At 43.6% G+C, this 57,671-nt stretch carries 47 protein-coding genes and 1 riboswitch (1 of these 48 running past the window's edge); of the genes, 21 read left to right on the top strand and 26 right to left on the bottom strand.

Going from position 1 to position 57,671, the window contains the following annotated elements:
* From LCM11_RS16285 to gltB, 3 genes are all read right to left on the bottom strand, one after another.
* Positions 1-1,784, bottom strand: partial view of a catalase gene (locus tag LCM11_RS16285; RefSeq protein ID WP_224895341.1) — the 5' portion only. 265 nt of this gene lie to the left of the window's left edge; only the first 1,784 of its 2,049 coding nucleotides appear in the window; the start codon lies at positions 1,782-1,784; its stop codon lies off the left edge, out of view.
* A 380-nt stretch (positions 1,785-2,164) separates the two neighbouring features.
* Entirely contained in the window at positions 2,165-3,652 is a 1,488-nt protein-coding gene (locus LCM11_RS16280; protein ID WP_224895340.1) for a glutamate synthase subunit beta, read from the bottom strand.
* A 19-nt stretch (positions 3,653-3,671) separates the two neighbouring features.
* Positions 3,672-8,252, bottom strand: a complete 4,581-nt coding sequence (gene gltB, locus LCM11_RS16275; RefSeq protein ID WP_224895339.1) for a glutamate synthase large subunit — start codon at positions 8,250-8,252, stop codon at positions 3,672-3,674.
* Positions 8,253-8,633: 381 nt separating this feature from the next.
* Between gltB and LCM11_RS16270 the strand changes: the two genes are divergently transcribed.
* Positions 8,634-9,692 carry a P1 family peptidase gene (locus tag LCM11_RS16270; RefSeq protein ID WP_224895338.1) on the top strand — a complete coding sequence of 353 codons (1,059 nt, stop codon included), beginning with the start codon at positions 8,634-8,636 and terminating at the stop codon, positions 9,690-9,692.
* A gap of 569 nt (positions 9,693-10,261) precedes the next feature.
* Here the strand turns inward: LCM11_RS16270 and LCM11_RS16265 are convergent.
* From LCM11_RS16265 to glgB, 9 genes are all read right to left on the bottom strand, one after another.
* Positions 10,262-11,098: a YihY/virulence factor BrkB family protein gene (locus tag LCM11_RS16265; RefSeq protein WP_224895337.1), complete on the bottom strand. Its 837-nt coding sequence runs from the start codon at positions 11,096-11,098 to the stop codon at positions 10,262-10,264.
* 113 nt (positions 11,099-11,211) lie between these two features.
* Entirely contained in the window at positions 11,212-12,498 is a 1,287-nt protein-coding gene (gene rpoN / locus LCM11_RS16260; protein ID WP_224895336.1) for an RNA polymerase factor sigma-54, read from the bottom strand.
* A 233-nt stretch (positions 12,499-12,731) separates the two neighbouring features.
* Positions 12,732-13,106 carry a PH domain-containing protein gene (locus tag LCM11_RS16255; RefSeq protein WP_089753301.1) on the bottom strand — a complete coding sequence of 125 codons (375 nt, stop codon included), beginning with the start codon at positions 13,104-13,106 and terminating at the stop codon, positions 12,732-12,734.
* Between the two features lie 16 nt (positions 13,107-13,122).
* A complete protein-coding gene (locus tag LCM11_RS16250; RefSeq protein WP_224895335.1) occupies positions 13,123-15,042 on the bottom strand; it encodes a glycoside hydrolase family 13 protein in 1,920 nt (639 codons plus the stop codon).
* 19 nt (positions 15,043-15,061) lie between these two features.
* A complete protein-coding gene (locus LCM11_RS16245) occupies positions 15,062-17,500 on the bottom strand; it encodes a glycogen/starch/alpha-glucan phosphorylase (RefSeq protein WP_224895446.1) in 2,439 nt (812 codons plus the stop codon).
* A gap of 35 nt (positions 17,501-17,535) precedes the next feature.
* Positions 17,536-18,966, bottom strand: a complete 1,431-nt coding sequence (gene glgA / locus LCM11_RS16240; protein ID WP_224895334.1) for a glycogen synthase GlgA — start codon at positions 18,964-18,966, stop codon at positions 17,536-17,538.
* Positions 18,967-19,082: 116 nt separating this feature from the next.
* Positions 19,083-20,189 (bottom strand): glucose-1-phosphate adenylyltransferase subunit GlgD, encoded by a 1,107-nt coding sequence (gene glgD / locus LCM11_RS16235; RefSeq protein ID WP_224895333.1) that lies wholly within the window; start codon positions 20,187-20,189, stop codon positions 19,083-19,085.
* 12 nt (positions 20,190-20,201) lie between these two features.
* Entirely contained in the window at positions 20,202-21,362 is a 1,161-nt protein-coding gene (locus LCM11_RS16230; RefSeq protein WP_263622654.1) for a glucose-1-phosphate adenylyltransferase, read from the bottom strand.
* Positions 21,352-23,271: a 1,4-alpha-glucan branching protein GlgB gene (gene glgB, locus LCM11_RS16225; protein WP_224895332.1), complete on the bottom strand. Its 1,920-nt coding sequence runs from the start codon at positions 23,269-23,271 to the stop codon at positions 21,352-21,354. Before glgB ends, LCM11_RS16230 begins: the two co-directional genes overlap by 11 nt.
* 419 nt (positions 23,272-23,690) lie before the next feature.
* Between glgB and LCM11_RS16220 the strand changes: the two genes are divergently transcribed.
* Genes LCM11_RS16220 through LCM11_RS16210 form a run of 3 tightly spaced genes read left to right on the top strand, consistent with a single transcriptional unit; the run spans position 23,691 to position 25,285 of the window.
* Positions 23,691-24,104: a DUF948 domain-containing protein gene (locus tag LCM11_RS16220; RefSeq protein WP_014645215.1), complete on the top strand. Its 414-nt coding sequence runs from the start codon at positions 23,691-23,693 to the stop codon at positions 24,102-24,104.
* Between the two features lie 18 nt (positions 24,105-24,122).
* On the top strand, positions 24,123-24,569 hold the full coding sequence (locus tag LCM11_RS16215) for a DUF948 domain-containing protein (protein ID WP_224895331.1): 447 nt from the start codon (positions 24,123-24,125) through the stop codon (positions 24,567-24,569).
* Positions 24,566-25,285, top strand: coding sequence for a hypothetical protein (locus LCM11_RS16210; RefSeq protein WP_224895330.1), 720 nt, complete (start codon positions 24,566-24,568; stop codon positions 25,283-25,285). Before LCM11_RS16215 ends, LCM11_RS16210 begins: the two co-directional genes overlap by 4 nt.
* A gap of 858 nt (positions 25,286-26,143) precedes the next feature.
* Here the strand turns inward: LCM11_RS16210 and LCM11_RS16205 are convergent.
* A complete protein-coding gene (locus LCM11_RS16205) occupies positions 26,144-26,317 on the bottom strand; it encodes a hypothetical protein (RefSeq protein WP_224895329.1) in 174 nt (57 codons plus the stop codon).
* Positions 26,318-26,404: 87 nt separating this feature from the next.
* The gene (locus tag LCM11_RS16200) at positions 26,405-27,838 is read right to left on the bottom strand and encodes an NAD(P)H-binding protein (protein ID WP_224895328.1); all 1,434 of its coding nucleotides are present in this window, start codon (positions 27,836-27,838) and stop codon (positions 26,405-26,407) included.
* Positions 27,839-28,293: 455 nt separating this feature from the next.
* Here LCM11_RS16200 and LCM11_RS16195 point away from each other — a divergent pair, with 455 nt between their 5' ends.
* Positions 28,294-29,517, top strand: coding sequence for a dicarboxylate/amino acid:cation symporter (locus tag LCM11_RS16195; RefSeq protein WP_224895327.1), 1,224 nt, complete (start codon positions 28,294-28,296; stop codon positions 29,515-29,517).
* A 68-nt stretch (positions 29,518-29,585) separates the two neighbouring features.
* Here the strand turns inward: LCM11_RS16195 and LCM11_RS16190 are convergent, their stop codons facing one another.
* Positions 29,586-30,752 carry a lactate 2-monooxygenase gene (locus LCM11_RS16190; RefSeq protein WP_224895326.1) on the bottom strand — a complete coding sequence of 389 codons (1,167 nt, stop codon included), beginning with the start codon at positions 30,750-30,752 and terminating at the stop codon, positions 29,586-29,588.
* 891 nt (positions 30,753-31,643) lie between these two features.
* Between LCM11_RS16190 and LCM11_RS16185 the strand changes: the two genes are divergently transcribed.
* Positions 31,644-32,915: an MFS transporter gene (locus LCM11_RS16185; RefSeq protein ID WP_224895325.1), complete on the top strand. Its 1,272-nt coding sequence runs from the start codon at positions 31,644-31,646 to the stop codon at positions 32,913-32,915.
* Positions 32,916-33,011: 96 nt separating this feature from the next.
* On the opposite strand, the gene LCM11_RS16180 is transcribed toward LCM11_RS16185, so the two are convergent.
* The gene (locus LCM11_RS16180) at positions 33,012-33,446 is read right to left on the bottom strand and encodes a universal stress protein (RefSeq protein WP_224895324.1); all 435 of its coding nucleotides are present in this window, start codon (positions 33,444-33,446) and stop codon (positions 33,012-33,014) included.
* Between the two features lie 235 nt (positions 33,447-33,681).
* On the opposite strand from LCM11_RS16180, the gene LCM11_RS16175 reads away from it, so the two are divergent.
* The 3 genes from LCM11_RS16175 to LCM11_RS16165 all read left to right on the top strand — a co-directional run bounded on the left by LCM11_RS16175 (position 33,682) and on the right by LCM11_RS16165 (position 36,813).
* Entirely contained in the window at positions 33,682-35,355 is a 1,674-nt protein-coding gene (locus tag LCM11_RS16175; RefSeq protein WP_318246156.1) for a CoA-disulfide reductase, read from the top strand.
* A gap of 170 nt (positions 35,356-35,525) precedes the next feature.
* Entirely contained in the window at positions 35,526-36,257 is a 732-nt protein-coding gene (locus LCM11_RS16170) for an Ltp family lipoprotein (protein ID WP_224895322.1), read from the top strand.
* A 178-nt stretch (positions 36,258-36,435) separates the two neighbouring features.
* Positions 36,436-36,813 carry a hypothetical protein gene (locus LCM11_RS16165; RefSeq protein ID WP_224895321.1) on the top strand — a complete coding sequence of 126 codons (378 nt, stop codon included), beginning with the start codon at positions 36,436-36,438 and terminating at the stop codon, positions 36,811-36,813.
* Between the two features lie 77 nt (positions 36,814-36,890).
* Here LCM11_RS16165 and LCM11_RS16160 read toward each other — a convergent pair whose 3' ends face one another.
* From LCM11_RS16160 to LCM11_RS16150, 3 genes are all read right to left on the bottom strand, one after another.
* Positions 36,891-37,643: an HAAS domain-containing protein gene (locus tag LCM11_RS16160; RefSeq protein WP_224895320.1), complete on the bottom strand. Its 753-nt coding sequence runs from the start codon at positions 37,641-37,643 to the stop codon at positions 36,891-36,893.
* A 2-nt stretch (positions 37,644-37,645) separates the two neighbouring features.
* Complete coding sequence (locus LCM11_RS16155) at positions 37,646-37,972, bottom strand: PadR family transcriptional regulator (RefSeq protein ID WP_224895319.1); 327 nt, start codon at positions 37,970-37,972, stop codon at positions 37,646-37,648.
* 730 nt (positions 37,973-38,702) lie between these two features.
* Positions 38,703-39,080, bottom strand: coding sequence for a YbaN family protein (locus LCM11_RS16150; protein ID WP_224895318.1), 378 nt, complete (start codon positions 39,078-39,080; stop codon positions 38,703-38,705).
* 246 nt (positions 39,081-39,326) lie between these two features.
* Here LCM11_RS16150 and LCM11_RS16145 point away from each other — a divergent pair, with 246 nt between their 5' ends.
* From LCM11_RS16145 to LCM11_RS16135, 3 genes are all read left to right on the top strand, one after another.
* The gene (locus LCM11_RS16145; RefSeq protein ID WP_224895317.1) at positions 39,327-40,376 is read left to right on the top strand and encodes a fatty acid desaturase; all 1,050 of its coding nucleotides are present in this window, start codon (positions 39,327-39,329) and stop codon (positions 40,374-40,376) included.
* A gap of 161 nt (positions 40,377-40,537) precedes the next feature.
* A complete protein-coding gene (locus LCM11_RS16140) occupies positions 40,538-41,674 on the top strand; it encodes a sensor histidine kinase (protein ID WP_224895316.1) in 1,137 nt (378 codons plus the stop codon).
* Positions 41,671-42,270 carry a response regulator transcription factor gene (locus tag LCM11_RS16135; RefSeq protein WP_224895315.1) on the top strand — a complete coding sequence of 200 codons (600 nt, stop codon included), beginning with the start codon at positions 41,671-41,673 and terminating at the stop codon, positions 42,268-42,270. The genes LCM11_RS16140 and LCM11_RS16135 overlap by 4 nt, the downstream gene beginning before the upstream one ends.
* Positions 42,271-42,329: 59 nt before the next feature.
* Here the strand turns inward: LCM11_RS16135 and LCM11_RS16130 are convergent, their stop codons facing one another.
* Positions 42,330-43,142, bottom strand: a complete 813-nt coding sequence (locus tag LCM11_RS16130; RefSeq protein ID WP_318246155.1) for a SurA N-terminal domain-containing protein — start codon at positions 43,140-43,142, stop codon at positions 42,330-42,332.
* Between the two features lie 379 nt (positions 43,143-43,521).
* Positions 43,522-43,700, top strand: a riboswitch (Lysine riboswitch).
* 118 nt (positions 43,701-43,818) lie between these two features.
* Between LCM11_RS16130 and dapA the strand changes: the two genes are divergently transcribed.
* The gene (gene dapA / locus LCM11_RS16125; protein WP_224895313.1) at positions 43,819-44,712 is read left to right on the top strand and encodes a 4-hydroxy-tetrahydrodipicolinate synthase; all 894 of its coding nucleotides are present in this window, start codon (positions 43,819-43,821) and stop codon (positions 44,710-44,712) included.
* A gap of 56 nt (positions 44,713-44,768) precedes the next feature.
* On the opposite strand, the gene LCM11_RS16120 is transcribed toward dapA, so the two are convergent.
* Complete coding sequence (locus LCM11_RS16120; RefSeq protein ID WP_224895312.1) at positions 44,769-45,683, bottom strand: hypothetical protein; 915 nt, start codon at positions 45,681-45,683, stop codon at positions 44,769-44,771.
* 203 nt (positions 45,684-45,886) lie between these two features.
* Here LCM11_RS16120 and LCM11_RS16115 point away from each other — a divergent pair, with 203 nt between their 5' ends.
* A complete protein-coding gene (locus LCM11_RS16115; protein ID WP_224895311.1) occupies positions 45,887-46,693 on the top strand; it encodes a muramidase family protein in 807 nt (268 codons plus the stop codon).
* 91 nt (positions 46,694-46,784) lie between these two features.
* Here the strand turns inward: LCM11_RS16115 and LCM11_RS16110 are convergent, their stop codons facing one another.
* Positions 46,785-47,852: a branched-chain amino acid aminotransferase gene (locus LCM11_RS16110; RefSeq protein WP_224895310.1), complete on the bottom strand. Its 1,068-nt coding sequence runs from the start codon at positions 47,850-47,852 to the stop codon at positions 46,785-46,787.
* 562 nt (positions 47,853-48,414) lie between these two features.
* Between LCM11_RS16110 and LCM11_RS16105 the strand changes: the two genes are divergently transcribed.
* The 5 genes from LCM11_RS16105 (at position 48,415) to LCM11_RS16085 (ending at position 53,272) form a co-directional block, all read left to right on the top strand.
* A complete protein-coding gene (locus LCM11_RS16105; RefSeq protein WP_224895309.1) occupies positions 48,415-48,609 on the top strand; it encodes a hypothetical protein in 195 nt (64 codons plus the stop codon).
* A gap of 100 nt (positions 48,610-48,709) precedes the next feature.
* The gene (locus LCM11_RS16100; protein WP_224895308.1) at positions 48,710-49,399 is read left to right on the top strand and encodes a response regulator transcription factor; all 690 of its coding nucleotides are present in this window, start codon (positions 48,710-48,712) and stop codon (positions 49,397-49,399) included.
* Positions 49,396-50,400 carry a sensor histidine kinase gene (locus tag LCM11_RS16095; protein ID WP_224895307.1) on the top strand — a complete coding sequence of 335 codons (1,005 nt, stop codon included), beginning with the start codon at positions 49,396-49,398 and terminating at the stop codon, positions 50,398-50,400. The genes LCM11_RS16100 and LCM11_RS16095 overlap by 4 nt, the downstream gene beginning before the upstream one ends.
* Positions 50,401-50,580: 180 nt before the next feature.
* On the top strand, positions 50,581-51,342 hold the full coding sequence (locus LCM11_RS16090) for an ABC transporter ATP-binding protein (RefSeq protein ID WP_224895306.1): 762 nt from the start codon (positions 50,581-50,583) through the stop codon (positions 51,340-51,342).
* On the top strand, positions 51,332-53,272 hold the full coding sequence (locus LCM11_RS16085) for an ABC transporter permease (protein WP_224895305.1): 1,941 nt from the start codon (positions 51,332-51,334) through the stop codon (positions 53,270-53,272). The genes LCM11_RS16090 and LCM11_RS16085 overlap by 11 nt, the downstream gene beginning before the upstream one ends.
* Positions 53,273-53,358: 86 nt before the next feature.
* On the opposite strand, the gene LCM11_RS16080 is transcribed toward LCM11_RS16085, so the two are convergent.
* Positions 53,359-53,868 (bottom strand): O-acetyl-ADP-ribose deacetylase, encoded by a 510-nt coding sequence (locus LCM11_RS16080; protein WP_224895304.1) that lies wholly within the window; start codon positions 53,866-53,868, stop codon positions 53,359-53,361.
* A 98-nt stretch (positions 53,869-53,966) separates the two neighbouring features.
* On the opposite strand from LCM11_RS16080, the gene LCM11_RS16075 reads away from it, so the two are divergent.
* A complete protein-coding gene (locus tag LCM11_RS16075) occupies positions 53,967-54,593 on the top strand; it encodes an NUDIX hydrolase (protein WP_224895303.1) in 627 nt (208 codons plus the stop codon).
* Positions 54,594-54,668: 75 nt separating this feature from the next.
* Here LCM11_RS16075 and LCM11_RS16070 read toward each other — a convergent pair whose 3' ends face one another.
* Positions 54,669-54,938, bottom strand: a complete 270-nt coding sequence (locus LCM11_RS16070) for a hypothetical protein (RefSeq protein WP_224895302.1) — start codon at positions 54,936-54,938, stop codon at positions 54,669-54,671.
* A 38-nt stretch (positions 54,939-54,976) separates the two neighbouring features.
* Positions 54,977-55,219: a hypothetical protein gene (locus LCM11_RS16065; RefSeq protein ID WP_224895301.1), complete on the bottom strand. Its 243-nt coding sequence runs from the start codon at positions 55,217-55,219 to the stop codon at positions 54,977-54,979.
* A 137-nt stretch (positions 55,220-55,356) separates the two neighbouring features.
* Here LCM11_RS16065 and LCM11_RS16060 point away from each other — a divergent pair, with 137 nt between their 5' ends.
* Positions 55,357-56,250 (top strand): ferritin family protein, encoded by an 894-nt coding sequence (locus tag LCM11_RS16060; RefSeq protein WP_224895300.1) that lies wholly within the window; start codon positions 55,357-55,359, stop codon positions 56,248-56,250.
* 85 nt (positions 56,251-56,335) lie between these two features.
* Here LCM11_RS16060 and LCM11_RS16055 read toward each other — a convergent pair whose 3' ends face one another.
* A complete protein-coding gene (locus LCM11_RS16055) occupies positions 56,336-57,028 on the bottom strand; it encodes an LppM family (lipo)protein (protein WP_224895299.1) in 693 nt (230 codons plus the stop codon).
* Positions 57,029-57,671 lie beyond the last annotated feature (643 nt).

Genomic DNA, 57,671 nt, shown 5'->3' with positions numbered 1-57,671 from the left:
ACGGTTGTAAACGTGTGATCCACGGTCAGTTCCGTACCATCTGTGCCTTTCAAAGTACCCTGATGAGTGCTGATCACAACAGGAGAAATACCTTTATCGGTTAGTCCTTCTAGTACATTCGTCACCTCTTTTCCAGCAAAGTTATCAGCCACAATAACACCTACTACGCGTGTATTTGGTTTAAATACTGTATTTTGCTGACTTAGCGCTGGAGAAGATTTAGTTACATCGGATCCCCCATGTTCTGGTGGGGTAATTCCGATATTTTTAGCAACTTCTTGAACCAGCTCAAGACTGACGTTTGAGAACATTTCAATTACTTGCTTTCTAACGGAATCACTTTCAAGTTTACCCAGTTCGAAACTGAAGGCTTGAATTAAATGCCCTTTCTCTGGTTCGCTCATACTATTCCAGAAAAGAGTTGCTTGAGAGAAGTGATCTTTAAAGCTGACACTTCTTGCGCGGATTTTGCGCCCTTCTACCTTCTCGTGATAATGCTCATAGCCGCCTTCTTCTGGAGCTGCAGGCTCTGGCGTATTCTGAGCCAGAGAGTTCTTGTGGTAGCTGACCTGTCCTGTATTAATGGTCTGGCGGCCATATCCATCTCTCTGATTATTAAAGAATGGGCAGACCGGACGGTTAATTGGAAGCTCATGGAAGTTTGGTCCCCCGAGTCGAATTAACTGAGTATCCGTATAGGAGAATAAACGACCTTGCAGCAGAGGATCGTTCGTGAAGTCAATGCCTGGTACGACGTGACCTGGATGGAATGCCACCTGTTCCGTCTCAGCAAAAACATTATCCACGTTACGGTTTAATGTTAATTTACCAACGATCTCCACTGGGACATCTTCTTCCGGCCAAAGCTTCGTCGGATCCAGCACATCAAATTCGAACTTATCCTCATCTTCTTCTGGAATGACCTGTATCCCTAGTTCATATTCAGGGTAATCCCCATTTTCGATGGAGCTGTAAAGGTCTCCGCGATGGAAGTCTGCGTCCTTACCGGAAATCTTCTGAGCTTCATCCCATACTAAAGAATGAGTACCGAGCACCGGTTTCCAGTGGAATTTCACGAAATGAGACTTACCTTCCGCGTTAACCAACCGGAAAGTATGTACCCCGAATCCTTCCATCATACGGAAGCTTCTAGGAATAGCACGATCAGACATGGCCCACATGACCATATGAGCGGATTCCTGATTGTTCGCTATGAAATCCCAGAATGTATCATGGGCCGATGCTGCCTGTGGCATCTCATTATGAGGCTCAGGTTTTAATGCGTGAACTAGATCTGGGAATTTAATGGCGTCCTGAATAAAAAATACAGGAATATTGTTACCCACTAAATCGTAGTTTCCTTCTTCGGTATAGAATTTTGTAGCGAAACCACGAGCATCACGTACGGTTTCAGAAGAACCGCGATTACCCGCTACTGTTGAAAATCTAGTAAACACGGGTGTTTTTTTAGAAGTATCGGTCAGAAAGTCTGCTTTTGTATATTTTTCAAGAGATTTATATAGTTCAAATTCGCCATGAGCCGCAAAACCTCGTGCGTGCACCACACGCTCCGGAATGCGTTCATGGTCAAAATGGGTCATCTTTTCACGGAAATGGAAATCTTCCATTAGTGTCGGACCTCGTTCTCCCGCTTTCAGGGAAAACTCATCCTCTGACATTTTCAATCCTTGATTCGTTGTAAGATTCTTTCCTGAATCGTCTCTGCGATAGTGTTCCAACTGCTCGTCTTTACTATGCTTATCTACTTTTTTCTTATCACTCATTAAGGTTCCTCCTTAAAATGATTATAAAAAAACACTTCTTATAAACTCCACATAACTAGTACCCCATCATCCGTCTGTTAAAACTTTCAAACTGAGATATTTTCTTCAATAGAATTAGTACACAGATTGGCAGCGTTGTTATAAAAGGGGGATACCAGTATCGATCCAGATTGCGGAAGACTCAGTTTAGGCCCTGCACGATGCAGGGTCGTTCGACGTTACCACACGATGTGTCGTCCTTAGTAGAACCTCCTTGTTATCCTGAACTGAACCATAAGCAATCGGGAGCTTATTTGTGAAATACATATTTTGATTAGATTAGATCCTTCTAAAAAAAGAGATGCCTCTATGGTATAGAGACATCTCTGATCATTTTAAAATTATGGCAGTTGAGTGGAGCCCATCATAAATCGATCGCACTCACGCGCAACCTCGCGTCCTTCGTTGATTGCCCAGACGATCAGGCTTTGTCCGCGGCGCATATCACCGGCCGCAAATACACCTTCCACGTTGGTCGTGTACTTCCCGTACTGAGCTGCTACGTTCGTTCTAACGGTCGTTTCAATTCCCAGCTTCTCAATCAAGTCCTGCTCTGGACCACTGAATCCAATGGCAAGCAAAACAAGATCGGCCGGCCAGACTTTTTCTGTACCAGGTATTTCTGTTCTTACTTTATTGCCGTCATCGTCAAAGGACAAAGCCACATCGATGGTGTGAACCTCTTTAATTCTATTATTCTCATCCCCGACAAACTTCTTGGTCATGACGGCATAAGCACGCGGGTCGTCACCAAATTTGGCTTCCGCTTCTTTTTGTCCATAACCTACTGTATGAGTAATCGGATATTGAGGCCATGGGTTTACTTCGTTATCACGTTCTGACCCTTTTTTATCGTAAATATCAAATTGGGTCAGTGTCTTGCATTCATGTCTGAGGGAAGTAGAGATACAGTCTGTCCCTGTATCACCACCGCCGATAACGATCACATTTTTATCTTTCGCACTAATGTAATTTTTATCTTCGTGATTGGAGTCGAGCAGACTCTTTGTATTTGCATAAAGGAAGTCCATAGCATAATGAATGCCTTTCAAACCACGGCCATCCACTTCCAGGTTCCTCGGAGTGGTAGCTCCTCCGCAAAGAATCACGGAATCATACTCTTCATTAAGACGGGAAACCGGGTAGTCTCTTCCTACCTCGGTGTTCGTTTGAAAACGAATCCCTTCCTGCTTCAGGATATTCACTCTTCGCTCCACAATTTCATAAGGAAGCTTCATTTCTGGAATACCGTACGTTAACAGTCCGCCAACGCGGTCACTACGTTCAAATACGGTTACCCAGTGTCCAGCTTTATTAAGCTGGGCCGCTGCGGCAAGACCTGCAGGCCCGGAGCCTACAACAGCAACGCTTCTTCCCGTTCGCTTCTCGGGCGGCTCAGGTACGACCCAGCCTTCAGCAAATCCTTTTTCAATAATCGAACGCTCCACAGACCGAATAGCTACAGGCGGTTCATTTATACCCAGCACACAAGCCCCTTCACATGGAGCCGGGCAGGCGAATCCTGTGAACTCAGGAAAGTTGTTCATTTCATGTTCTTTCTTTAAAGCCTCTTTCCACTGACCTCTGTAGACGAGATCGTTCCATTCAGGAATTAAATGATAAACCGGACAACCGGTGGTCATGCCTTTGATTTCCATTCCTGAATGACAAGTAGGTACGCCGCAATCCATGCAGCGCGCCCCTTGTTTTTGTGCTTCCTCGTCTGACATGGGTAAAGTATAATCTTCCCAGTCTTTCGTTCTAGTTGCCGGATCACGCTCAGGTATCGACTGACGCTCATATTCCATGAATCCAGTAGACTTTCCCATCAGATCTCCCCCTCTGTTGTTATTTTACTGTTTCTACTGGCTTATTACTTTCTTCAAATGCAGTCATTTCAGCATCAAACTTCTCCATGCCTTCTTCTCTTAAACTCTGAATACGTTCCTGCATAGCCAGATAATCTGTCGGTATGACGCGAACAAATTTGGAAACGAACGCATCCCAATTATTTAAAATCCGCTGGGCATTCGTGCTATTGGTATAAGACAAATGCTTCTCAATCATTTCATAGAGTTCTTGAATTTCCTTAGGGTCTGTCAGCTTTTGAGTATGCACAAGTTCATGGTTGCATTTTGTCTCAAAAACTTCTTCTGTTTCGTCCAGCACGTAAGCGACTCCGCCAGACATTCCGGCGGCGAAGTTGCGGCCCGTTCCCCCAAGAACGACCACTTTTCCACCTGTCATGTACTCACATGCGTGATCTCCTACTCCTTCAACGACCACTTCTGCTCCACTGTTACGTACACAGAAACGCTCACCTGCAAGTCCATTAATGTAGGCTTCTCCACCAGAAGCTCCATAGAATGAAACGTTCCCGATAATCGTATTTTCTTCTGGTACGAACGTGGATCTAGGAGACGGATGTACAATGATTTTACCTCCGGACAATCCTTTTCCGACGTAATCATTGGCGTCTCCGACGAGTCTAAGCGTCATTCCTTTCGGGATAAAGGCACCGAAGCTTTGACCTGCGGATCCCTTAAAGGTTAGACGAATCGTATCTTCCGGTAGACCTTCTGCTCCATATTTGCGGGTGATTTCACTTCCTAATATGGTTCCGGTAACCCGGTGTATATTTCGAATCGAACCTGTTCCTTCCACAGGCTCTCCTGTTTCAATCGCTTTTTTACAAAGTGGAATCAGTTCTTCCACGTCGAGTGTTTTCTCAAGACCGTGGTCCTGTTTTCTAATCGCATAACGCCCATAATTATCAGGTACAACAGGCTGATAAAGAAGAGCCGATAAGTCGACACCTTTGGCTTTCCAATGGTCAATCGCTTCGTTCGCCTGCAGCACATCGGTACGACCGATCATTTCATTGATCGTACGGAAACCGAGTTCCGCCATTAATTCTCTAGCTTCCTGCGCAATAAAACGCATGAAGTTTTCCAAGTGATCCGCTTCGCCCGTGAATTTCTTCCGGAGCTCAGGGTCCTGTGTCGCTACTCCTACTGGACAAGTGTTCAGATGACATACACGCATCATGACACAGCCTAATACGACAAGAGGGGCTGTAGAGAAGCCATATTCTTCAGCTCCAAGCAAGGTCGCAACGACTACATCGCGCCCTGTCATCATTTTTCCGTCCGTTTCCACGACAATTCGGTCACGAAGTCGGTCCAGTACAAGGGTCTGGTGCGTCTCCGCAAGACCGATTTCCCAAGGGAGACCGGTGTGCTTAATACTCGTTCTTGGAGCCGCTCCCGTACCCCCGTCATAGCCGCTGATTAAGACGAGATCAGCTCGTCCTTTAGCTACACCAGCTGCAATCGTACCAACGCCGACGGCTGATACTAGTTTCACACTTACGCGTGCTTTAGGGTTCGCGTTCTTCAAGTTGAAAATTAATTCGGCCAAGTCTTCGATCGAATAAATGTCATGGTGCGGCGGAGGAGAGATTAACTCAACTCCAGGTGTAGATCCGCGTACTTCTGCAATCCATGGATAAACTTTCTTACCAGGAAGGTGTCCACCTTCGCCAGGTTTTGCACCTTGAGCGATCTTGATCTGTATTTCATCCGCGTTAACTAAATAGTGACTCGTTACTCCGAAGCGACCGGAAGCGACCTGCTTAATGGAGCTTCGTCGGGTATCACCGTTGTCATCTGGAGTGAAACGATCCGGATCTTCTCCGCCCTCTCCTGTGTTACTGCTTCCGCCGACACGGTTCATAGCAATTGCTAATGCCTCGTGTGCCTCCTGGCTGATCGAACCATAAGACATAGCCCCTGTTTTGAAGCGGCGGCAAATATCTTCGACCGACTCCACTTCTTCAATTGGCACCGATGGGCGCTTCTTAAAGGACAACAAGCCTCGTAGTGACTGAAGATTATTCTTCTCATCTGTCAGCATTTCAGAGTATTGTTTGAACAGATTATAATCATTGGAACGACAAGCGTGCTGGAGGGTAGCGATCGTTTGCGGGTTATACTGATGATCCTCTCCATTTTCACGGTACTGGAATTCATCTCCCGCTTCTAACTTACGGTTGCCTCCACGGTTTTCCGTATAAGCTTTCTCATGTCTCATTAATACTTCTTTTTCAATGATATCCAGGCCAATCCCGCCAAGACGGGACGCTGTTCGCGTGAAGTATTTATCAACAACATCCTTCTGGATACCGACGGCTTCGAAAATTTGAGCACCGCGGTAACTTTGAATCGTGGATATGCCCATTTTCGAAAGCACTTTAATAATTCCGTCTGTTGCGGATTTAACGTATGTTTCTACCGCAGCTTCATAGGATTCTACCTGGATATCACCGCGATCTACAAGGTCGCGGATCGTGTCATAGGCTAAATAAGGGTTGATCCCTTCAGCTCCATAGCCTAATAAAGCGGCATGGTGGTGAACTTCTCTAGGTTCCCCGGATTCGATCAACAGACTGACTTTCGTTCTCGTCCCTTGACGGATCAAGTGATGATGAAGACCCGAAACAGCTAAAAGAGCTGGTATAGCAGCTTCCCCTTCATGAACACCTCTGTCAGACAGGATGAGGAGAGTCGTCCCTTCTTCTATGGCTTGATCAGCCTCTTTAAACAAACGATCAAGAGCCTTCTCCATCTTATTTTCTTTTGCTTCAAATAAAATAGATAGTGTACTGGCTTCAAATCCTTTTAATGACTGCTGACGCAGCTGTTCCAGTTGACGGTTCGTTAACACTGGAGTTTCCAGTCTGATTTGACGACAGCTGTCCGGTTTCGGCTCTACCAGATTCCCCTCAGCTCCGATGGTGGTTTCTACCATCGTGATTAACTTTTCACGTATAGCGTCGATCGGCGGGTTGGTTACCTGGGCAAACAACTGTTTAAAATAGCTGTATAACAGCTGCGGTTTTTTCGATAGAACAGCAAGTGGGGAGTCATACCCCATAGAACCTACAGGATCCTTTTGGCTGGATACTAAAGGAACAATAATTTTGTTTAATTCCTCGGTTGTATATCCAAAAGCAAGCTGCTGATCGATCAATGGATTGACTGGACGGTGCTCTTCCGTTGGTTCCGGTAAATCTTCCAAATCATACTTATGGTTGTCAATCCATTCCTGATAAGGGTGTTCTCTGGCAGTTTGGAGTTTGATTTCTTCATCTGGAATAATTTTGCCTTCTTCTAAATCGACAAGAAGCATTTTCCCTGGGTGCAAACGATCTTTATACAAAATATCGTCCGCAAAGATGTCCAGCGCCCCAACCTCTGAACCGAGAACAATCATTCCGCCTTTCGTGACGTAGTATCTTGCAGGCCGTAAACCATTACGGTCCAGACAAGCACCAATCTGCTTTCCATTCGTATATGCCAGGGCGGCAGGTCCGTCCCACGGCTCCATTAACGTACTATGGTATTCATAAAAACTCTTTTTATCTTCATGAATGGTGTCATCGTTTGCCCATGGCTCAGGCACCATCATCATGGCGGTGTGAGCAAGGGAGCGTCCGGATAAATAAAGAAATTCAAAAGCATTATCGAACATAGAAGAGTCACTGCCCTCAGAGTCAATAATCGGCAGAATCTTCTGAAGGTCCTCTTCACTAAAATACTCAGAACTGCAAAGCTCCTGACGCGCTCTCATCCAGTTAACGTTACCTCTTAATGTATTAAATTCCCCGTTATGAATGGTAAAGCGGTTCGGGTGTGAACGTTTCCAACTCGGGAATGTATTTGTACTAAAACGGGAATGGACTAAAGCCAGAGCCGTTTTAAAGTCAGGGTGATTCAAATCTATATAGAAGGAATCCAGCTGTTCTGGAATCAGCATCCCTTTATAAACAATCGTATTGGAAGACAGGCTGCTCATATAGAAATCGTCATAGCCTTCTTTGCCAGCTATTTCGATTTCCGCACGCTTTCTAATAATATACAAGCGGCGCTCCAGGTCCATTTGCGTCTTGATATTTTCTGAAGGCGCAACAAATCCCTGGCGGATGAATGGTTTCGTCTTCTTAGCGTCATCCCCCACAAATGAATCATTGATCGGTACGGTACGCCAGCCCAGGAAAGTTTGTCCTTCCTCTTCCACAATTCTTTCGAAGATGCGCTTGCATTCCATTCGAGTATCGTGATCTTCTGGAAGGAAGAACATCCCGATTCCATACTCTCCCGGTTCCGGCAGTTCTATATCTTCTTTCTCACACTGTTTTTTAAAGAAGTAATGAGGGATCTGGGTTAGAATTCCCGCTCCATCACCAGTACTGATATCAGCGGATTGTCCTCCACGGTGTTCCAGGTTACAAAGTATAGTGATCGCATTTTCAACAATGCTGTGACTTTTCGTTCCATCAATATTCGCAATCATGCCTATTCCACAAGCTTCATGTTCATTCTCAGGATGATAAAGGCCCTGCGGTACAGGGTAGCCGTTTTTTTGCATATTCATTCCCCCTAGCGGACGTATTCTTGTAGGTCAAAAGTAGAAATTAAAAAATTCTGTCTTTTTAGTTTCTTACAAGTATATCATGAAAAATTAGATGATTCACGCTTTCGTGACAGTATTTGCGTATATTTTCACAGAAATGAAACAATTCAAAATACGTCAAAATACATTCATTTAGATAGTGTAAGCGCAATCATAAACCTTTGTATTTCTTGAAAAATTTTCTTAATTTTTTTACGATCCTTACTCTTTTTATGGTTTTATTGAAGAAAATTTTGTATATATACACCTTCCACTGGATGAATATACGTTTAAAAAAATAAAGGAATTTCATGATGTTTTTTAGAAAGCAGTAAAAATGAGAAAGGAGAAGGTACAATGAGCCAGCTTAGAATAAGAGATTTTGGAGTTGATATAGGAACACTAAGTACGGGAAGACGGAATGCTATTACGGATGTAGAAGGAGTCCGGGTAGGACATTGCACGTTAAGGGAAGGAAGTACTCAAACAGGAGTTACAGCCATCCTGCCGCATGAGGGGAATATTTTTAAAGAAAAATTAATAGCTTCAAACCATATTATCAACGGGTTCGGAAAAACGATGGGGACGGTGCAGATGAATGAATTAGGGACGCTGGAAACTCCGATTCTTCTAACGAATACTTTAAGTATCGGGACGGCCTCCGAGGCATTGATTGAATACATGCTCGAACGGAACCCCGAGATTGGACGATCGACGGGAAGTGTGAATCCTGTGGTAGGAGAATGCAATGACATGATCTTAAACGATATTAGATCCCTATCCATAGAAAAGAAGCATGTACTCCAGGCGCTGGAGGAAGCATCCTCCGAATTTACAGAAGGAAGTGTGGGAGCCGGAAGAGGCATGGTTTGTTATTCGTTAAAAGGAGGCGTGGGTTCTTCTTCCCGCCTGGTTGAACTCCATCACGGAACGTACACGGTCGGGGTTCTCGTTCTCACTAACTTTGGCCGTATGGGTGATTTGCTAGTGAATGGCAGGCCTGTAGGCGAGCAGTTGAGCAGGCATGTCGAAGTTTCAAAGGAGGCAGACAAGGGGTCTGTGATGGTGGTTGTGGCTACGGATCTCCCTGTTTCTGAAAGGCAATTAAATCGTATTATTAAGCGTTCCGTCACTGGTCTCGCGCGCACAGGATCTCTGATTACGACTGGAAGCGGCGATGTCGTGATCGGTTTCTCGACAGCTGCTAAAGTTCCGTATAAAGCAGACACACCTCTCCTCTCTTTTCAGACCATTCACGAAGAGGACATAGATGAAGCCTTTCGTGCTGTAAGCGAAGCGACTGAGGAAGCCGTCCTGAACTCACTGATAACCGCAGATTCCGTTACAGGCAGGGACGGTAACGAAGCCCAGCCCCTAAGATCCTTACTCGAAAAGTATCCCGTCTCACTATTATAAAATCGTATAGTACCAAAGATAAGCTCCCATTACTTGAAGCTCAGTTTCGAGATAACTCGGGTCCATTGCCAAAAAAGGATAGGGCCCTGTTATAGAAGACAGGAGCCAAGCTTTATCTGTCTTAAATGCTTCTATAAAAGGGTTCATACACGTAAACAAACAGTAAAAATCAAAGTAGATTATAGATGATCCTTGTTCATTGGAAGGCGTTTATGCAAGGATTTTGTGCTCTCAATAATCTCAAAGGGTGGAAGGGAACGGCGAAGACTCCTGCGGGATGAACATGATCGGTGAGATCCCGCAGGGCTGTTAAGACCGAGGAAGCTCAGCACATATAAGAAGTTCGACTAAGATCGCCACGTCCTGTGGCAACGTCGAACGACCCTGCGTCGTGCAGGGCCGGAAAGCGAGCCGTTCCCTGGAGCCCCTTTCTCTACCCAATATCTCGAAACTGAGTCTTTCGCAATCCCGCTTTATTGTTTAATAAGCTTCTTACGTAGTATCAACCTTAAAATTAACAAGACCAACAAAAAAGACCAGTTCCTTTGGGTGAACTGGTCTTCTTTGAGTTATGCGGCTCTGCGGTTGCGATCATCGCGGCGGCGGTGATAAATAACATTAATTTCAGCACCGACCATCAATATAATACCGGTCAGGAAGAACCACAGCATTAAGATAATAATCCCTCCGAGACTTCCATACGTAGCTGAATAGTTGGCGAAATTACTAACATAGAAAGAAAACGCAAGAGAGATAATCTGCCATAACGCAGCCGTAATAATGGCTCCAGGAAGAATATGCTTAAATGGTATGTTTTTGTTTGGGGCGAAATGATATAAAGCCATTAGAATGGCTCCAATAACTAATACACTAATTACCCATCTCAATAACTGAAAGAGAATAACCGTCTGTTCAGGCAAGTTAACCGCATTATTAATAAAATTGATTAATACATCGCCGAAAACAGGAAGAACGAGTGCCACTACAATAGCTAAAATCATACCAAGCGTTAATACAATGGATAACAACCTTACTTTAATAAAAGAACGAGTTTCATCAACATTGTAAGCCTGGTTCGCTGACTGAATAAACGCGTTCACTCCATTGGAAGCCGACCACAACGTACCAAGAATACCAACCGTTAAGAGCCCGCCTTTAGGCTGCTCAACAATACTAATAATATTTTCCCGGAATACTTCTGCCGTGTCACTAGGGATGACCTTACCCAGCGCATTAATGGCGGTTTCTGCTTCTATGTTCATATAAGGAAGAATCGAGAGCAGTAAAATAATCATAGGGACTATGGCGAGCAGGTAATAATAAGCCTGGGCAGCACCGAGAATTGGAATATTATCTTTTTGAAACTCATGGACGAGTTCTTTTACGTAACTGACTAACTTTTTCATAAAAAAATAATCCTCCTGTCTAACCATCCTTTTAGTATCCTTTCCCCTTTCTGGAAGATTATTAACCTTATAAATGCAGGGTAAGGGTAAAAATGGAAGATTAGAAGAAGGAGTTACTCTTTCCTTTTGGAAGAAGACAGAATCCCCATCGCTTCTCGGTATTTAGCCACGGTTCGCCTGGAAATCGTGATCTCGCTTTCATTTTTAAGTTGATCCGCCAATTTCTGATCGGACACCGGCCGTTTTTTATCTTCTTTATCAATAATACCTTTGATGATTAATTTGACGTGACTTGCCGATACAGCCTCTTCTTGATCTTTGCTGAGTGCAGAACTAAAGAAAAATTTAAGCTCGTACACACCTCCTGGAGTTTGAATCGCTTTATTAGCTACGGCACGGCTCACGGTTGACTCGTGCATCTTAATTTTCTCTGCGACTTCCCTAAGCGTCATAGGCCGTAGAGCTCCGCCTTCTAAAAAAGTGGTCTGTTTTTCAATGATGACTTCAGCCACTTTCATGATAGTTTCTTTTCTTTGTTCCAAGCTTCTGATCAGCCAGGAGGCTTGTTTGTAACAATTATCTACATAAGGTTGAGCTTGAGGGGAGCCAACGGATAAATCAGCGATGGATGGATCCATTCTGACCGAAGAAGCAATCGACGGGATATAGGTCAGTTTAAACGCACCCTGTTCTTTCCTTACCATTAAATCCGGAGTTAAATAGGAGGTGGTCTCTCCGTAAATACCGGTCAATGGATGGGGCTGCAGCGTTTTTAGTACAGCAAAAACACTCTGGATCCGGGCGGTAGAAACACCAGTGTGTTTCGCGACCTTGCTCCATCGCCTCTCCGCGAGGTCGTTCAGATGATTAGAAACTACATCATACATCCACTGATCTTCCGGATACTTCTTGTTTAATTGGTATAGAAGATATTCCTGCATCGTAAAGCATCCTAAACCACTGGGTTCTAACTCCTTGATCAGCTTAAGAGCCTGCTCTATTTTCTCCCTCGAAAAGGATAGATGACGCATAATTTCTTCCATTGATATTCGAAGATAGCCCTGTTCATCTAAATTGAGCAGTAAAAAACGGCTGATTTCTTTTAATTCTTCTCCTGATTCCAGCCAATTTACTTGATCTACCAGTTTCTCTCTCCACCCTTTATCGTGAGCCGCAAAGTATTCCACAGGGTTAGAAGTCATGCTTTTATTGACTTTACCACCTGTACGGTTATGGTTAGACGGTATTTCATCTATGGTAAGAACGGGGTTTTCTAAAGCCTGCTCCTCTAAATATTCCCACAAATCGGTGGTAGAGTACTGCAGTAAGGAAATGGCTTGACGTATCTCCGGGGTCATTACTAATCCAACGGTCTGAGTCTGGGTCAAATTAAGGTTCACACCAATATCCTCCTCGATATGATAACGCTTTCAATTATATAAGTCTTTCTTTCTATATTGCAGGAAAATTCAAGGTTTTTCAAGAAGCGGTAAAACAAATAAACCACCATAAAGAGGAAAAATCATCCAGGTATTAGTTGAAAAGGTTCCTCTACCATGCCTCTGTACCTGCCAAATGAAAAAGCCGGTACATATGTACCGGCCAGAGGAAATTGTTTCACGTGAAACATTTATTAAAGAACGTGAGAGGCTAACGTTTTCTGTACACCTTCAATTGGACTGTTCTTTTTGAAAAGCTTCCCGATCGGTTCACTGGATCCTGAAATCCAGATCTTTAATTCGGAATCTAAATCAAAACTTCCAGCCGTTTCTACACTGAAGTGCGTAATACTCTTATAGGGGATGGAGTGGTATTCCACTTTCTTCCCTGTCATCCCCTGCTTATCTACAAGCAGTAAGCGTCTATCCGTAAAAACAAATAAGTCCCGAAGTACTTTAAAGCCACTTTCAATTTCTTCATAGTCTACTAGAATATCATCCAGCTGTTCCTCCAGCTTTTCGATATTTGCTTCACTTGCATTTCCCATTAGTTCATCAAAAAAACCCATCGTATACACTCCTCTTTTACTGCATAAATCTCAGCAGAATACATTCGCTGGGATTTAATTCAATAGAAAGATTTCCTTTCTTTGAACTGAATATACGTTTTTTGTTTTGCAGCGCCTGCCATTTTCCTTTGCGGATCGGAATATGGGCGGTTCGCTTCTCTGTAATATTCCGGTTAAATAGATAGACCATATGTTCATCATGCGCCTCATGTCCAAAGGCATCCACTCCATTGTCAATCCATCTTTCAAAGCCGAATAGATCTTCATGCAAATCATGCGGTTTCCAGTGACCGGTACGCAGCACAGGGTGCTCTTTGCGCCACTTTCCAATTTGTTTATACCAGTTTAATAAATCCTGCTCCTCGTTGCCCCATGGATAAGGCTTACGGTTGTCCGGGTCAGCTCCCCCGTGCACTCCGGCTTCATCTCCGTAATAGAGAGAAGGAATTCCAGGAAATGAATACAGCCATAAACTCAGGCCTTTTACCTGCGCCCGGTTAATGTTTACCCGGTGCTCCTCCTCCATATCGGCCGGCAGATAGTCGTGCAGCATCGTGATAATCCGCTCCACATCATGACTCGAAAGCATGTTCATTAAGGCATAAAAATATTGCTGTGGATAGTGTTCGTTGAGCGTGGTCAGCCGACGGTTCACAAAGAACGCATCTACCTCGCCTTTCATAAAGTCGAGCATAATTCTACGAAGCGGGTAGTTCATCACCGAGTCCAGCACGCCTCCAAGAAAATAATCTCTGCGGTTTCCATAAGAACTTTTATTCGAAGCATCTTCCCATACTTCCCCTAAAAGTACGCTCGATTTATCCTCTTTCTTCAACTGCTGGTAAAGCTTTTTAATCAAGTCATCCGTCAGCTCATCTGCTACGTCCAGCCGCCAATGGTTTACTCCAGACCTTTGCCAGGATTGGATGACACTGTTCTCGTCATCGACAAGAAAGCTTTGATAGTCTTCGTTTTCTTTATTCAGCGTTGGAAGTGTCCCCACTCCCCACCAGGCATCATAGTCATCCGGATAGTGATGAAACGTGTACCAGGTGTAATATGGTGATTCTTTCGACTGATAGGCTCCTAGAGAGTCGTATTGATTTTCTCTATTAAAATATATACTGTTACTGCCTGTATGACTGAAAACACCGTCTAGCATAATTTCGATGCCCCGGTCAGCGGCTTCCTTAATTAACTGCTCAAATTCCTCTTTGGTACCGAGCAGCGGATCGATTTTATGATAATCCCCCGTGTCATACCGGTGGTTACTTTCGGCTTCAAAAATCGGATTCAAATAGATAACGGTAACCCCAAGAGAAGCAATGTAGTCTAACTTTTCCTGAATTCCCTGCAAGTTCCCTCCGAAAAAGTCCCAGCGTACAACCTCTCCTCGCTCGTTTCTAATATAGAAAGGGTCATTTTCCCAATGAGCGTGAATTAAGCTTGTCTTTGGAGCCTTTTTGGGATCTATTTCTCCTCCCGCAAAGAATCGGTCCGGGAAGATTTGATACATCGTAGCGTTTTTCCACCAGTCAGGTGTCTTGTACTCGGGATTATAAACCGTGATCTGCCAGGAAGGCGGAACATGGTCATATATGGTTCCTTCTCCGCTTTCAAAGATGTTCTCTCGACCGTAAAACAAGGTGTGATCCGTAAGTATAATCTCAAAAAAGTACCAGATTAACTGAGGTTCATCCGGCATCGTAATCGACGTTTCATACGAGTCGAACTGATGCTCCTCGCTGTACAGATCCATCTTTTTCGTTTTTTCTGTATCGGTTTTATCAAGAATGTAATGAAGGATAACATGCGACACTTCAAACCGATTATGAATATCAATGGATAATGATACTTTGGAACCTTTTGGCGCAGCACCAAAAGGTTCTCTGTAGACTAAGTCAAAACTATTATGATAAATGTCCCTGTGTTTCACATAAACTCCCCCTAAGACCTCACTTTAACATTCGTGTGCGCTGAATCTGCCAAATGTCACGAGCATACTCCTGGATCGTTCGATCACTGGAGAACTTCCCGGATTTTGCAATGTTAATCAGACTCTTTCTATTCCATTCCCGCTCCTTCAGAAAGTCGCGGCTCACTTTCTGCTGAGTAAAGAGATAGCTGGCAAAATCTTTTAGTACAAAGAACTCATCGTTGTAGGTAAGCAGGGCATCATAGATTTCCTGGAAGTCCGTTTCTCCCTTAGAAAAAGGACTATAGTGCACCAGCTGGTCTAAGGTGTGTCTTACTCTTGAGTCATTTTCATAAATTTCTCTAGAGGAATAGTTTCCATTCCGGTAATACTCTAATACCTCTTCCGAACTCATTCCGAACGTGTAAATATTATCGTCTCCGACCAGATCATGGATTTCCACATTCGCTCCATCCATGGTTCCCACCGTTAACGCTCCGTTCATCATGAACTTCATGTTTCCTGTTCCGGAAGCTTCCTTACTGGCCGTAGAAATCTGTTCACTCACATTACTGGCTGGAATGACGCGCTCAGCAATCGATACAGAATAATTGGGTAAAAAGACTACTTTAATTTTATCTTTCACGTCGCGGTCGTTATTGACGACATGCGCGATACGATTAATCAGCTGAATCACCTTTTTCGCAAAATGGTAGCTCGATGCTGCCTTTGCTCCAAAGAAAAAGGTTCTAGGTACAATATCCAACGTAGGATCGGATTTAATCTCATTGTACAAATGCATAATGTGGAGTGCGTTCAGCAGCTGGCGTTTATAGCCATGAAGCCTTTTAATGTGGACGTCAAATATCGAGGCCGGATCAACGGCGATCCCTTGAGTCTCTTGTACCCAGTCAACCAGATTTTGTTTGTTTTGCTGTTTAATATCATGTAAACGATCTAGGAAGGCGGTGTCTTCCTGTTTATTCAGCAGATCTTCTAACCGTTTGGGCTGCTCAATCCAGCTGTCGCCAATCGCTTCAGTGATAGCAGAAGTCAACGGTTTATTGGCATGCATCAGCCATCTTCTATGAGTAATTCCGTTCGTTTTATTATTAAAGCGTTCAGGAAACGTGTCGTAAAACCGCTTCATTTCCCTTTTCTTTAATATTTCCGTGTGGAGCTTCGCGACTCCGTTCACACTATGACTGCCCACAATAGATAAATGAGCCATTTTCACCTGACCGTCCGCCACTATGGCAAGGTCGGCAATCCTGTCAAAATCTCCAGGGTACGTACGCCATAAATCCTGGCAGAAACGCTCATTAATCTCATCAATAATCATAAAGATGCGGGGTAAAAGAGAGCGGACCATATCTACAGGCCATGACTCCAGGGCTTCACTGAGTGTTGTATGGTTGGTATAAGAAACAGATGATTGCGTAAGATCCCAGGCTTCTTCCCATCCTAACCCTTTTTCGTCCATTAAAATGCGCATTAATTCCGGAATGACTAGAGCAGGGTGTGTATCGTTGATATGAAGAGCAGCTTTATCCGGGAAAGACGTCCAAGGCAGATCCAGACGTTCAAACGAGCGTATGACAGACTGAACCCCTGCAGACACCAGGAAGTATTCCTGCTTCAGTCGCAGCCTTTTTCCTTCATCCGTTGAATCATCCGGGTACAGGAAGGAAGATATAGACTCAAGCTCCCGCTTATAATCTAAAAAGGAAGCAGAATTATTTTCGATTTCGGCTTTTCTTAATGTATTCTCTACGATCGGCTCCGCCGACCATAACCTCAGTGTATTGACGGTATCATTGTTATAGCCAGCAATTGGAACATCATAAGGAACAGCCTGAACCTGTTCATAATTTTTATATTCGAAGTGAAGGGAACCCGATTCATTTTTTACCGCTTCCACATTACCGCCAAACCGGACTTCAACTGCTTCTTCAGGGCGGCGGACTTCCCATATAAAGTCCTGGGAGAGCCAGTGATCGGGAAGTTCAACCTGCTGGCCGTCAATAATGTGCTGCTCGAACATTCCATATCTGTATCGGATCCCATATCCATGCCCAGCCAATTCCAAGGAGGCCAGTGAATCTAAGAAACAAGCTGCCAAACGGCCTAATCCGCCATTTCCAAGCCCTGCATCGTGCTCCTTCTCCTCAAGATTGTTCAGATTCAAGCCTAAATCGTCCAGTCCTTCTTCTACCAGAGATAACATCTTCAGGTTAAGCAAATTATTTCCGAGCAGGCGTCCCATTAAAAATTCCATAGAAAAGTAATAGACCTGCTTATTCTTATTCGTCCTGTAATCCTGATTGGTTTTAACCCAGTTTCTGCTGATTCGTTCCTGAACCAACGCACCTAAGGCTTTGTAAGCATCGCTCTCTGTTGCTTCTTCCGCCTTTTTCCCAAGTTTTGTCTCAAGCTTTGCTTTGAACGCTTCCTTAAACTCTTCTTTATCGCTGAACATTAAAGTCACCTTATCGTCTCCTCTCATCCCGCCTGCTACTGGATCATAGATTTATATAAATCCATGTACTCATTAGCAGAGGTCTCCCATGTGAACTTGCTCTTGCTAATATTATTGACTAACTTCTCCCAAGAAACAGGGTCATGATAGATTTCGATGGCTCTTCTGATCGTATAAAGCATGTCGTGTGCGTTGTAATTCTCAAAGGTAAAGCCGTTTCCTTCTCCCGTATCTTCTACAAAAGGATGAACCGTATCAGCTAAACCGCCTGTTTCCCGCACAATAGGGGCTGTCAGATAACGTAATGCGATTAACTGCCCGATACCGCACGGCTCAAATCTTGACGGCATTAAGAACATGTCGCTTGCCGCATAAATCTGACGGGAAAGAGGTTCCGAAAATGTAATATTGGCAGACATTTTGTCAGGGTGGCGGTCCTGCGCCCATTGAAACATCTGCTCATACTGCTCTTCACCTGTACCCAGTAATACGATTTGTACATCCTCTTCGGATAGAAGATCGTCAATGACGTGACCAATGAGGTCGAATCCTTTTTGTTCGACCAATCTGGAAACGATGCCAATCATAGGTACATCTTCTCTTGCCGGTAATCCTAATTGCTCCTGAAGCCACACTTTGTTCAGTGCTTTTTGAATCAATGAAGTGCGGAAAGGAAAAGCAAGAGCTTCGTCATTCATAGGGTTATAATTTTGTTCATTAATTCCATTGACTATACCGACCAATTCATTGGAACGCTTTCTTAATACTCCGTCTAGGTTTTCCCCGAAATAAGGCGTTTGAATCTCTTTTGCATAAGTTTCACTAACGGTTGTAATAAAATCTGCGAAATTCAGTGCGCCCTTCATAAAATTGACGTCACCGTAAAATTCGAACGTGTCTTCTGTTACCATATTCTCATCGTAGTCCATTAAGTCATGAGCTACGGAACGAGCAAAAATCCCCTGATATTTCAGGTTATGGATGGTAAAGACCGTCTTCATCCCCTGAAACTTTTCCACATCCTTATAGTGGGTATGTAACAAGGCAGGAATCAGCCCGCTTTGCCAGTCGTGGCAGTGCAGCACGTCAGGACGCCAGTCCAGCGCATTTACCATTTCCATAATGGCGCGATTGAAAAAGACAAATCGTTCAGCCTCGTCATCATATCCATACAAGTTTGAACGTTTAAAATAGTATTCATTATCAATAAAATAAACAGGTACACCTTCGTATTCTATATATTCAACTCCTGCATATTGGTTCCGCCAGCCCATTTGAACATTCAATTCATCCAAATGCGTCAACTGCATTTTCCAATGGTCGTCCATATTCTCATACTTCGGGAGTACGACTCTAACGTCAGTCCCTTGTTCTCTCAGGGATTGAGGAAGAGATCCTAATACATCCGCCAGTCCCCCCGTTTTTATAAATGGTGTGCATTCCGATCCAATCATTAATACATTCATTGTGGTTCACTCCTTTATGTGTTCACTACCTCACTTATTATGGCCGATAGACGTGCAAAGATGATGAAAAAGGGCTGTCAGAATGAATTGGTTCAGACAGCCCTTTTTATAAACTTTTACATGGTTTTTCGTTTAGGTAAAACAAATGGTTTCTCCGGGGCGCCAATTAATGTACGGCTCTCGGAAATGCTGCAATCTTTATCAAGAATGACATTTTCCAGGACCGCATTACTTTCAATTTCACAACGCTGCATAATAATCGAGTTTTTAATGACGGCCCCTTCACCCACTTTAACGCCACGGAACAGAATACTGTCTTCCACATGGCCTTCAATAATACAACCGTTGGCTACTAACGTATTATTTACGTTAGAAGAAGTGGCATACTTAGCCGGTGCTTCATTCTTAACCTTTGTCAGAACAGGCGCATCATCTCTAAATAGTTCGTCCCGCTCCTCAACGTCAAGCAGCTTCGTGCTGGCACGATAATAGCTTTCTACCGAATTTACCAGCGCGTGAACGCCCTCATATTCAAAAGCATGGACATGAAGATCCGGAATCTTGGCTTTAATGCCATCAAGGAAGAAGTGCGAGCAGCCATGGGCAATACACTCTTCCACTAATTCATACAAATAATCTTTTTTGATAAGATACATATCCATATAAACATTGGTATTCCCTTGATCATTGTTAATGGACGTTACCCGGCCTTCTTCATCTACATCCAGTTTATGAGCCATTTGGTGCTCCGGATAAAGCTCATCTACTTTTGTATAAATAACGGTAACATCAGCATTTACATCTTTATGCTCCTTAAGCACATCCTGGAAGTTAATGTTGCAAATGTGCTGGGAACCTGAGACTAGAATATAGTCAGCAAGTGTACGCCTTAGGAAATCTATATTGTTATGAAAATGCTGCAGATCTCCTCTGGAAATATCCGTTGGATCATTCCAGTCCGGCGGAAGAATGAAAAGACCTCCGCGCTTACGGTCGAGATCCCAGGCTTTGCCCTGTTCGAGGTGGTCCATAAGAGATCTGTACTTGCGACGGGCGAATACAGCAACAGACTCAATGCGCGAATTCGTCATGTTGGAAATCGTAAAGTCAATCATTCGGTAACGTCCGGCAAATGGAACCGCAGCTCCACACCGGAAGTAGGTTAGTTCATCCAATAAATCCTGTTCATGATCCAAGTTTATAATTCCTGCTATTTGATCCATAGAATCCTCCTCTTAACTATTAGCTGCATAGCTTGATGCCATGACGCTGCCTTCTTCTGCTACTAGCGTAATTTCACTGTCCGGGGCAGGATCACCAATAACTGCTCCATCCTCGATTACGCTTCCTTTTGCAATGATAGCGCGATTAATTTTTACATTTTTACCGATCTTTACATCAGGCATGATGACGGAATCCTTAACAATGGAGGATTCGTCCACATGTACCCCATAAAAGATAACCGAAGTATCAATCGTTCCATATATGCGGCAGCCCTCGTTAATCAGGGCGTTCCTGACTGTGGCAGAAGGTGCTATATACTGCGGAGGCTGATTTGGATTTTTGGAATAGATTCTCCATGTATGATCATTCAAATTAAGTTCCGGTTTAGGTTGAAGTAAATCCATATTGGCTTCCCACAAACTGTCAACGGTACCAACATCCTTCCAGTAACCGTCAAAGGTATAAGCCATTAACTTCTTCTCATCTTTAAGAAGAGCCGGTATAATATCTTTCCCGAAGTCATGGGAGGAATCTTCTTTTTCCGCATCTTCGATCAAATACTGCTTCAGCACGTCCCAGCGGAAAATATATACGCCCATAGAGGCCAGGTTACTCTTCGGAAATTCAGGTTTTTCATCAAATTCATCAATTCTTCCATTTTCTTCTGTGTTCATAATGCCGAAACGGCTGGCATCTTCCCATGGCACTTCCAGGACGGAAATGGTGGCGTCAGCGCCGGAAGCTTCGTGATAATCGAGCATATCACTGTAATCCATTTTATAAATATGGTCACCTGAAAGAACGAGCACATGCTCCGGATCGTATTGATTCAGGAATTCCAGGTTTCTGTAAATGGCGTTGGCTGTTCCTTCATACCAGCCTCCTCCTTCTGCCTGCATAAACGGAGGAAGAACGGATACTCCACCATATTTACGGTCGAGATCCCATGGTGCTCCAATACCAATATAGTCATTTAAAACAAGAGGCTCATACTGAGTCAGCACCCCGACTGTATCAATCCTTGAGTTGGTGCAGTTACTTAAAGGAAAATCGATGATTCTGTATTTCCCACCAAAATAGACCGCAGGCTTGGCAATCTTTTTGGTAAGTGATTTTAATCTTGTTCCTTGTCCTCCAGCTAACAGCATAGCTACACATTCTTTATTTTTCATGATTTTCCTCCTTGGATACTGAAGTTCTCTTCAAGAAGCTCACACCGAGCGGTGGAATGGTCATGGTGATATGCTGATCCTGACCCTGCCAGGGTTCAGGAATTGTTCCGAGCGGCCCTCCATTGACCTGCCCTGAACCTCCGAAGCGTTCCGAATCACTCGAGAAAATTTCTTTGTATGAGCCATGTTTTGGTACTCCTACTTTGTAATCGTGGTAAACCTGAGGAGTGAAGTTACATACCACAATTAATTGATCGTTTGATGTACGGCTGTTCCTTGCAAATGATACAATGCTTTGATCGTAATTCTGGGCATCAATCCAGGAGAACCCTTCCTCTTTGTGATCGAGCTCCCACAAAGGAGCCGAATCCAGATAGAGTTGGTGAAGCTCTTTCATGTAATTTTGGGTGGCAGCATGAGAGTCATACTCCAGGAGCTCCCAATCAAGATCTTCAAGGTCTTTCCATTCATCGAACTGACCAAATTCACCTCCCATGAATAATAACTTCTTACCAGGGTGGGCATACATGTACCCTAAGAAAGCTCTTAAGTTTGCAAATTTCTGCCAGTAATCACCCGGCATCTTATTTAATAACGATTTCTTACCATGAACAACTTCATCATGGGAAATCGGTAATACGAAATTTTCTGAGAAAGCATAGAACAATGAGAATGTAATGAGATTATGGTGGTACTTACGATGAATCGGGTCTGTTTCCATATATTTGAGCATGTCATTCATCCAGCCCATATTCCATTTATAGTTAAAGCCGAGCCCCCCGATATAGGTCGGAGCACTGACTAATGGCCAAGAGGTCGATTCTTCTGCCATCATGAGGGTATCTGGAACTTCTTCAAATACAGCCTCATTCATCTTCTTAATGAAAGAAACCGCTTCGATGTTTTCACGGCCTCCATATTCATTCAGTTCCCATTCTCCTTCGTTCTTTCCAAAGTCTAAATACAGCATGCTTGCTACGGCATCGACCCGCAGGCCATCCAAGTGATATTCCTTCAGCCAGTAAATCGCATTGGATATCAAGAAGCTGTGTACTTCACTTCTGCCAAAATCAAAGGTTAATGTGCCCCATTGGGTCTTTTCAGCTTTACTCGGGTTCTGATATTCATAGAGGGCCTCTCCGTCAAAACGCCTTAAGCCGTGTTCGTCTTTACAAAAGTGTCCAGGTACCCAGTCCAGAATGACTCCGAGCCCATTCTGGTGACACTGATCGACGAAATATTTGAAATCATCCGGTGATCCGTAGCGTGAGGTCACACCAAAGTAACCAGTGGTCTGATAGCCCCAGGAACGATCAAAAGGATGTTCCATTATGGGAAGGAGTTCGATATGGGTATAGCCGAGATCTTTAACATAAGGAATCACCATATCTGCGTATTCACGATAATTGTAGAATACTTCAGGTTCGATATATTTCCACGATCCTAAATGCAGCTCATAGATGGATACAGGAGATTCATAGATATTTTGAGCTTTTCGTTCCTGCATCCATTCACTGTCATTCCATGTATAGTTATCGAGAGGATAGACAACAGAAGCTGTATCGGGGCGCAATTCGCTGGAAAAAGCGTAAGGATCAGCTTTTAAACGAAGATGTCCATGAGCCGTCAAAATTTCATATTTGTAAATCGTCCCTTTTTCAAGGTTCGGAATAAAGGCCATCCATATTCCATTATCGTTCACTTTCTCCATAGGATTCTGTCTTCCGTCCCATTCATTAAATATACCTACCACGCTTACTTGTACAGCATTGGGCGCCCAGACTGCAAAACGAATACCTTCTACTCCGTCCTTAACATCCGGGTGGGCTCCAAGAAGCCGGTAGCTATACCGGAGATTTCCTTCATGAAATAAATATATATCGTGTTCTAACGTTGATTCATTGGCCACACCATCACTCCTCTATCGTTTAGAAATATAGTTTGTTCGCTAAAGCAAGAATTCATGCTAATTTCCGCTATGTTCTTATCATAAAATCCAAGTTTAGCTTTTACAATTGAATTTAATAAAAATTTTCTGAAAAGTTTTGTCGAATTTTGCCTGCTTCCGTAAATATTGCTCGAATTGGAGCCAAATGCTAAATAAGCCCTTATAGTAAGCGCTTTCAATGAGTTACTCCTCCTATTCCACTATAATCCCACCTAAAAACCTTATTTTGTAATTTACAATATTTGGATGACCTGAGGTGGATAATATTCCCACACCCTCTAATGGTAATATTATTGTAATAAAGATTATGGTAATAAATTGGTTTCACCAAAATTATTTAGTGGTAAAGACAGAGTAAACAAATTAAGAGGTGAGTGGTTATGTCATTAGCAGGGATCAGTTTACTGATTATCGCAATCTCCTTTGCTTTAATTGCCATATTCGTGGTGAAGACATTGAAAGCAGCATCCAGCACAATGTCTAGTGTCTCTACTACTCTTGAAAAAGTAGAAGGACAGATGCAGGGGATTACAACGGAATCAGAAAGCTTATTAAAGAAAACGAACAATATTGCAGCAGACTTTGAAAATAAAACTCAATCATTGAACGGATTGGTAAGTTCCTTACAAAACGTCGGTTCAACGGTTGGGAATGTGAATCAATCCTTACAGGGAATGAGTGAAAGTGTCGCTCATGCATCCAATAAGAGAGACGACCAGGTGGCGCAGGCCATGCGATGGGGCGATGCAGCTCTCAATCTGTATATGAAGTGGAAAAGAACTCAAAGAAAATAGGAAAGCGAGGCTTACACAATGGACTATTTAGGAATTGGTGTACTTATCATAGGGATAGCTTTTGCAATTGTCTCCATATTTTTAATTAAAGCATTGAATAATTTAGCCAATGTTCTTGGAGGAGTTCGCAAAACCGTCGATCAGCTTCCGGAACAATTGGACTCCGTTATGAAAGAAACTTCAAACGTTCTTAACAATGGTAATGATACCTTAGCAGATGTAAATGAGAAGATACGTGCCCTGAGCCCTCTCTTCTATATTGTCGGGGATATCGGGGAATCTTCCAGAAAGCTTACATCCTCACTCGTAGATATGACTCATTCCATGAAGGAAAGTACGCACGAGGGTGAACAGAAAATTAACGAAGAAGGCTGGCGCGGTATTTACGGTGCTCTTGCTCTTACCTACTATTTAACACAAAAACGTAAAGAGCTAAAAACGGCACGTGTAGGAGGTCAATCATGAGTAAAAAAGACTGGCTTACTGGTTTATCCATAGGGGCCTTGAGTGGTATGAGTGCCCAATCACTTAAGAAAAGTCCCTCTGTTTATAAAATGAAGTTTGAACGCAAGAAAGACAATTTCGTAGAGACTGGTAAAGAGAAGTACAGGAACATGCAGGCAGCGAGACAAGAACTGCAGAGGAAAGCTAAAACTAATACAAAGGGGAAATTAAACATGGAAAATAATCAAACGACTCAAAATCAAACTCAGCCTAAACGCGGAGGCAGAAAGCTTCCACTTGCGATTATTACAGGTGCCGTGATCGGCGGAGCCTTTATTTTAATCAAAGATCCTCAGGAAAGACAGCGTCTGAAAGAAGGTTCCCGCTCCACTAAAGAGTCCGTCACCGGATTTGCTTCTGAAGTAAAAGAAGACCCATCAGGTAAAAAAGATGACATTATGACTCGCGTAAAACGAGTAGTAAACATTACAAACGAAGCGATTTCCACAATTCAAGAAGTATTCAATAATCAGGGTAAAGAGATTTCCGATAAGGTACAAGATATTAAAGAAGAGTCTGAAGAAATTATCTCCACAGCGAAAGATGCTGGAGAAGACCTGCAGGAAGCAGGAAGCAAAGCCAAAGAAGCGAAAGAAGAATTAACAGACTCTGAAGACGAAGCAGCAGCTACTTCCAACACAGAAGATAACGTAGTAAGTGTAAATAAAACTCGATAAATAGACGTTAAAGACTCTACTAGAGAATTAGTAGAGTCTTTTATTTTCCACTACATACACGTATCTCTAAGTTTCTCAGCTCTGATCATTCTTACTAAAAAACTCTGTTACCTTTAAGCCAAAGCTCCCGTTTGTTGAAGACTTGATTTCGAGATAAATGGGTCCGTTATGTTAGATGGATAAGGGTTGGTTGGGAAATAACTCGTCTTGTTCCATCACCCAGACACTCAAGACATAAGCCATTCATCAACGGACGGAAAGACCACTGCCCTTTTGATGCTCGGCTTATGCTGGTCGTGTCTTTCGGGGTGATGCCACATTTGAACACTTTCCTATGGGGGAACGGTGAGCTTCCTCCGTCGTTTCACTCCCTGGGGTCTCACCTAGATCCTTCTCCCACGGGAGTCTCATCATTTCCCAACCAACCCAACGATAGGAAGAAAAACGGACCTGCTGAAAAAAGAGGTTTTGTTTATAACTCGTTTGCAGTAAGCGCCTTTATATCAATGTTTTCCATTGTAATGAAGCAAAAAGTAGGAACTAATTCCCTGATATCATGATAACGAGGCAGGTAATATTCAGAGTGGTTTCGAGTCGCTGATTTGGCAAAGTCCTGAGGGGGACGATGGAGACTCCTGCGGGATGAACATGATCGGTGAGATCCCGCAGGGCTGTTAAGCCCGAGGAAGCTCAGCACATGCCCGCGGAAAGCGTAATCGTCCCCCGAAGGACCTTCCTCATAACCAATATCTCGAAACTGAGTCTTTAACTAATCGGCCCTATTGTGTAATAAGCCTACTATGTAAATAACCATAACCTTTTATAGATCCTATTAAAAAAAGAGGGCTAACGCCCTCTTTACATGTCAGATGGATCCCGCTCCGGTAATCGATCTTTATCGATATATTCGTTGTCAGCCATCCCAAACTCCGTGCTATGATTCTTGAACTGAGCCAGCCGGCCGTTTCGTTTCTCACCTTTGTTCTTATTTTCTTTAAACTGATTATCCGGCTTTTTGTCCTTCTTACTCATCTGATAACCACCCTTTCAAAATAAAATGCCTCTTCGGTTTAGGCTTTGAAATTAAGGGTCATTTATACATGAGAATTGAAAGGAGGACTATTCCGTAATAAAGTTCCTGTTTACTTCTTCCTCTGATCGATCTTCCATCCGCTCTAAATGTTTGCTGAACATGGCCATGACCAGCAAATGGACTTTGGCCTGCGTGTACTTATAGAAGAACCACGGTAGAGATGGCATGAAATCATGAATAGCAACAATAGCTTCGTGAGTGCCGGGGATCTGCCTGAACTCCATCCGCCCTCTCATATTCTTCTGGTCATCTGAAAGACCGCCACCCGTAATGTAATAAAGCGCACGGCTCGACGTGCTTCTCTCATGAGAATAACTCATCTTAAGCAGAGATGAGTCTGAGAAGGAAAAGCCGATGCGGCAATTTAGATTCTCATCTACCGTTGTGGTAATCCAAGGATTTAATTTGTCTTCCAGCCATTTCACATAGTGCTGGGCCACCCAATTGGCATCTTTACCAGCGGGTATAATAATTCGCTGAACCGAACGAACGTCATGCTGGATATCCAGGTTCGGTGTTTTTTTAGTGCTTTTTCCTTCACTCTGCTTTTCCTTTTCAAGCGCGTCCCTTGCTGCTTCTTCAAATGTTATCGAACCCCGGCTGATTCCAGGTGCTTCATTCTCCGGGTGCGTCGTCATCGGATGCGTAAGACTTTCAATCAGTGGATAAGCAATCTCTTTAGGAGCACCGGCAACTAAAGTTACCCATAAACGTGATAATCTCACCGTCATAAAAGGAAGATCGAACAGTTTCGGGTTTCTTCCCATTACTTGAGCGGTTTTCAGCATCATGGACCGGTACGTCATGACTTCCGGACCGCCTACATCAATCGAACGGTCTTTTAATTCCTCTTGGTCCACACTTTTATCAAGTGCATTCAATACATCTGGTAAAGCGACTGGATGCGTTTCTGTCTTGGTCCATTTAGGCAGAAGCATTACCGGCAGTCTTTTTACCAATTTTCTCAGAATGGGAAAGGAGGATCCTTTTGGACCTACGATAAGCCCTGCTCTGATAGTGGTCACTGGGACACCATAAGAACGCAGGATCTGGTCCACTTCCTGCCTGCTTTTTAAATGCCTGGATAAAGATTTCGAACTCTTCGGAATGATTCCACTTAAGTAAATGATCTGCTTGACCCCTTGTTTCTTAGCTGCCTGGGCAAAATTATCCGCTAAAATAACATCCATGTCCTGAAAAGATCCCTGAGTGAGCTTAGCTCCAGGCATCATGGAATGCACAAGGTAAACAGCAATGTCCGCTCCCTCAAGCCCTTTCTCAGCGTCTGCCATAGAGTAAAGGTCACAGGAACGCCATGTGACGTTTTCACTGTCCTCTTTATTATCGCCGTTCCTTGATAAAGCAATCACCTCCGCGTGATCTGTCAGCTTATCCATTAAATTATTTCCTATATACCCACTCGCTCCTGTAAGAGCAACTACAGGTCTTTGATTTGACATTAAGATCCTCTCCTTTTTATTTCCATATAAATTGAATTCCCTTTTATTCCCTGTAAGTAACTTGTGGATAGGCTGGGATGTTACGCTTTCTTAAGTTTCATTGAGGAGAGAATCAGTTTTGGAAGCATTCGAAACGTGAAAAGTGGGGAGTGGACTAAGATATCCCCTTACTTTAAGGAGGCCCCTGCCTAATGCAGCTCCACAACTGAGTCTTAAAGGATACATTTTTAAAGAAAAACCTATACACATCCAGGTGCTTGATTAGTTACAGGGGTATTCATGGAGTGAACCCTTATTGGTTATACTCATACATAAGCCTCCTAAACGCTTTGCATTACATTGAGAAGCATTAGTTTTGACACATATGATGCGATGTCTTATTGTATTCAGGTAATATGTAGTATTTTAGTCAGGATTAAAACAGACAACCGTCTGCTGGATAAAGGAGGTACACCATGAAATCATTGTGGAACACATATGTGCAAACGTCTCTCATTAAAAAAATCACCGCTGCTCTTATTCTTGGTATTGTTATCGGACTTATTTTTGGAGAAGAAGCTTCTGTTTTAGCTCCGTTTGGTGATCTACTGCTTCGTCTGCTTCGGTTTATCATTATCCCATTAATCTTATTAACCCTGATTGTCGGGGTAAACCAGACAAATATCGGCAATCTTGGACGAATGGGCGGAAAGGTATTTCTTTACTATTTAGGAACCTCTGCTTTTGCGATAATAGTCGGAGTGCTGGTCGCCAGCCTTTTCAACCCTGGTACAGGCACGTCGCTTGATGGAAGCGAAAGTTTTGAAGTTCCTGAGAATCCAGGTGTGACACAGGTTCTATTAAACATTGTACCGGATAATATATTTACTGCCTTCACAGAAATGAATTTGCTCGGAATTATTTTCACAGCGATTGTATTCGGAATTGCGATTTCTTATTTGCGTTCCACTCAAAGCTATGGAAATTTAGGGGACCATCTCTATAAAGTAATAGAGGCCCTTAACGAAGCAACGCTTACGGTTATGAAAGGAATTCTGCAGTATGTACCGATCGGTATTCTCGCTATTATTGCCGAAGTCGTAGGTACTCAGGGACTCAACACACTCGGGTCTTTAGGGAACTTTATTTTAGTTCTTTATATCGCCTTACTTGTTCAGCTCGTACTATACACCGTTTTACTTTTCGTAACGAAAAGAAATCCAGGCGCCTTCTTTAAAGAAGCCCGCACCCCTATGCTTACGGCATTTGTCACGCAGAGCAGTTCGGGTACACTGCCAGTAACCTTGAATGCGGCTCATAATCTCGGCATCTCCAAAAGCTTATACGGCTTCAGTCTGCCTCTGGGGGCAACCATAAATATGGACGGGGCAGCTATTCGAATCGCTGTGTCCGCTGTATTTGCCGCTAACGTTGTAGGCGATCCGCTAAGTATGACAGCCATTATTCAGGTGGTTATTGTCGGAACTCTTGCTTCTGTCGGTACAGCTGGTGTTCCAGGAGCGGGTATTATCATGATTGCTACGGTCTTTTCTCAAGTAGGTCTCCCTATGGAAGCCGTGGCACTTCTAACAGCGGTCGACGTCCTTGTCGGTATGGGGGCAACCGCTTTAAACGTCACAGGAGATTTAGTAGGTTCTTCCGTGATTAACAAAACGGAGAAAAATCAAGACGCTTCATAAATCTAATAAAAGTCAAGAACCCTCGTGTCCGTTCATGGACACGAGGGTTTTTATGATTAATAGCGTGTTTATTCAGATTTCTTTAGTACCGAATTATTAAGTTCTCCAGCTGTTGTTTCTCCGGCAAGAGCCATGGTTAAATCCAGGTCGGCCAGCATATTTTGTAAAACTTCCCGCACACCCCGTTGTCCTGCTACCGCAAGTCCATACATGCACGGTCTTCCCACAAGTACTGCATCCGCTCCTAGAGCCAGAGCTTTGACCACATCTGCCCCTCTGCGAATTCCGCTGTCCATAAGTACAGGGATCTGGCCTCCTACTGCTTCACAAACCTCCGGCAAAGCTTCAAGCGCTCCGAGTGCGCCGTCCACCTGCCTGCCACCGTGGTTGGATACAATAATCCCATCTATCCCGTATTCCAAAGCAAGCATTGCATCATCAGGGTGGAGAATTCCTTTTAACAGAATAGGAAGATTCGTATGCTCCTTAATAAAAGTGAGATCCTCCCAGGTCAGCCCTGGGTTTCCGAACGTCTTTGTCCAGTGCATAATGGCTGAAGCCGGGTCCTCTTCAGGAGTTTTCTCAAGACGAGAACGGAAGATAGGATCTGATAAATAATTTCCTACACCTTCCCCTGCTAGAAATGGAAGATAAACATTTTTTAAATCCTTCTCACGCCACGCCATCATGGGTGTATCCAGGGTCACTACGATAGCGGAATACCCTGAGTTCTCGGCTCTTTTCAAGAAGCTGGCTGTTACTTCAGGATCTTTATTCCAATAAAGCTGAAACCACCGGGGTGCATCGCCCATGGCATTTGCAATTTCCTCAAGTGACCTTGTGGAAGCAGAACTTGTAATATAAGGGACTTCCATTTCGGCCGAGGCTTTGGCGGCAGCCAGTTCTCCATCTGGATGGATGATAGACTGGACGCCAATAGGCGCAAGCATCAGCGGCGAGGCATATGTATGACCGAATAACTCGACTGTTAAATCGCGGCTTTCTACGTTTCTGAGCATTCTCGGTACAATCTTCCACTTCTTGAATGCCTCAAGATTGGCATCCATTGTGCTTTCTCCGCCTGCTCCTCCGGCTATGTAATCATAAGGCCCATCTTCCAGCACCTCTCTTGCTAGTTTTTCCCACTCTTCATAAACGACGGGCAGTCTGTCTGGATCCGGATCGGGCATTGTCTGGTAGACCTTAAACTGAATCTGATTACCGAAGTTCGACATGACACATCTCCTCCTTATCATTTACACAATATGGTTATGTACTCAGTTTATCACATCCTATGAATGCGTTTACAAAAAGATAGGCTTTAGTATTCTATTTAGTAACTTTATTAGAGATAAGCTCCCTTTTCTGTAAGACTTGACTTCGAGATAAATGGGTCCGTTATGTTAGATGGATAAGGGTTGGTGGGGAAATAACTCGCTTTCCTGTGGCCCTATATGACGTAGGGTCGATCGACGTTGCCACAGGACGTGGCGAATTTAGTCGATCCTCCTTTTTTCCATGAGCCTCCTCCATCGTTTCACTCCCTGCGGGGTCTCACCTAGATCCTTCTCCCACGGGAGTCTCATCATTTCCCAACCAACCCAACGATAGGAAGAAAAACGGACCTGCTGAAAAAAAGAGGTTTTGTTTATAACTCGTTTGCAGTAAGCGCCTTTATATCAATGTTTTCCATTGTAATGAAGCAAAAAGTAGGAACTAATTCCCTGATATCATGATAACGAGACAGGTAATATTCAGAGTGGTTTCGAGCTTCTGATCTGGCAAGGTCCGGAGGGGGATAATGAAGACTCCTGCGGGATGAACATGATCGGTGAGACCCCGGAGAGCTTTAGCTCGAGGAGGCTCAGCACATGCCCGCGGAAAGCGAATTATCCCCCGCAGGACCTTTCCTCTCATAAAATATCTCGAAGCTGAGTCTTCAACTAATCGGCCCTATTGTTGAATAAGTCTTCGATACACATCAATTCTAAAGATTATCCATTACCCAAAAATTATATCTGCCAATTTCAGCCTCAAGGCGGAACTAAATTCCTTCTGCGGTTCATCGTGGTATTCCTTTATCCGCTATACAATAAATGTAATCCAATTATAAAGGCGTGATGAAAATGTCATCAGTTAAAGAAGCTGCGGTTCGTGAACGTACGGACCATCTCCAGGAAGAAAGTACACCTTCCGTTTTTAAAAACCGCAATTTCCTATTATTATGGGGAGCTGCTCTTTTATCCAGTTTCGGTATTTCGTTCTTTTTATTTTCCCAAAGCTGGTATGTAGTCAATGTTTTGAATCTTGAAGCTTCGCTTGGGCTTATTTATATCGCAGCCAGCATCCCCCGTCTTCTGTTTATGATCATTAGCGGTACAGTGGCGGACCGATACGATAAGAGGAAGATTATGTTTCTATCGGATTTTATAAGAGGGCTGTTGTTAGCCGGGCTTGTGCTGTGGTTCCTGTTTGGAAGTATTACTCTGTGGACATTTGTAGGGTTTGCTTTTTTCTTCGGAATATTGGATGCCTTCTTCTGGGCAGCTGAGAGCGCCATTATTCCATCGATTGTTCAGAAAGAAAATCTGACCCGAGGTAACTCTATCATTCAAATGACCAATCAGACTTCCTTTATTCTGGCACCTATGCTTGCAGGCGTGCTGATCGCCTATGGCAATTATGAAATCGTATTTGCCGTGACGGCGGCGATGCTGCTTACAGCCAGTCTGTTAGTTATCTCTATGAAGCCGAAGAAAGACGCAGATATGGAAGCCAATAAAAATAAGAAGTTCTGGCAGACCTTCAGGGAAGGAGTCGCCTATGTGAAAGACTCCCGCTTACTCACCCTTATTGTATTGGCCACTATATTTCTAAATCTGTTCATTGTTGGACCGATGACGATGGGGCTCCCTTTATTTGTTAAAAATATTCTGGAAGGTACGGCAGTGGACTTCAGCTTTCTTGAAGCTGGTTTAGCGGGAGGAATGCTCGTTGGCTCTATCGTAATCGGAAGTTTAAATGTGACTAAAAAACGAGGGAAACTCACCCTTCTGACGCTGGTCCTTTCAGGCATTGCCTTTATAGGGCTGAGCTTCACGGCAGAACTATGGCAAAGCATGGTCATGCTTGGGTTATTTGGAACCTTTCTCTCTATTTCCAATATCTCTTCCATCTCCGCTATTCAAAGTATAATTGAAGAAAAGGTGCTGGGACGCGTGATGGGACTGATTTCCTTAGCGTCGATGGGACTCATTCCTGTCAGCTATGCCCTTACCTCCATTGTACTCTCATTAGGAATTTCCATTCACCACATCATGGCCGCTGGATCTATATTGGTTACTGTATTTGCTTCCTTTGTATTTCTGACCTTTACCGAATTGAGAGAACTTGATTGACAAAGACGCCAGCTCTATAAAAGCCGGCGTCTTTGTTCTTCTATCCCCTATCTAAAAAAAGTGCCTTTCCGTGAATGGAAAGGCGTTATCCGTTTATTATTTCATTACTAAAACTGGACACTTCGCATGCTGCACGATGTTATTACTTACACTTCCGAGGAAAATCCGCTTCACATTGCCAAGTCCCCTGCTTCCGACAATAATCATATCGATTCCCTGTTTTTCCGCATAGGCGCATACATCTTCCCCTGGATTATTCTCAAGTTCTCCTACAAGCACGTTTGTCACAATCGTAATGTTTTCATCATCATTTTCTTCTTTAATAAATTCCAGTTCCTTCTCATACTTCTTAGCCATTTCATCTCCAATACTTTTGGAGAGGGCAGCATTCGTAAATGGTCCAGTCGGCTTGACGACAGACACGACATGGATTTCTCTGTCTACTGATTCAAGAGCATGGCTTTTAGCTTCCTTCACGGCCTGTTTGCTGGGTTCACTGCCATCATAAGCAACGAGGATTTTCTTAGTCATAGGAAAACCTCCATTCAAGTATAAGCATTTCTTTTACACTACTATTTTACCATGTTTGAAAACGTTTTCCTAACATTCAGACAAAGATTCATATAAATTCCATCAAACCTTCACAAAATATACATGTTGGGGTATATTGTTTTTTCTGCTATGCAGGAGTAAAATGAAATTATCGTTCACATTGTGAAATACATCACATAATATTAAGTAAGGTGAAGATAAAGGAGAGATGATGATGGGCAGAAAAATTATTATTGTAGGCGGGGTAGCAGGCGGGGCTACGGCAGCAGCGAGACTTCGCCGGTTAAGCGAAGAAGATGAAATTATTGTACTCGAAAAAGGAGAATACATTTCATACGCCAACTGCGGGCTGCCTTACTATATCGGCGGCGTAATTACAGATCGAGATGCCTTGCTCGTACAGACTGTAGAAGGCATGGCCAAAAAGTTCAAGTTAGATATTCGGAATCTCAGTGAAGCTATTGAAATCAATCGTGAATTACAAACCTTGACCATCAAAAACCTTAAAAACGGCACCGTATATAAAGAAAGCTATGATAAATTGATTCTTTCTCCTGGAGCCAGACCCATTGTCCCCAATCTGGAAGGATACAAGGAAGCAGCCAATATCTTCACCTTACGTTCTGTCCCCGATACGGATCAAATCAAGTATTGGATCGAAAAACGAAAAGCCCAGGAAGCCGTCATTATCGGCGGAGGTTTCATTGGTCTTGAGATGGCTGAGAATTTAATGCACCGCGGGATTAAAGTCAGCCTTGTCGAGTTAGGAAATCAAGTCATGTCTTCACTTGATTATGAAATGGCAGCTATCGTTTACAAGGAACTCCTGGACAAAGGGGTAAATGTAATCTTGGAGGATGGAGTTAAGGCTTTCCGCGATCAGGGAAATACAGTGGAACTACAAAGCGGGCGGCTCCTATCAAGCGACCTGACTATTCTCTCTATAGGTGTTCGCGCTGAGAACGAACTCGCTAAGACGGCCGGGCTTTCTACGGGCAAGCGCGGCGGGATTATCGTCAATGAACATCTTCAAACGGAGGATAAGAACATTTATGCTATTGGCGATGCCATCGAAGTGAAAGATTACATTCAGCAGACTCAAACGATGGTGCCTCTTGCCTGGCCCGCCAACCGCCAGGGAAGACTCGTCGCGGATCATATTCATGGCAAGGCGGTGTCTTATAACGGCACACTGGGAACGTCTGTTGCCAAAGTGTTCGATCTAACGGTGGCCGCTACAGGTAACAATGAAAAATTACTAGACCAACTCGACATCCCGTTTGAAGCTGTGCATGTTCACCCTTCTTCAAACGCTTCCTACTATCCTGGAGGACGTCCCCTTTCCCTTAAGTTACTTTTTGATCCAAATACAGGAAAAATATTCGGAGCCCAGGCCGTCGGAGTCAAAGGAGTTGAAAAACGAATCGACGTTATTGCTACGGCGATCAAAGGAAACTTAACGGTTGAGGATTTAGCCGATCTGGAACTTTCCTATGCTCCCCCTTATTCATCTGCGAAGGATCCGGTAAACATGGCAGGATATGTAGCCGCGAATATTGTAGATAAAGAACTGAGCGTTGTTCATTACGATAAAATCGATGAAATTGTAGCCTGGGGCGGAGTCCTGCTGGATGTAAGAGAGCCGGAAGAAAGAGAACGCGGCTTTATCCAAGGATCCATTAACATTCCGTTAGGGCAGCTGAGAGAAAGACGGCACGAATTACCTAAGAATCACCCTATTTACGTGACGTGCCAGGTGGGGATGCGGGGTTATCTAGCCGTTAAAACCTTGATGAACTACGGGTACCAGGCAGTTAATTTAAGCGGCGGGTACAAAACATATGAAATGGTTCAGAGGATTAAGAAACAAGAAGAACTCTCCCTCTAAAAGGAAAAGGCAGCCTCTGAAAGGCTGTCTTTTTTAACTTAAGAAATTTATAAGATTCGTGCGGGTCCAGAAGCTCCCGTGCCAAAAGAATCAGGAAAAAACTCTTAAAAAATCACCATAAATGTAGTAAAGTTACATAATAGATCTATAACAAACAGGAGGAAACTATCATGAAGAAACTATTTAAAGGTTGTTTAACATTAATCGGTGCATTCGTGGTGATCGGTGTTATTATTGCCATGATCTCCGGAGACGGTGATGATACTTCAAGCGAAAGCAATTCAAGTGACCAGGAACAAACACAAACCGAAACAGAAACAGAAGAAACCGAAACACAGCAGACCAATGAAAGCTCCGGCGATGAGAGTGCCGATACTGATACAGAAGAACAAAAGGAAGAACCAAAAGAAGAAGAATCAACCGATGAGCCAAAAGAAGAACCAGAAGAACAAGAGCCGGAAATGACTAGAGCGCAAGAAAATGCGCTAGGATCCGCGGAATCTTATATTTCTACTATGGCGTTTTCAAAGGAAGGATTAAAGACTCAACTGGTTGATTTTGAAGGATATACTGAAGAACAAGCCGAGTTCGCTGTTAATAACATAGACGTCGATTGGAAAGAACAAGCAGCTAAATCCGCAGAATCTTACGTTTCTACTATGGCGTTTTCAAAAAAAGGACTAAAAACACAACTGGTTGATTTTGAGGAATATACTGAAGAACAAGCTGAGTTTGCCGTTAATAATATTGATATTGATTGGAAAGAGCAAGCGGTTAAATCTGCAGAATCTTATTTAGATACCATGAATTTTAGCCGTGATGGGTTAAAAACACAGCTTACAGATTTTGAATACTTCACAGATGAACAAGCCGAATATGCGGTCGATCAAGTTGGACTATAAGTAACAATTTGAAGCGGTGGAGAATAAATTTCCACCGCTTTTCTTATGTATAAATACAGTGAGATCAACGTGCGAATGGCTAAATGAATAGAGATGATATTTCTTTACCAGAAGGGTAATTTAATTCTATGTGGAAATAAAACAGGTTATAAAGGCTAATCATTATGGGGGAGATATTGTGATTACAGCTTGGATAGGCAGTATAACTTTTTTGGCAATAGCTATTTTATACGTATCACTAGCTTTAGGTTTACCTTATGGAGAGTTTGCTATGGGCGGAAAATATAAAATCTTACCCAGACACCTGCGAGTTGCCTGCTTAATCTCTGTCCTAATTCAACTGGCTGCCATCCTGTTTATATTACAAGCGGGGCACGTCATTTCAATCGATTTAATAGCCCCCATTGCAAGAAGAGCCTGTTATTTTTTCGCTTTCTATTTATTCCTGAATACCGTCATGAACCTTTTTTCGAAAAGCAATAAAGAAAAGCTTGTTATGACTCCCTTATCTATTATCACAGCGATTTGTTTTTTAATGACAGCTTTGAATAGTTAATCAAGCTTGCCTATACAACAGAACGCCTGGATGTTAAAGTCCAGGCGTTTATTGATTACAAGGTTTCCGGTCAAGGCTTAAGCAGAACTCGAATGATCTTTTTTATATACGGTCAAAAAGTAGATCAGGGGTCCCGCGAAGATAAGGATACTGGTCAGGGTCAGCTTTGTAGATGTTGATAGGCTGGTTAATCCAATCAGATACTCAGGGACGAATAGGAGAATCGGAATGATAATCGGCAGCCAAAGCTTGCTCCATAACGCCAAGCCGATAAAGACAGCTGCCGCAAGCGCAAAAGCGAGAACATTGGCAACGGTACTGAATTCAAACGTGGGGGTGTTGAAATAATTATTCAAGACTATTAAGGCGCCGAAAGAACCCATGGGGAGAACGCCAGCTACGGCATAGACCAGCCATTCTTTCCACCTGGCGGGCTGATGACTGCTGATATACCTTAGAAAAAAGGACAATAATCCAATAATTATGAGGAAAATCACAGGATATCCGATAAACTCTAGTAAGGAAAGCTCTATTCCTCCATCAAGGATTTCACCCATGAGAAGGTATGCTAAGGCACCGATACAAATGGCAGGAATTACTTTAAAAATCATCCCTTTATCGAGGATCATCTCCCGAGAGAATTGTTCCATGTACTCTTTAGGAGAGTTGCCGACAACGTGTTCAATGCTCTTGCCTCTTTGTTCAGCCTCAAGCAAATGATCTTTCAATTCTTCTGTTATTTCTTCGATCTCCTTCTCCTTTTTACCGCTCGCCATTAAGTACAGCTGTAACCGTCCGATAAAGTCTTTACTTTCTTTAGAAAGTTCCAATACTATCCCTCCTTATCCAATAATCGCTCTACACTGCTTGAAACGGTATCCCATCTTTTCTTGAACTCCTCAAGTTCGAGTTCTCCTTTTTCTGTCAGCTTATAATACTTCCGTTTTGGACCACCAGAAGGAAGCTGCTTTTGACTGGTTACCACCCATCCTTCTTTCTTCATTCGTAATAAAAGCGGATAGATGCTGCCCTCCTTCACCATTGTAAATCCATACTGATCAAGCTTCTCGATCATTTCATATCCGTAGGTTTCTCCCTGGGAAATGATCGACAGCAGACAGCCTTCCAGAATTCCTTTCAGCAATTGACTTGATGACAATATAGGTGCCTCCTTACCCCACTACCTTGTTATGCATGATAGTATGCCAAAACAAATGCATTGCAACTAACTTGCAATACAATATAGTTAAAGATTACCATGACCTTCCAAAAACCACAAGTACTCTTCAAAATAAATGTAAGCTTCATTATGAATTTTCATAATAAAGTGATTAAATAAACGAGCCGTTCAGTTGAAGACTCGATTTCGAGATAATTCGGGTCCGTTGCTCATTTAGAGAGAAGGTTGGCTGCGAACAACTCGCTTTCCTTCATCTCCTTATGATGGAAGAGGGCACGGCCCTTCTAAAGCAGTATTCAGCATCCTGAATCATCCTTTAATGCTTCTATAGCAAGGATTATCCAACATACAAGCTCCATGTTAAAGGTTATCCCCACCATAAATTAGGGCGGTTCAAACATTTCGAGCTCTCCCGTATCGGCGAGGTCCGGAGGGGGATGATGTAGACTCCTGTGGGATGAAAATGACAGGGGAGACCTCGGAAGGCGTACCCTAAGGAGGCTCCGCGCATACTAGGAAGTTCGACTAAGACCGCCACGTCGTGTGGCAACGTCGAACGACCCTGCGTCGTGCAGGGCCGGAAAGCGAAATCATCCCCCGAAGGACTTTCCGCTCCACAAATATCTCGAAATCTAGTCTTCAAGTAACGGGAGCTTATCTATTAAATCAACACTAAGCATCAATAGAACTATTTTAGATAAACTCTCGCTTACTCTTTCCGCAAGGTTTTCATTAATGAAATAACCACGGTAAAGAAACACGCGCCAAAGATAAATCCGATTCTAAGCAGCAGATTAGGAGCAATAAAAAAAGCTGAATAAAGCATAGAGCTCCAGATCATAATGAGTACAGACACTTTGGCTTTTAGAGGAATCCCCCTGCCCGCTTTGTAGTTCTCTATATAAGAACCGAACCACTTATTTGTCATTAACCAATTATAAAGACGATCCGAACTCCTTACATAGCAAGCGGCCGTCAATAATAAAAATGGGGTGGTCGGAAGCAGTGGCAGCACTATCCCAAGCACTCCCAGAATCAATGAGATCGTTCCGATTATAATAAGAAGAATGTTAGTAAACTGCTTCATTTTGAACTCCCTTACTATTCAACACTTTCTCTTCCAAAAGGTTTGCTGGTCACATATATGCTTCCCTATGCACCTTTTAACGCAAACCCTGGCGCATTTATTTTAGTTTACCATTTCCTTATAACTCGCTGGAAGGCTGTCTACCCATGACAAGTGTCATGGGTGTACCCTGACGTTTATGCCTTATAAAATATACGCTTTTCTCCTATGCTAAGAATACAAGAGACACAACAAAGGAGTCTTACTATGAATAAAGATAAACAAAAAGAATTGAAAAAAAGCGTAGCACGATTCGCGAAACCTGATAATAAAGCGGGCATCCGCCAACTATTGAATACACTGCTTCCGTTTCTCCTTGTATGGTACCTGGCCTACGAAAGCCTGTCATGGTCCATCTGGATTACCATTCCACTTGCATTCATTGCGGGAGGATTCGTTGTACGACTATTCATTATCTTTCACGATTGTACCCACCAATCCTTCTTTGAAAACAAGAAAGCCAACCGGATTGTCGGAACGATTACGGGTATTCTCACTCTTTTCCCTTTTGATAAGTGGAAACGAAGTCATTCCATCCACCATGCCACAAGCGGCAACCTGGACAAGCGGGGCACCGGTGATATCTGGGTGATGACGGTAGAGGAATATATGAAGGCGCCTCTAAAAACGAGAATAGCGTACCGAATTTACAGAAATCCGTTAGTCATGTTCGGATTGGGTCCTATTTATTTATTCCTGATCTCTAACCGCTTCAACCGCAAAGGCGCAAAACGAAAAGAGCGCATGAATACGTACGTGATCAACGCGGCAATAGTCGTCTTGTATTCCTCTATCATATGGGCAATTGGATGGCAGTCCTTCCTGATCATTCACCTTCCTATTCTTTATGTTTCCGGAATGCTTGGAATCTGGTTGTTTTACGTACAGCACCAGTTCGAAGATTCGTATTTCGAAGACGAGTCAGAGTGGGATTTTGTAAAAGCTGCGGTAGACGGCAGTTCGTACTATAAGCTGCCTAAAGCATTACAATGGGTATCCGGTAACATTGGATTCCACCATGTTCACCACTTGAGCCCTCGTGTACCAAACTACAACCTGGAGAAAGCTCATGATAACACTCCACCACTGGAGCATGCGACGACCATTACACTGGCCACAAGCCTTGAATCCATTCGCTTTCGTTTATACGATACGGCGAATAAAACCTTTGTATCCTTTAAAGAAGTGAAACCGCGGATCAAAAGAAATAAATTGACCCTCCCAGAACGAAGATATCCTGAATTTCAGGACAAATAGAGGTCCATCATGACCTGTTTCGTACTTTAAAATCATAACCTGAAAGCCCATTCTATATGGAATGGGCTTTTCTACATCCAAATATCTATCGTGACAGAAGGAACGCTTATCATATATATTGGATGTAATAGAATGGATTTAACCTAAGGAGATGAGCTTCCATGCAAAGCTGGTACCATATCATACCTAAAAACACAGGGCTGAGCACTTATGTGTGGATTATATTCTGCCTTTTGCCCTTTTTCTTCATCTTCCGTTCTTCTTCGATGCTAGAGATTGCATTCGGCATATTCATGACTTTGCTCTTTTTCTTATCCTATCGATTATCGTTCATTTCCAATAGCCGGATGGTTTATCTGTGGGTGAGTATAGAGATGGCGATCAGTCTTGTCATGACTTTCTTGTTTGGCTATATATATTTTGCCTTATTTCTCGCCTTCTTTATCGGAAACATTAAACATCTAGGAGGGTTTTTGTCTCTTTATATTGTCCATTTAACGACGACGATTGCGGCTGTAACGATGACGTTTGTTACAGAAGTGGATGATATTTTCCCTCACCTTCCTTTTATCGTCATTACCGTAATCGGAGTCATTCTACTCCCGTTTACTGTGAGATATAGAAATAAGCAGCATAAACTCGAAGGCGAGCTGCAAGATGCCAACGAGCGCATTTCACAATTAATGGTTCTGGAAGAACGAGAAAGAATTGCACGTGACCTGCATGATACATTAGGGCAGAAGCTCTCCATGATCGGCTTGAAAAGTGATCTGGCAGGCAAACTTATTCCCGTAAAACCCGAAAAAGCCATGGAGGAAGTACAGGACATTCGCCAAACCGCCCGTACAGCTCTGAAAGAAGTTCGGGAAATGGTATCCGATATGAGAGGAACGAAACTGGAGGATGAGCTGATTCGTGTCCAGCAGATTATAGAAGCTGCTGAAATGAGCTTTGAATACGAAGGCAGCCCTAAGCTTGAAAACACGCCCTTACTCGTAGAAAACGTCCTCAGCATGTGCCTGAAGGAAGCCGCTACGAATATCGTGAAACATAGTCATGCCTCGCATTGTAAAGTGACGATTTCACAAACCAGTACAGAGATTTTAGTCGTGGTGGAAGATAATGGCCACGGGCTACCTGATAACATTGAGCCCTTCAAAGGCAATGGTATGCAGGGAATGAGAGAACGTCTGGAATTCGTAAATGGAAGTCTCGAGATCTACTCATCCCATGGCACCACTCTGCGTCTGCATGTACCGAATATTATCAAGCAGTCTAATAAGGAGGAGTCTGTATGATCCGAATTGTCATTGCAGAAGATCAGCGTATGCTACTCGGTGCGCTTGGAGCTTTACTTGATTTAGAGGACGGAATGGAAGTAGCAGGGAAAGCCGGTAATGGTGAAGAAGCGTGCAGACTGGTGCGTGAGCTTAAACCGGACATATGCCTGATGGATATTGAAATGCCGGTAAAAGATGGCCTCACGGCAGCGGAAGAGCTGGCAGACGAACCATGTAAAATCATTATTCTTACTACATTCGCCCGCCCTGGTTATTTTGAACGGGCAAGAAATGCCGGCGTCAGCGGATACTTACTTAAAGACAGTCCAAGCGAAGATCTGGCGGAAGCGATACGCAAGATTATCGACGGTCAGCGTATTTTCTCCCCTGAACTCGTGGATCTCGCCTATACGGAGAAGAATCCGCTCACGGAAAGAGAACGTCAGGTCATTAAGTTAATGGCTGAAGGTAAAAATACGAAAGACATCTCCAAAGAGCTGTATATAACGCCAGGTACGGTACGAAATTATGTGTCCGTGATCCTGGATAAGCTTGAAGTTTCCAATCGGATTGAAGCCATCTCACGCTTTAAGGAGAGAGGCTGGTTCAAGTAACGCTCGGCTATCCATAAAAAAAACCAGTTCCCATTAGGAACTGGTTTTTTTGGATCGATTTAAAGATTTACTTTAACATCTGCTTCTTCACGAAGATTCTTCACAAGTTCTTGATAAGCTTGTGCTTCTTTTTGCTGAGTAAGCTGTTGCTTAAGAGTTGATTTCGCTTCTTCATATGGAGGAATCTGCTGCTCGCCGCCTGCTTCTTCCTGTTGAGCTTTCGCTTCATCGTAAGCTTTCTTAATCTCTTCTTCAGTTGGTTCGAGGTCTCCGTTTTCTTCCGCTAGTAATTTATCAACTTTTACTTGCGTTTTAACCTGAGACATCACTTCGTCTTCTTTCATACCCTGCTCTTCTAATTTAGATAGAAACTCATCTTTAGACTTCAGGCCGTTCTGCTCAGCCAAACGGGTTAACGTTTCATTAACTTCTTCTTCAGATGCCTTAAGATCGCGCTCGTTTGCTTCCTGAACAAGAAGCTCCTGGCCGACTAAACCTTCTGCAGTCTGCTTTTTGAGTTTCTCCTGATCAACTTCCTGCCCTGACATCTGGGACTGCATAGCCGCTTGCTGGAATTGGCTCTTATATGTCTGGGTGAATTCTTCTTTTGGAATTTCTTCACCGTTTACAGTAGCCACTACTTCAGGAACACCTTCTAAGTCTGGCTCCGGCATTTGCGGCTGCTCAGAACCTTCTCCTTCTTTACTGCTTTCGCCATCCTTACTGCTATCTTCTTTATCAGAAGATTCTTCCTGTTTAGCTTCTTCATTGTTGCTGTCTCCACCTGATCCTTCATCGTTACCGCATGCCGTTAATAACGCTATGAATAAAGCAAGTGCTAAGCTTAATAACCATTTCTTATTCAATGTCATTCCCCTTTCGATTACCTAATGCTTGTCATTGTAACACGTGCCCGCCTGCTGTACATCCATCACATTCTAGTGTATATGCCCATTGTAACATCTGTAATGCACCTATGCCCCGTCACAAAGCCTTTGGTACCACACCAGGCACACCATAATTCTAAATGTGGAATTTTTGTGTAAAATTTTTTTACAGCCAAACGTACTCTTCCTCTTCAGTTTTGCCAAACTTTATAGGAATCTTTCATCTTTTGCGAAATAAATGATTCGTAACTATTCCTTACTATAACAACTTACAGTTAATTCCACAAAATATAAACCTTGAATTTTCAAATAAATTATGATACGGTACAAGGAACTAAATATTTTCTTATTTCAATTCTATTGAAGTAAGGATAGAGGTGCAAATTCCAAGAGTACGCATGTGAAGGATAATGAGGTCCTGTGAAACATGAGGAAAGGGGTTTTTGCCGAAGCTGACGGAATCTCATATTCCCGATGCTGGTTCTGATGCTTAAGAGGTGCAGAACTGTCATATAGGAGACTATATGGAGGGCTATCTTAATGCAGGAACGGATATCAAAGTTCTAAGCAGCAGCGAACCCTCGTTGCTGCTTTTTTGTGCTTTACTGCTGCAGAGCCCTCAAACCTCGAACGTATAAAAACTAAGTAAAGGTGTGAGGTTATGAACTTTGGTCAAGTACTAACAGCTATGGTAACTCCGTTTGATTCAGAAGGTAATATCGATTTTAATGCCACACGCTCCCTGGTTAATCACTTGATCTCCAACGGCTCTGATGGTTTAGTGATTGCAGGAACAACAGGTGAATCCCCAACGTTAACGTCAGAGGAAAAAGTAAGCCTGTATAAATTTGTTGTGGAAGTCGTGAATGGCAGAGTACCGGTCATCGCAGGAACGGGATCCAACAATACAAGAGCTTCCATTCAATTAACGAAACAGGCAGAAGAAGCAGGCGTGGACGCGATTATGCTTGTAACCCCTTATTATAATAAACCAACCCAGGAGGGCATGTATCAGCATTTTACGACGATTGCCAAGGCTACTTCTCTGCCTATCATGCTCTATAATATCCCAGGACGCAGTGTCGTGAATATGACACCTGAAACGATCGTCCGCCTCTCTCAAGTGGAGAATATTGTATCGGTAAAAGAAGCAAGCGGTGATTTAGATGCAGCTTCTGAAATTATCAGTCGTACACCGGATGAATTCTCTGTTTACAGCGGCGAAGATTCCAACACGCTGCCGTTTGTATCGATTGGCGGTACAGGAATCGTATCCGTATCAGCCCATGTGATTGGTAATGAAATGCAGGCGATGATACAAGCCTACCGCAATGGAAATGGCAGCTATGCATCCGCTATGCACCGTACCCTTCTTCCGGTCATGCATGCCATTTTCTCTGCACCAAGTCCTTCTCCGGTTAAAGCTGCTCTTAACCGAAAAGGTGTAGAAGTGGGTGGCGTTCGTTTGCCGCTGCTTCCATTAACAGAAGAAGAAGCCAATGAGATTGAAACGATCCTGGCTTCCGTCCAGCAAAGAGAGCGTGTTTACAGCTGAATAATATAGTAAATCCCTGTGCTCATTTGATCGAGTACAGGGATTTTTTAATGGGCTCATTTATTTTTCGATGATAAATCCTGATAATTCTGCTGAATGAATTGAATCAGTGTTCCAAGCGTCTGGCCTTTAAATTGATCTGGTACTGAGTTCCCTTCAGGATCAGCATAATAAAGTGCTCCTATTTCTTCATTGTATCTGTAACCCAATTTTTTTAGCCGGTTTTGTAGTTCCCCAGGCAGCTGTTCCAAACCAGTTTGAGCTGTAAAATAGTCGGTTGGATAAATCCACACGTCTACATCCGTTAATCCCGTCTGAACGACAAATAAGTCCTGGTCATATTGAGAGATCCACTGGTCTTTTGAATATAAAGAGACGCCTGAACCTTCAAGCGACGAAATGCCATCCAGGTTTATTCCGAAAATCTGGTTAAGGACTCTTCGAATTTCGGGCCCATCGATCTTCTTGCCATAAGACGCTGAGTATAAATCGAGTACTTCGAGTTTGGAAAGTGACGGAATGTCTTCTTCCCCTAACCATTTGGGCAGCGATTCTTTTACCCCCTGGATAATTTCGTCCGGATACGTTTGACTTCCTGCTCCCAGCTCAGAAATTCGCTTAAGATCAATCGAATAAATCTGGTTAACGATTCTCGGAATTTCCTTTGCGTTTACTTTTTTGCCATATGAAGCAAGGTAGTGATCCATGACCTCCACTTTACTCATTTTTTCAACAAGTGAAATCGCTTCGTCGTACCTGAGCGGGCCTTTTCTTTCTCGCCTCAGGGTTTTGAATACCTCTCGGATAATCTCCTTCGAGTACTTCAGTTCATCTTTTTCTGTCTGATAGAGTTCGTGCTTTAAACTTTTAGCTTGAACCGTAGTCGATGGTAAGGAAAGAGTGGTTCCTGACAACATTACCATGGTTGTGACGACAAGTATTCTCTTTAGAGCCAGTGGAAACAAATTCATGATTCACCCTCCTGTACGTTAATTAAGGATCAATGCAGAAGCCTCCTTATTGATATCGGCTTGCTTAAGGTCATCATAAGCTGAATACACGAAGACGATCAAATTTTAATTGGAAAAATTTAAAATATTACGTTTAGATTACAAAATAAACCGAAACACACTATATGTAACACTTTTGAAATAATTTCAAGGAGGGATCCTGTATGAAAAAAACAAAATATCTTGCGCCGTTATTAGCAGCGGGAATGACGTTTGGGGTTGGTGCTGGCAGTGCATCAGCTGAGAATTCAACGGTGACCTTTGAAAGAGGAGACACGCTTTGGAGTATTGCACAGAAATACAGTGATGTGACCGTAGAAGATTTATATAAGTGGAACCCTGGTATCGATGCGGATGTGATTCAGCCAGGTTCTAAAATTACAGTGAAAACAGATGAAACGATCCGTGAAGAGGTACCTTCAGATGATTTTCATACCGTAACTCCTGGAAGCACTTTGTACAGTATTGCGAACCTTCATAAGGGAGTAACGCTCGAAGACTTATTTGATTGGAATCCTGGCATTGAGCCTTGGAATCTGCAAATTGGTTCTGAGGTCCGAGTCAGCCCGACTGAGGATCAGAATTCACAGGAAATCTATCACACCGTAGAGCCAGGAGAGACGCTGCACAGCATTGCGAACCTTCATAAAGGTGTGAGTCTTGAAGACTTGTATGAGTTGAACCCGGGCATCAACCCTCGCAATCTGCCGATCGGATCCGAAGTACAGGTTTATGAGAACGGAGATAAATCAGGCCCCATCGCGGAAGGTGTCACGAAACAAGAAGCCGAAAAGCTGGTCAGAAAATATAAAGATCTGGAAAACGAACCGAACATGAAAGTCGAAAACGACCGCATGGTGGATCGTGAATATCTCGTACACGTCTATGAAGTCGTCGATAACCATACGGCCACCTACGGCTGGTACCTCGTTGATCCAAAAACCGGCGACATCCGCAACTATATGAAATAACCAAAAAACAAAGAAGAGTAAAAAAATCCCACCTCAGGTCATCCAATATCTGGATGACCTGAGGTGGGATAATTTGTATAGTAGTTAGATTTTAGACTTCGACGGTCCAGCCGTAATCGTCTTCTTTTCTTCCTCGCTGGATTCCCGTTACGGTATCATAAAGCTTCTGGGCTACTGGTCCGATCTCATGGTTGTTGATGACCATTTTCTTACCAAGCCAGTTGAATTCCCCTACCGGAGAAATGACAGCAGCTGTACCAGCCCCAAACGCTTCTTCCAACTTACCTTCTTCATAGTATTGATACAATTCATCAATTGAGATTCTTCTCTCATTCACCGTCCAGCCCCACTCTTTCAGCAGTTCAAGAATGGAGGTACGGGTAATTCCTCGGAGAATACTTCCGCTTAATGCCGGCGTCACGATCTCTCCATCAATCTTGAAGAAGATATTCATGCTGCCGACCTCTTCAATATAGCGCTTCTCGACACCGTCGAGCCAAAGAACATCAGCATTCCCTTCTTTACTCGCCTTGGCCTGAGCCTGATAGCCGGAAGAATAGTTTCCGGCAGTTTTGGCCATGCCGGTTCCGCCTTTCACCGCACGTGTAAATTCTTCTTCAACGTTAATCGTGACCGGACGAATGCCGCCTGAGAAATAAGGACCTACCGGCGAAAGAATAATCATAAACTTATACATCTTGGAAGGTGCCACAGCAAGACTCGGTTCCGTCGCGATAATAAAAGGACGAATATATAAGGATGTGCCTTCAAATTCCGGCACCCAGTCCCTTTCCAAATGGACCAGCTCTTTCAAGTAATCCATGACCTCTTCTTCATCAATCGGCGGAATGCTCAAACGTTCGCTGGAAAGGTTTAAGCGCTCGAAGTTTTTTTCAGGCCTGAATAATAGTACACGATCATCGTCGGTACGATAGGCTTTCAAGCCCTCAAACACGGTCTGGCCATAATGAAAAATCATGGCAGCAGGATCTAGAGTGAGCGGCTCATAGGGAACGATCCGCGGCTCATGCCAGCCTTTGCTTTCTTCATAATCCATCACAAACATATGGTCTGTGAAGGTTCGGCCAAAAGGGATCTGGCCACTGTCTGGTTTTTGCTTTCTAAGGCGACTTTCTACTGTAGTTAATGATCGGGTCATAGGACAAATCTCCTTTTCTTGTCTTTGTATGCATCTATTCTTTAAATGAACAAAGGATTAGATATTAGTATTTATTGTACGTGGAACAGCATTACTTTTAAAGCCTCAGGTCTCCATTTTTAGAATATTTAAATGAATGTTCGTGAATGAGTAACTGAAACGATCTGTATAGCTTACGGTCCTCTCTTTTTCTAAGTTGTAATAATGTGGTAATTTAATTATATACAATGACTGAAAGCAAAGGTCTTCATGTAATCGTGAAAGGACAAGACGAGGTTATGTTCGGGAGCAGTTTCATAAGGAACTTAGGACAAATCGTTATGGTCCTCTCTACGATTCTATTTATTATGTATCTAGTAAGTGGAGAGTTTGGTTCTCTCACGGCTTACTGGTCAACAGGCAGCATGATCTTCGCGTTCACACAAGGATATCGATTATATTTCGAAGAGGATAGAAGAATGAACGGCTTTCTGTGTATGTGCGCAACGGGATCGATGTTACTTTTAATGTTGATCATGGCACTTACTTAACGACTAAATTAGGGTATTTGGAGGAAATCATCATGGCACCCAGGAAGACCGCGAGAACCAATAAAGAAAAGAATAGAGATATCGCCAGTTTTATCTTCGTTCTGGCCTCTATAGGTATGGGTCCTTATTTATATACCACGTTCAGCCTCCCAGTGAATCTAGCGCTAGTGCTCGGTACGTATGCTATACTCCAACTGCTCATTGGCTGGTTGTCTAAAGATGAATAAAACCCTCCCGTAAAAAATCCTTCTCCAGTTCTATAACCCCTGACACGATTTTTGCTATACTTTCCTTAGTCAGTAAAATGGAAAAGAGTGGTGAACCCTTGTGTTTAAGATTCTTTTGGTCGAAGATGATGCAACCTTATTTACAGAAATGAAAGACCGGTTATCCCAGTGGTCTTATCAGGTCCACGGAATTACCGATTTTTCGAACGTGATGAAAGAATTCACAGCTGCCATGCCGCACCTTGTGATTATCGACATCCAGCTTCCCAAGTATGACGGATTCCACTGGTGCCGCATGATCCGGGAACACTCCAACGTCCCGATCATTTTTCTATCTTCACGTGACCACCCCACGGATATGGTCATGTCCATGAACCTGGGTGCCGATGATTTTGTACAGAAGCCATTTCATTTTGAAGTCTTGATTGCCAAAATCCAGGCCGTGCTCCGGCGTGTATATAATTACAATGCGGAACCTCCTGCGCTGAAAACCTGGCTTGGTGCGACCATCGATTATGAGAGGAACCGGGTTCAATACAATGATCAGACCATTGAACTTACCAAAAACGAAATGTTCATCCTGAAATTACTCGTCGAACGGAAAAACAAAATTGTCAGCCGTGAGGATTTGATTACCAGCTTGTGGGAAGATGAGCGGTTTGTCAGTGATAACACGCTCACCGTGAATGTAAATCGATTACGGAAAAAGCTTTCCGATCTCGGGCTTGGCGGTTCGATCCAGACAAAAGTCGGGCAGGGCTATACGGCCGTCGAAGAGGCCGAATCATGATCCTGAAATTTCTCCTGGAAAAAATCAGCTGGATTGGTTTCTTTCTTATCCTTCAGCTTCTCGCGCTGCTGATCGCCTATGTCGATACGAATCTAGCGCTAAACTCGATGTATTATTACACATTTTTATCATCTCTCCTGTTTCTGATTTTCTTATTTATCCGCTACCAGAAGGAAACCAGGTTTTACAAAGAGATGAACGATAGAACGGCCAATCTCGATGTGACCACGATTCCCGACGGGGAAAGTCCTTTTGAAAAGATCATCGAAACCAGCATGGTCGGTCAAATGGAGCGGTTAAAAAAGGAATCTTCCCACAACCATTCGCTCCTGGAGCAGGAAAAAGATGACATGCTCGCCTGGATTCATGAAGTCAAAACCCCGCTTACATCGATGCATTTAATTTTCGACCGCATCAGCGACCAGAAAACGCGCTCCCAGCTCACCTACGAATGGCTGCGCATTCACTTGCTGCTCGATCAGCAGTTACATAAAAAGCGAATCCCTTTTATCGAAAATGATTTATACATGGAAGAGATTCAACTGGAGCCGCTGATTTTCTCGGAACTTAAGACCCTGCAGTCCTGGTGTATCCAAAAAGGGATCGGTTTTGACATCGATCTGGAAGTGGAGTCTGTATTGTCCGACAGCAAGTGGCTCGCCTTTATGCTTCGCCAGCTTCTCACCAATGCGGTTAAATACAGCGAGGCCTCTGAAATTATGGTACGAAGCTTCGAAGAAAATGGACAAACCCGCCTGACTGTCACCGATACAGGGCGAGGAATTGATGCAAGAGACCTGCCGAGGATTTTTGATAAAGGGTTCACGTCAACGACAGCTCACCATGATCATGCCGCCACCGGGATGGGGCTGTACTTAAGCCGAAAGGCTGCCGACTCCCTGAACATCAAGATAGAAGTGAACTCGAAGCTTGGACAGGGCACAACGTTTACACTGATTTTTCCTAAGCGAAATGATTTTACAGATATTAGAGGCTTGTAAAAAGCAACGTTTTTTACAAGCTTTTTTATATGTGAACAGAGGAGCCCCCCCTGCCCCGGAAGCTTGAGGTAGACGATATGACAAAAATGTCACTTCCAAGCGGTTGATTGTTAGGTCATTGAAAGGAAAAAGAATCAGGAAATTTATACAATAAAATTAACAAATAAAGGGGGAAGCGAGTTGAACATTTTAGAAGGATACAAAATTCATAAAAGCTATGGCAACAAGTTTACGAAACAGCACGTGCTGATGGGAATTGATATGAGTATCGAAAAAGGAGAATTCGTCAGCATTATGGGCGCGTCCGGATCCGGCAAAACGACCTTGCTGAACGTCCTCTCTTCCATCGATCGTGTGAGTCACGGGACTATTACGATCAACGGTGAGGAAATTACCGGCCGAAAAGACAAACAGCTGGCGGAATTCAGAAAGCACCATCTCGGGTTTATTTTTCAAGAATACAACCTGCTCGATACCCTTACAGTGAAAGAAAATATTCTCCTGCCGTTATCGATCGCTAAAGTTTCGAAAAAAGAAGCGAACCGGAAATTCGACGCGGTAGCAGAAGAACTCGGGATTGCCGATGTCCAGGATAAATACCCCAACGAAATTTCTGGAGGTCAGAAGCAGCGTACGTCTGCGGCGCGCGCCTTTATCCACGAACCGAGCATCATCTTCGCGGATGAGCCGACCGGTGCACTCGATTCGAAGTCAGCGTCTGATCTTTTGAATAAACTGAGTGATTTAAATGAGAAGAGAACTTCCACGATCGCCATGGTTACCCACGATCCGGTCGCCGCCAGCTACTCCAGCCGCGTCATTTTTATAAAAGACGGACAGATTTATACACAATTACGAAAAGGGGATCAGTCGCGGAATGCTTTCTTGAAAGACATTATGAAAACGCAGGGTGTGCTTGGCGGGGTGCAGTATGAGCATTAATCAGATCATTCTCCGCAATTTGAAAAAGAACCTGAAGAATTATTACTTATATGTGTTCGCGCTGATTTTTAGTGTGGCGCTTTATTTCGCTTTTGTCACCTTGCAATATGACCCGGCGATGGATAGTACGAAGGGGTCGCTGAAAGGCGGAGCGGCCGTCCGGACAGCATCGGTCTTATTAATCGGCATTGTCGCCGTTTTCCTCGTCTATGCGAATAATATTTTTATTAAACGTAGAAGTAAGGAAATCGGGATGTTCCAGCTGGTCGGTCTGACGAAAAACCGGATTTTCCGCATTCTTAGTGCGGAAAACATCATCATTTATTTTGGTTCACTGGTCGTGGGTATTTTTCTTGGTTTTGCAGCCTCAAAACTGATCCTCATGATTTTGTTCCAGATCACCGATGTAGAAACAGCCGCAACTCTGAGATTCTCGCTTAAGGCTATGGTGCAGACAGCAGGCGTTTTTGGTGGTATCTATCTGCTCATTATGGGAATGAACTACCTGTTCATTCAGAGGCAGACGATTCTTTCCCTGTTCCGAACCTCTTCCAAAACCGAAGGCAAAGTGGGCCGGATCTCCCTGTTTGAAATCATTATGGGGATTCTTGGGCTTGGGCTGATTGCTACAGGATATTATGTGTCTTCCCAGCTTTTTTCAGGAGAGCTCACCTCTATGAACAGCTTGTTTGGATCAATGGTGTTTATTCTGGCCTCTGTGATCATTGGCACGTACTTCTTTTATAAAGGGTCGGTACGTTTCATCGCAAATATCATTCGCAGGAACAAACAAGGCTATATGAATATTAACGAAGTGCTGTCTCTATCGTCGGTCATGTTCCGCATGAAATCGAATGCCATGCTGCTGACGATTATTACGACCGTCTCTGCCCTTGCGATTGGCCTCTTATCCTTAAGCTATATTTCTTTCTATTCTGCTGAAAACTCAGCAGGAAATGGCACCCCGGACGATTTCTCGTTTGTTACAGAAGCGCAGGCAGAAGAATTCACTGAAAAGCTTGACGGAATTCCTTACACCGAAGAGAAAATCGATGTGATAAGGGTAGCCGTTAATGTGGAGGATATTGTTGGAGCTGATATGGAGGGGCTGGCTTTTCAATCAGGAGAAATGACACTGGCCGTGGTAAAAGATCAGGCGGTCCCTGGCATTGATGTGGGTAAAAACCAGACCATCTTCACCGGCTTTTACGATGCCCTGCAGCGAATGATGCAAATGGAAGACTCAGGAGAACTGGTGTTTAAAGGAAAAGAGGAATCCATTCCTTTAGAGTTCTTAGGAGTTTCAAAACAGAGCGTTCTATCCCATTACTATTCTGGAGGCGGCCTGCCGACAGCCGTGGTGGACGAAACCGTCTATGAGCAGCTGTCTCAAGATTTAAACCCTAAAATCCAAGGAGAGTACTCCCAATACATTGGTATTAATCTGGAGTCTGAAGATCAAGTGGAAGAAGCAGATGAAGTGTTCCAGAGTCTCGCTCTTAGCAATGAGGTGGGAACGGCATCAGAATATGCGATTACTCAAAACCAGAAGCAGAATATGGGACTGGTGATGTTCATCGTCGGTTTCCTTGGACTCACCTTCTTAATTACATCCGGCTGTATTCTTTATTTCAAACAGATGGATGAAGGCGAAGAGGAACGACCGAACTATACTATTCTAAGAAAGCTCGGCTATACGAACGGGGATTTACTCCGAGGCATTCAGGGCAAACAGCTTTTTAACTTTGGCATCCCGCTGCTCGTCGGACTGCTGCACAGCTACTTTGCGGTCCAATCTGGCTGGTTCTTCTTCGGAACCGAGCTATGGACCCCGATGATCATCGTGATGGGCGTGTACACAGGTCTCTATTCCATATTCGGCCTGCTCTCCGTCCTCTATTACAAACGCATCATCAAAGAAGCCCTTTAGAATTGAAGGTTCTTAGGTTTGATACATTTATTTCCACCTCAGGTCATCCAAATTCTGGATGACCTGAGGTGGAATATTTTGTCATATTACTTGCTCAGTCGGTTTTCGTAAATCTGTTTGTTCTCTTCGTCGAAGCAGACGAAATAGACGTGTTCGATTTCTTCGTGCTCCTCTAAATAGTCCTGGACAGTTCGGATAGCAATATCGGCCGCTTCTTCTTTAGGAAAGCCATAAATCCCTGTGCTGATATTCGGAAAAGCCACCGTGCGAAGACCATGTTCCGATGCACGCTTCAAGGAGTTGCGATAGCAGTCTGCCAGCCGATCCGCCTCATTTTTATGACCTCCATTCCAAACGGGTCCAACGGTATGAATCACTTTCTCAGCTGGCATCTTACCGGCTGTCGTCACCACCGCTTCTCCTGTTTCGCATCCGTCAAACTTCTTACTCTCTTCCATTATTGCTGGACCGCCGGCGCGGTGAATCGCTCCATCAACACCGCCGCCACCGGCGAGCTTTTTGTTTGCGGCGTTCACCACCGCATCGACCTCCATTTTCGTAATATCGCCTTTAACAATTTCAATTCTCTGGTTCACGTGTATCCACTCCTTTTGAACATAAACTTGAGCGTTTCCAACTTACGGAAGCTTGTTCATTTGTTATAGTAAAGATAGAGAAAGTTTGAGGTGAAGTTATGGATCCGGAAAATCTACTCCATAAAGTCAGCAAGCACACCCCGTCCATCCTTGGAAGTAAAGATTTCGTGAAATTTGCTATCCTGCTTCCGCTGATCGAGAAAAATAATGAAACACACGTCCTGTTTGAAGTCCGTTCTCAAAAAATGAGAAGACAGCCGGGCGAAATTTGTTTCCCCGGCGGCAGGATTGATCAGCAGGATCCCGACGCAAAAGCAGCTGCCCTCAGGGAAACAAGGGAAGAACTCGGTATACCTGAACGGGATTTACTGAACGTCCATCCGCTGGATTACATGGTATCCCCATTTGGGATGATTGTGTATCCTTATGCGGGCTACGTTAACCAGCCTTACAGCGCGGTTGACCCGAATCCTGATGAAGTCGGGGATGTATTTACCGTTCCCTTATCCTATTTAATGGAAACCGAACCCGAAATTCATCACGTTGGATTCGAGGCGAAGCCTAAGGAAAATTTCCCTTTTGAATTGATCGAAGGCGGCAAGGATTACAACTGGCAGACGCGTCAGTTCGAGGAGTACTTTTACAAGTATGAGGATAAAGTGATCTGGGGCCTCACAGCTCGCATTCTCTCTCACTTTATTGACATGATTTCTTCTGAGAATTAAACAGAAAAGCAGCTTTCCAACCTGGAAGCTGCTTTTTTATGTATAAAATGTATATGTTGATGACGGCAAGCATCTTTAACGAAAGAAAGGATAAATAGCGGAAGCTACTCCAATGATAATACTTACGTAAAGGAGGGTTTTGAAAGTTCGCTTATATACTTGTTGTTTCCTCCGATTCACCTCCCAAATATCCCAGACAAACTGTAGAAGAAGAAGGACAAATAAAGAAAAACCTGTATATTTACTGGGAACTCCCCCAATAGCCATAGCGAACACGAGAAATAAAGCTGCAGCGCCTACTATAGAGTCCTCTTTATCCATTTTCTTTTCCATATCTTCATCCATAGCATCCGTCCTTTCTCGCAGTATCTTTTAATAAGAACTCATAGCGCCAGCCAGAATACAAACATAGCTGCTAAAAGTATAGAAAAAACGGCCGCCTTTTTATACTCCTTTTGTACGTACATCCCTGTAATAAGAACCACTACCGTAATAAAATTAATCAGAATTAAAAGTGTAGCGATAGGGTCCAGGTATTCTTGAAAAGCGTACGAAGTTACCACAAAGACGAGCACTGAAAAAGGAATGATAAAATAAGAAGCAATTTTATCAAATTTTTGAAACATGGAATCCCCCTAAATACTTTCCATGTTGAACTATTTTTACAATATTTTCAACTTCGCTCATATCCGGTTTCAAAACCTTTTCTTCAATATAAGCATACAATAGATGGACCTTTTATTTACCGGGAGGACCATTATCTATGAATTACTACCCTTATCCCTCGTACCCCCAGGACTTTATGCGTTCCCAAAAAAAGCTCATTCAGGCGATTGAAAAAGCGATTAACGGTGAATTCAGCGCGATCTCCTGCTACAAGAAACTGATCCAGCTCGCGCCGGACAAATCGACTAAAAAGCGCATTGAGGAAATACGCAGTGATGAACAGCGGCACTATACAGAGTTCCGCAGACTCTATACCCAATTAACCGGCGGCGGACAGCCTACGCCGCAAATCATCAGTGAATGCCCTGATTCCTTTGAAAAAGCCATCGTCTTTGCCTTCAATGATGAACAGGAAACGGTTGATTTTTATTTAGACATAGCTGATCAGGCTCAGGATCCCTCTGTAAAAGAAATCTTCCGCCGTGCTGCTGCAGATGAACAGAACCACGCCGTCTGGTTTTTATCTTTTCAGATGAATAGTGGCAGTGAACGTCAAACAGATGAAGAATATGGTGCTAAGGGAGCCATGAATGCTTCCACCCTGACCATTCCTGACATGCTTACCTATGCGATGCAGGATGAGTATCTAGCTCAGGCCAGGTATGACAACGTCTTAAACACGTTCGGCGATGTTCGTACATTTGTACGGATCAAAGAAGCAGAACAAAGGCACATCGCTGCTTTAAATACGCTGTTCACGCGCTATCAAGTCCCCTTACCTGAAGACACCTCACAGTTCTTTGTTGTAACCCCCGAAAATATTAAGAGAGCTTATGGGGCTGCTGTTCGCGGCGAAATCGACAATATCGCGATGTACAACAAATTCTTAACGTATCAGCTTCCGCCTGATATGCGAACAGTGTTTACGCAGCTGCGAGATGCATCGGTGAATCATTTGGCTTCATTTGAGAGAGGGCTCGAACGAGAATAGAGCCGGTCTCCCCTCACTAGAACCAACCGATATTACCTTTTATAAAAAACGCTTCAAAATCCTTGTTCACAGGCATGCAGAATCTTTACGATGCACGCCTGCGCTTCCGAATGACAATGAACAACACGACACCTAACAGAAGGACGCCGGCCGCTGTCAGGATAATATTTCGAACATTTGGAACCGCTGCTTCCACCATAAGTTCTGTGGTACCGGCGGTTTTAATGTTCCACGTTAATACATTGCCGTTTACTTCATCGGCATTGTGATCCTCCGGAGAAATCGGCAGGTCCAGCGTGAAGGTCAGATTCAGCTGATTGGAGACGAGCTGCTGCATGCCGCCTAATAACCCTGAATTTTCAAGATCCAACTCCCCTTCTACACGGTACGTTTTCGTAAAAAATCCATCCTCTACCGACACATCAAGCGGTACATTACTCATGGAACCTCCTGTCCCTGTTTCACTTACAGCGCCCATCGAAGGAATCACCTGCATATCCCGAACGTTTTCAAACGACTGCGTGGCTTTAAAGCCCTTGTAGCCTTCTTCCGTATAGGATTCGACGGTATAGCCCTGAGCCTCGAGTTCCTCATTTACAGATCTCAGCACCGTTTCGGCACGCTGGCTGAACTGCTCATAGGTACTTTCTTCGATTCCAAGCGTGATCGTACTAGTTCCGCTGCCGTCTTTATTAATTTTCACGCCTACGTCCCCCTGCACGCAGGCGGTTAATAGAACAAGCAGACCAGCAGCTATAAGTATCCAGGCTTTTTTCACAGTCATCTCCCCTAGTAAACATATGGTATATCATCATTATACGTTAAGATAATGAACATTTTAAAAAAAGACTCTGCTAAAGTTTATTGTTAATTCTTCATAAGCTCCTTATTACACAAAAGGGCCGATTAGTTGAAGACTCAGTTTCGAGATATTGGTTATGAGGAAGGTCCTTCGGGGGACGATTTCGCTTTCCACGGGCATGTGCTGAGCTTCCACGGGCTTAACAGCCCTGCGGGATCTCACCGATCATGTTCATCCCGCAGGAGTCTGCATCGTCCCCCCTCAGGCCCTTGCCAAATCAGCTACTCGAAACCACTTAAAATATCTTTTTGATGCACAAAATGAGCATGTGAATATGAGGCTATTCTCATGCTATAAAGATCTGGAATAGCCTGTCATAGAAGCATTTAAGCCCAGTTAAGAAGACGATGGTTCTTTCTTCTGGAAAGATCCGTTATTCTCCTGTGGCTGGGTTGGTTGGGAAATGGCGAGACTCCCATGGGAGAAGGGACTAGGTGAGATTGGACCGGCTACAGTTGGTTGGACAGGTTGGTTAAGGTCAGATAGACTGAATTAATACAAAACACGAGGAGCTTCCGTTATGACCCCAAGAATTCGACGTAACTTCACCCAAGAATTC

The organism is Halobacillus halophilus, from assembly GCF_020171985.1.
Taxonomy (GTDB): Bacteria; Bacillota; Bacilli; order Bacillales; family Halobacillaceae; genus Halobacillus; species Halobacillus halophilus_A.
Note: the sequence above shows the minus strand (reverse complement) of the source record. Positions and strands in the feature narration are given on the sequence as shown.

What these genes read in the sequence shown, in the direction of transcription:
- LCM11_RS16280 (WP_224895340.1), bottom strand. Translation starts at nt 3,652, where the DNA reads ATGGGAAAGTCTACTGGATTCATGGAATATGAGCGTCAGTCGATACCT.
- gltB (WP_224895339.1), bottom strand. Translation starts at nt 8,252, where the DNA reads ATGCAAAAAAACGGCTACCCTGTACCGCAGGGCCTTTATCATCCTGAG.
- LCM11_RS16270 (WP_224895338.1), top strand. Translation starts at nt 8,634, where the DNA reads ATGAGCCAGCTTAGAATAAGAGATTTTGGAGTTGATATAGGAACACTA.
- LCM11_RS16265 (WP_224895337.1), bottom strand. Translation starts at nt 11,098, where the DNA reads ATGAAAAAGTTAGTCAGTTACGTAAAAGAACTCGTCCATGAGTTTCAA.
- LCM11_RS16255 (WP_089753301.1), bottom strand. Translation starts at nt 13,106, where the DNA reads ATGGGTTTTTTTGATGAACTAATGGGAAATGCAAGTGAAGCAAATATC.
- LCM11_RS16245 (WP_224895446.1), bottom strand. Translation starts at nt 17,500, where the DNA reads ATGTTCAGCGATAAAGAAGAGTTTAAGGAAGCGTTCAAAGCAAAGCTT.
- glgA (WP_224895334.1), bottom strand. Translation starts at nt 18,966, where the DNA reads ATGAATGTATTAATGATTGGATCGGAATGCACACCATTTATAAAAACG.
- glgD (WP_224895333.1), bottom strand. Translation starts at nt 20,189, where the DNA reads ATGGATCAAATAGCAGGAATTATAAACTTGGATCATGAACAGGATTTA.
- LCM11_RS16230 (WP_263622654.1), bottom strand. Translation starts at nt 21,362, where the DNA reads ATGAAAAATAAAGAATGTGTAGCTATGCTGTTAGCTGGAGGACAAGGA.
- LCM11_RS16220 (WP_014645215.1), top strand. Translation starts at nt 23,691, where the DNA reads ATGTCATTAGCAGGGATCAGTTTACTGATTATCGCAATCTCCTTTGCT.
- LCM11_RS16215 (WP_224895331.1), top strand. Translation starts at nt 24,123, where the DNA reads ATGGACTATTTAGGAATTGGTGTACTTATCATAGGGATAGCTTTTGCA.
- LCM11_RS16210 (WP_224895330.1), top strand. Translation starts at nt 24,566, where the DNA reads ATGAGTAAAAAAGACTGGCTTACTGGTTTATCCATAGGGGCCTTGAGT.
- LCM11_RS16205 (WP_224895329.1), bottom strand. Translation starts at nt 26,317, where the DNA reads ATGAGTAAGAAGGACAAAAAGCCGGATAATCAGTTTAAAGAAAATAAG.
- LCM11_RS16200 (WP_224895328.1), bottom strand. Translation starts at nt 27,838, where the DNA reads ATGTCAAATCAAAGACCTGTAGTTGCTCTTACAGGAGCGAGTGGGTAT.
- LCM11_RS16195 (WP_224895327.1), top strand. Translation starts at nt 28,294, where the DNA reads ATGAAATCATTGTGGAACACATATGTGCAAACGTCTCTCATTAAAAAA.
- LCM11_RS16190 (WP_224895326.1), bottom strand. Translation starts at nt 30,752, where the DNA reads ATGTCGAACTTCGGTAATCAGATTCAGTTTAAGGTCTACCAGACAATG.
- LCM11_RS16185 (WP_224895325.1), top strand. Translation starts at nt 31,644, where the DNA reads ATGTCATCAGTTAAAGAAGCTGCGGTTCGTGAACGTACGGACCATCTC.
- LCM11_RS16180 (WP_224895324.1), bottom strand. Translation starts at nt 33,446, where the DNA reads ATGACTAAGAAAATCCTCGTTGCTTATGATGGCAGTGAACCCAGCAAA.
- LCM11_RS16175 (WP_318246156.1), top strand. Translation starts at nt 33,682, where the DNA reads ATGGGCAGAAAAATTATTATTGTAGGCGGGGTAGCAGGCGGGGCTACG.
- LCM11_RS16170 (WP_224895322.1), top strand. Translation starts at nt 35,526, where the DNA reads ATGAAGAAACTATTTAAAGGTTGTTTAACATTAATCGGTGCATTCGTG.
- LCM11_RS16150 (WP_224895318.1), bottom strand. Translation starts at nt 39,080, where the DNA reads ATGAAGCAGTTTACTAACATTCTTCTTATTATAATCGGAACGATCTCA.
- LCM11_RS16145 (WP_224895317.1), top strand. Translation starts at nt 39,327, where the DNA reads ATGAATAAAGATAAACAAAAAGAATTGAAAAAAAGCGTAGCACGATTC.
- LCM11_RS16140 (WP_224895316.1), top strand. Translation starts at nt 40,538, where the DNA reads ATGCAAAGCTGGTACCATATCATACCTAAAAACACAGGGCTGAGCACT.
- LCM11_RS16135 (WP_224895315.1), top strand. Translation starts at nt 41,671, where the DNA reads ATGATCCGAATTGTCATTGCAGAAGATCAGCGTATGCTACTCGGTGCG.
- LCM11_RS16130 (WP_318246155.1), bottom strand. Translation starts at nt 43,142, where the DNA reads ATGACATTGAATAAGAAATGGTTATTAAGCTTAGCACTTGCTTTATTC.
- dapA (WP_224895313.1), top strand. Translation starts at nt 43,819, where the DNA reads ATGAACTTTGGTCAAGTACTAACAGCTATGGTAACTCCGTTTGATTCA.
- LCM11_RS16120 (WP_224895312.1), bottom strand. Translation starts at nt 45,683, where the DNA reads ATGAATTTGTTTCCACTGGCTCTAAAGAGAATACTTGTCGTCACAACC.
- LCM11_RS16115 (WP_224895311.1), top strand. Translation starts at nt 45,887, where the DNA reads ATGAAAAAAACAAAATATCTTGCGCCGTTATTAGCAGCGGGAATGACG.
- LCM11_RS16110 (WP_224895310.1), bottom strand. Translation starts at nt 47,852, where the DNA reads ATGACCCGATCATTAACTACAGTAGAAAGTCGCCTTAGAAAGCAAAAA.
- LCM11_RS16105 (WP_224895309.1), top strand. Translation starts at nt 48,415, where the DNA reads ATGGCACCCAGGAAGACCGCGAGAACCAATAAAGAAAAGAATAGAGAT.
- LCM11_RS16095 (WP_224895307.1), top strand. Translation starts at nt 49,396, where the DNA reads ATGATCCTGAAATTTCTCCTGGAAAAAATCAGCTGGATTGGTTTCTTT.
- LCM11_RS16085 (WP_224895305.1), top strand. Translation starts at nt 51,332, where the DNA reads ATGAGCATTAATCAGATCATTCTCCGCAATTTGAAAAAGAACCTGAAG.
- LCM11_RS16075 (WP_224895303.1), top strand. Translation starts at nt 53,967, where the DNA reads ATGGATCCGGAAAATCTACTCCATAAAGTCAGCAAGCACACCCCGTCC.
- LCM11_RS16070 (WP_224895302.1), bottom strand. Translation starts at nt 54,938, where the DNA reads ATGGATGAAGATATGGAAAAGAAAATGGATAAAGAGGACTCTATAGTA.
- LCM11_RS16065 (WP_224895301.1), bottom strand. Translation starts at nt 55,219, where the DNA reads ATGTTTCAAAAATTTGATAAAATTGCTTCTTATTTTATCATTCCTTTT.
- LCM11_RS16060 (WP_224895300.1), top strand. Translation starts at nt 55,357, where the DNA reads ATGAATTACTACCCTTATCCCTCGTACCCCCAGGACTTTATGCGTTCC.